The organism is Bilophila sp. (assembly GCF_057864385.1).
Genome location: NZ_DBMAFI010000016.1, coordinates 1 through 57671, shown reverse-complemented (window position 1 = coordinate 57671; position 57671 = coordinate 1). Strand labels below are relative to the sequence as shown.

Annotated in this window: 42 protein-coding genes (1 of these 42 running past the window's edge); 22 read left to right on the top strand and 20 right to left on the bottom strand. The window is 59.2% G+C overall.

Annotated elements, in window-relative coordinates; translation table 11 throughout:
• A protein-coding gene (locus ACZM8Y_RS07255) for a hypothetical protein (protein WP_302551910.1) crosses the window boundary here: on the top strand, window positions 1-1210 show its 3' portion. 287 nt of this gene lie to the left of the window's left edge; 1210 of the gene's 1497 nt are visible here — the last part of the coding sequence; its start codon lies beyond the left edge, outside the window; it ends in the stop codon at window positions 1208-1210.
• A gap of 456 nt (window positions 1211-1666) precedes the next feature.
• Here ACZM8Y_RS07255 and ACZM8Y_RS07250 read toward each other — a convergent pair whose 3' ends face one another.
• Window positions 1667-2095 carry a PaaI family thioesterase gene (locus ACZM8Y_RS07250; protein ID WP_302551911.1) on the bottom strand — a complete coding sequence of 143 codons (429 nt, stop codon included), beginning with the start codon at window positions 2093-2095 and terminating at the stop codon, window positions 1667-1669.
• Window positions 2096-2273: 178 nt separating this feature from the next.
• Between ACZM8Y_RS07250 and rfbF the strand changes: the two genes are divergently transcribed.
• The 10 genes from rfbF (at window position 2274) to ACZM8Y_RS07200 (ending at window position 14220) form a co-directional block, all read left to right on the top strand.
• Window positions 2274-3044, top strand: coding sequence for a glucose-1-phosphate cytidylyltransferase (gene rfbF / locus ACZM8Y_RS07245; RefSeq protein WP_302551912.1), 771 nt, complete (start codon window positions 2274-2276; stop codon window positions 3042-3044).
• A gap of 344 nt (window positions 3045-3388) precedes the next feature.
• Complete coding sequence (gene rfbG / locus ACZM8Y_RS07240; protein WP_308772236.1) at window positions 3389-4549, top strand: CDP-glucose 4,6-dehydratase; 1161 nt, start codon at window positions 3389-3391, stop codon at window positions 4547-4549.
• Window positions 4533-4979, top strand: coding sequence for a dTDP-4-dehydrorhamnose 3,5-epimerase (locus ACZM8Y_RS07235; RefSeq protein WP_337431775.1), 447 nt, complete (start codon window positions 4533-4535; stop codon window positions 4977-4979). The genes rfbG and ACZM8Y_RS07235 overlap by 17 nt, the downstream gene beginning before the upstream one ends.
• Window positions 4980-5087: 108 nt before the next feature.
• Entirely contained in the window at window positions 5088-6218 is a 1131-nt protein-coding gene (locus tag ACZM8Y_RS07230) for a DegT/DnrJ/EryC1/StrS family aminotransferase (RefSeq protein WP_337431776.1), read from the top strand.
• A gap of 465 nt (window positions 6219-6683) precedes the next feature.
• The gene (locus ACZM8Y_RS07225; RefSeq protein WP_482331402.1) at window positions 6684-7613 is read left to right on the top strand and encodes a glycosyltransferase family 2 protein; all 930 of its coding nucleotides are present in this window, start codon (window positions 6684-6686) and stop codon (window positions 7611-7613) included.
• Window positions 7614-7811: 198 nt separating this feature from the next.
• Entirely contained in the window at window positions 7812-9449 is a 1638-nt protein-coding gene (locus ACZM8Y_RS07220) for a dephospho-CoA kinase (protein ID WP_482331400.1), read from the top strand.
• A gap of 1103 nt (window positions 9450-10552) precedes the next feature.
• A complete protein-coding gene (locus tag ACZM8Y_RS07215; RefSeq protein ID WP_302551918.1) occupies window positions 10553-11341 on the top strand; it encodes a ParA family protein in 789 nt (262 codons plus the stop codon).
• Window positions 11342-11400: 59 nt separating this feature from the next.
• Entirely contained in the window at window positions 11401-12375 is a 975-nt protein-coding gene (locus ACZM8Y_RS07210) for a ParB/RepB/Spo0J family partition protein (RefSeq protein WP_479859285.1), read from the top strand.
• A 19-nt stretch (window positions 12376-12394) separates the two neighbouring features.
• The gene (rfaE1, locus tag ACZM8Y_RS07205; protein WP_479859286.1) at window positions 12395-13411 is read left to right on the top strand and encodes a D-glycero-beta-D-manno-heptose-7-phosphate kinase; all 1017 of its coding nucleotides are present in this window, start codon (window positions 12395-12397) and stop codon (window positions 13409-13411) included.
• Between the two features lie 386 nt (window positions 13412-13797).
• The gene (locus ACZM8Y_RS07200; protein ID WP_479859287.1) at window positions 13798-14220 is read left to right on the top strand and encodes a DUF2000 domain-containing protein; all 423 of its coding nucleotides are present in this window, start codon (window positions 13798-13800) and stop codon (window positions 14218-14220) included.
• Window positions 14221-14560: 340 nt separating this feature from the next.
• Here the strand turns inward: ACZM8Y_RS07200 and ACZM8Y_RS07195 are convergent, their stop codons facing one another.
• The gene (locus tag ACZM8Y_RS07195; protein ID WP_302551923.1) at window positions 14561-15880 is read right to left on the bottom strand and encodes an RsmB/NOP family class I SAM-dependent RNA methyltransferase; all 1320 of its coding nucleotides are present in this window, start codon (window positions 15878-15880) and stop codon (window positions 14561-14563) included.
• Between the two features lie 796 nt (window positions 15881-16676).
• On the opposite strand from ACZM8Y_RS07195, the gene ACZM8Y_RS07190 reads away from it, so the two are divergent.
• Complete coding sequence (locus ACZM8Y_RS07190; protein WP_479859097.1) at window positions 16677-17048, top strand: hypothetical protein; 372 nt, start codon at window positions 16677-16679, stop codon at window positions 17046-17048.
• 199 nt (window positions 17049-17247) lie between these two features.
• Here ACZM8Y_RS07190 and ACZM8Y_RS07185 read toward each other — a convergent pair whose 3' ends face one another.
• From ACZM8Y_RS07185 to ACZM8Y_RS07170, 4 genes are all read right to left on the bottom strand, one after another.
• Window positions 17248-18627 (bottom strand): sigma-54-dependent transcriptional regulator, encoded by a 1380-nt coding sequence (locus ACZM8Y_RS07185; protein WP_005028077.1) that lies wholly within the window; start codon window positions 18625-18627, stop codon window positions 17248-17250.
• A gap of 18 nt (window positions 18628-18645) precedes the next feature.
• Window positions 18646-20235 (bottom strand): sensor histidine kinase, encoded by a 1590-nt coding sequence (locus ACZM8Y_RS07180; RefSeq protein ID WP_479859096.1) that lies wholly within the window; start codon window positions 20233-20235, stop codon window positions 18646-18648.
• Between the two features lie 713 nt (window positions 20236-20948).
• The gene (locus ACZM8Y_RS07175; RefSeq protein ID WP_482331384.1) at window positions 20949-22292 is read right to left on the bottom strand and encodes a glucose-6-phosphate isomerase; all 1344 of its coding nucleotides are present in this window, start codon (window positions 22290-22292) and stop codon (window positions 20949-20951) included.
• A 72-nt stretch (window positions 22293-22364) separates the two neighbouring features.
• Window positions 22365-23540: a pyridoxal phosphate-dependent aminotransferase gene (locus ACZM8Y_RS07170; protein WP_482331379.1), complete on the bottom strand. Its 1176-nt coding sequence runs from the start codon at window positions 23538-23540 to the stop codon at window positions 22365-22367.
• 184 nt (window positions 23541-23724) lie between these two features.
• Between ACZM8Y_RS07170 and sfsA the strand changes: the two genes are divergently transcribed.
• Entirely contained in the window at window positions 23725-24453 is a 729-nt protein-coding gene (gene sfsA / locus ACZM8Y_RS07165; protein WP_482331375.1) for a DNA/RNA nuclease SfsA, read from the top strand.
• Between the two features lie 1986 nt (window positions 24454-26439).
• Here sfsA and ACZM8Y_RS07160 read toward each other — a convergent pair.
• From ACZM8Y_RS07160 to ACZM8Y_RS07130, 7 genes are all read right to left on the bottom strand, one after another.
• Window positions 26440-27276, bottom strand: coding sequence for an FAD/NAD(P)-binding protein (locus ACZM8Y_RS07160; protein WP_308771215.1), 837 nt, complete (start codon window positions 27274-27276; stop codon window positions 26440-26442).
• Between the two features lie 11 nt (window positions 27277-27287).
• Window positions 27288-28340, bottom strand: coding sequence for a 4Fe-4S dicluster domain-containing protein (locus ACZM8Y_RS07155; protein WP_302554206.1), 1053 nt, complete (start codon window positions 28338-28340; stop codon window positions 27288-27290).
• A gap of 5 nt (window positions 28341-28345) precedes the next feature.
• A complete protein-coding gene (locus ACZM8Y_RS07150; protein ID WP_308771214.1) occupies window positions 28346-29815 on the bottom strand; it encodes a hydrogenase iron-sulfur subunit in 1470 nt (489 codons plus the stop codon).
• Entirely contained in the window at window positions 29803-31764 is a 1962-nt protein-coding gene (locus tag ACZM8Y_RS07145) for a 4Fe-4S binding protein (protein ID WP_482331368.1), read from the bottom strand. The genes ACZM8Y_RS07150 and ACZM8Y_RS07145 overlap by 13 nt, the downstream gene beginning before the upstream one ends.
• On the bottom strand, window positions 31761-32681 hold the full coding sequence (locus ACZM8Y_RS07140) for a CoB--CoM heterodisulfide reductase iron-sulfur subunit B family protein (RefSeq protein WP_308771213.1): 921 nt from the start codon (window positions 32679-32681) through the stop codon (window positions 31761-31763). The genes ACZM8Y_RS07145 and ACZM8Y_RS07140 overlap by 4 nt, the downstream gene beginning before the upstream one ends.
• The gene (locus tag ACZM8Y_RS07135) at window positions 32682-33251 is read right to left on the bottom strand and encodes a 4Fe-4S dicluster domain-containing protein (protein WP_302554211.1); all 570 of its coding nucleotides are present in this window, start codon (window positions 33249-33251) and stop codon (window positions 32682-32684) included.
• A 349-nt stretch (window positions 33252-33600) separates the two neighbouring features.
• Window positions 33601-34683, bottom strand: a complete 1083-nt coding sequence (locus ACZM8Y_RS07130; RefSeq protein WP_489501689.1) for an ABC transporter substrate-binding protein — start codon at window positions 34681-34683, stop codon at window positions 33601-33603.
• Window positions 34684-34958: 275 nt separating this feature from the next.
• Between ACZM8Y_RS07130 and ACZM8Y_RS07125 the strand changes: the two genes are divergently transcribed.
• Complete coding sequence (locus tag ACZM8Y_RS07125; RefSeq protein ID WP_482331363.1) at window positions 34959-35138, top strand: hypothetical protein; 180 nt, start codon at window positions 34959-34961, stop codon at window positions 35136-35138.
• Window positions 35139-35182: 44 nt separating this feature from the next.
• Here ACZM8Y_RS07125 and ACZM8Y_RS07120 read toward each other — a convergent pair whose 3' ends face one another.
• On the bottom strand, window positions 35183-36025 hold the full coding sequence (locus ACZM8Y_RS07120; RefSeq protein WP_479859802.1) for a class I SAM-dependent methyltransferase: 843 nt from the start codon (window positions 36023-36025) through the stop codon (window positions 35183-35185).
• Between the two features lie 11 nt (window positions 36026-36036).
• Between ACZM8Y_RS07120 and ACZM8Y_RS07115 the strand changes: the two genes are divergently transcribed.
• A complete protein-coding gene (locus ACZM8Y_RS07115; RefSeq protein ID WP_489501687.1) occupies window positions 36037-36246 on the top strand; it encodes a hypothetical protein in 210 nt (69 codons plus the stop codon).
• 786 nt (window positions 36247-37032) lie between these two features.
• Here ACZM8Y_RS07115 and ACZM8Y_RS07110 read toward each other — a convergent pair.
• Window positions 37033-37467: an acyl-CoA thioesterase gene (locus ACZM8Y_RS07110; protein ID WP_308770958.1), complete on the bottom strand. Its 435-nt coding sequence runs from the start codon at window positions 37465-37467 to the stop codon at window positions 37033-37035.
• Between ACZM8Y_RS07110 and mltA the strand changes: the two genes are divergently transcribed.
• From mltA to ACZM8Y_RS07075, 7 genes are all read left to right on the top strand, one after another.
• Window positions 37462-38751: a murein transglycosylase A gene (mltA, locus tag ACZM8Y_RS07105; RefSeq protein ID WP_482331356.1), complete on the top strand. Its 1290-nt coding sequence runs from the start codon at window positions 37462-37464 to the stop codon at window positions 38749-38751. The genes ACZM8Y_RS07110 and mltA overlap by 6 nt on opposite strands.
• A gap of 1138 nt (window positions 38752-39889) precedes the next feature.
• Complete coding sequence (locus ACZM8Y_RS07100; RefSeq protein WP_308770960.1) at window positions 39890-40273, top strand: desulfoferrodoxin family protein; 384 nt, start codon at window positions 39890-39892, stop codon at window positions 40271-40273.
• Window positions 40274-41622: 1349 nt separating this feature from the next.
• On the top strand, window positions 41623-42084 hold the full coding sequence (locus ACZM8Y_RS07095; RefSeq protein ID WP_489501686.1) for a succinate dehydrogenase/fumarate reductase transmembrane subunit: 462 nt from the start codon (window positions 41623-41625) through the stop codon (window positions 42082-42084).
• An 11-nt stretch (window positions 42085-42095) separates the two neighbouring features.
• Window positions 42096-43967, top strand: a complete 1872-nt coding sequence (locus ACZM8Y_RS07090; protein WP_337431294.1) for a fumarate reductase flavoprotein subunit — start codon at window positions 42096-42098, stop codon at window positions 43965-43967.
• Between the two features lie 161 nt (window positions 43968-44128).
• The gene (locus ACZM8Y_RS07085) at window positions 44129-44914 is read left to right on the top strand and encodes a fumarate reductase iron-sulfur subunit (protein WP_302554607.1); all 786 of its coding nucleotides are present in this window, start codon (window positions 44129-44131) and stop codon (window positions 44912-44914) included.
• A 682-nt stretch (window positions 44915-45596) separates the two neighbouring features.
• Window positions 45597-46910 (top strand): malic enzyme-like NAD(P)-binding protein, encoded by a 1314-nt coding sequence (locus tag ACZM8Y_RS07080; protein ID WP_482330483.1) that lies wholly within the window; start codon window positions 45597-45599, stop codon window positions 46908-46910.
• A gap of 180 nt (window positions 46911-47090) precedes the next feature.
• Window positions 47091-48458, top strand: a complete 1368-nt coding sequence (locus ACZM8Y_RS07075) for an SLC13 family permease (RefSeq protein WP_482330482.1) — start codon at window positions 47091-47093, stop codon at window positions 48456-48458.
• A 1298-nt stretch (window positions 48459-49756) separates the two neighbouring features.
• Here the strand turns inward: ACZM8Y_RS07075 and ACZM8Y_RS07070 are convergent.
• The 5 genes from ACZM8Y_RS07070 to ACZM8Y_RS07050 form a co-directional block, all read right to left on the bottom strand.
• Window positions 49757-50800, bottom strand: a complete 1044-nt coding sequence (locus ACZM8Y_RS07070) for a symporter (protein WP_482330481.1) — start codon at window positions 50798-50800, stop codon at window positions 49757-49759.
• 343 nt (window positions 50801-51143) lie between these two features.
• The gene (locus ACZM8Y_RS07065; RefSeq protein ID WP_482330480.1) at window positions 51144-51338 is read right to left on the bottom strand and encodes a hypothetical protein; all 195 of its coding nucleotides are present in this window, start codon (window positions 51336-51338) and stop codon (window positions 51144-51146) included.
• A gap of 132 nt (window positions 51339-51470) precedes the next feature.
• Window positions 51471-53381 carry a TIGR04326 family surface carbohydrate biosynthesis protein gene (locus ACZM8Y_RS07060; protein WP_479859778.1) on the bottom strand — a complete coding sequence of 637 codons (1911 nt, stop codon included), beginning with the start codon at window positions 53379-53381 and terminating at the stop codon, window positions 51471-51473.
• A gap of 603 nt (window positions 53382-53984) precedes the next feature.
• Window positions 53985-54983, bottom strand: coding sequence for a thiamine-phosphate kinase (gene thiL, locus ACZM8Y_RS07055; protein WP_302553510.1), 999 nt, complete (start codon window positions 54981-54983; stop codon window positions 53985-53987).
• The gene (locus ACZM8Y_RS07050; RefSeq protein WP_482330489.1) at window positions 54984-57209 is read right to left on the bottom strand and encodes an ATP-dependent helicase; all 2226 of its coding nucleotides are present in this window, start codon (window positions 57207-57209) and stop codon (window positions 54984-54986) included.
• Window positions 57210-57671 lie beyond the last annotated feature (462 nt).

The window sequence follows — 57671 nt, the reverse complement described above, 5'->3', positions numbered from 1 at the left end:
ATTCTGGAAGGATCTGGTTCCCGGAGCGGAAAACAGCCCTGCGTGGCTTGATGTGCAGGGCAAGCTTTCCGGTGCGGGCGGCACAGGGCAGCCTTCATTCAGTTCCGGATGTGTGGCCTTGGCCTTGCCCCTGAGCGGGGCGTACGGGCCGTTCGGCAACAAGATCGCCGCAGGCGCCACGGCTGCGCAGGGTGAATTGTCCAAATCCGGCATGATGATGGATGTCCGTATGATCAATACGGAATCTCCCGATTGGCTGGACAAGCTGGCCCAACTGCCCCCGCAGTGCGTGATGGTGGGCGGGCCCCTGCGCGCGGATCGCTATACGGCGATGAAGTCCCGCAGCATCCAGCAGTCGCGCGCCGTTTTCGCCTTCCTTCCGAGCCTTGAGGGAAGCGACGAAGGGACGGTCGCGTGGCGCTTCTTCGCCAGCCCGCAGGATCAAATCAACGCTGTCCTCAAATTTACGCGCAGCCTCGGCATTTCCAGCTACGGCGTCCTTGCGCCGACGGATACTTACGGGCAGCGGATGACGGATCTGTTCCTTAAGGCCGTGCGCGCCAACGGCTCCGCGGCTAAAGTGGCGACCTATCCTTCCGGCGACACCTCCAGTTGGGGCGAGGTGATGCGCGGTTTTGTGGGCGGCACCATGCGCGGCAAGACCCCCGTGCCGACATCCACCTTTCAGGCGGCTTTCATTCCAGATAGCTGGAAGAATCTGGAACTGCTCGTGCCGTTCCTGTTCTATCAGGGCGAGGATCGCCTCGTGCTGATGGGCACGTCCCTTTGGGAGCAGGGGCTTTCCAACCGTTCGAGCGTCAATGTGGCGAACCTCGATCTGGCGATTTTCCCCGGTGCGTGGAATCCGGCGTCCCCGTCCCCGGCTGCGGGCGCCCTCGTGCGGGCGATGGCGGAGTCCGGCAAGGGCATCCCGGATTTCTGGGAAGGCATCGGCTATGACTTTGTCCGCATGGCCTCGGTCATGAACCTTCAAACCCCGTGGACGCCCGCGCAGGTGAACCGGCGTTTGGCCTCCGCCCAGAACATGGAGTGGAGCATGGCCCCCATGAGCTGGGCCAACGGCAAGGCGGCGCAGGCCCTTTTCGTATTCCGTCCGGTGCAGTCCGGCTTTGAGCTAGCCGATCCCGCGGCGTTCAAGGCCCGTTACAACGAGATCATCGCCCGCCACGCCCGCCGCGTAGGGAGGTAAAAGGCAGCGCCTCCGGCGGGCAGGGCTCCGCCCTGCACCCGCTGGGGGGCATCATGCCCCCCAGACCCCCTCAAGGCGAATGAAAAGGGTTCCGCATCCGGCTTGCGCCGGACACGGAACCCTTTTCATTCGCCCCAAGGCCGTCAGGAGCCGCCTTTTTTGAGGGCACGGCGGCTCGGAGTTTGTTTGATATGGAGAGGGAAAGGCGTTTTTTTAGGCCATATCGTCGTTTTAAATATAACTATTTAAAATTATTAAAATGATATTTATAATCTAAAATAATTCAATAATTTCAATATATAATTAACAACACAACCTAGCCTGTTGCCGGAACGGACTCCTGTCGGGGGGCCTCCCCATCAGTCAAAAGTCTTGGGAGAGGGAGGGATGGGGGTGTGGGGGAAGGGAGGGGGAACCTTTCTTTAGAAAGGCTCCCCCTCCCTTCCCCCACATATTCTATTCCTCTTCAATCGCCAGCTTCGTGTCGAGGCGGTAGCCGGAGATCATGGCGCAGGCGATATAGGTTCCCTGCCCGTCGTAGATTTTGACTTCATAGGTGGCGAGATGCCTGCCGCCGTTGGCGAGCCGGGCTTCGGCGACGATGGGGCCTGCCTTGGCGCTTTTCATGTAGGAAATGGTGGCGTTGGTGCTGATCATGGTGCCGTCTTCCTGCCCGAAGTTGGAAGCAAGGCCGAAAGCCATGTCCGCGAGGGTGAACAGCGCGCCGCCGTGCAGCATGTCGAGGGAGTTTTTGACGTGATCTTCAAACGCGAGGCTGACCTTGCCGTAATCGTAGTCGGCATCTTCAACGGTGATGCCGTTGTGCATGGCAAAACGGTCGTGGGCTTCAAGGAACCGTTTGATGGCCTGGACGGATGGGGACATGGGATTCCTCCTGTGCGGATGGCGTCGAAAAGGGGCTGGAAAAGGATTGCGGGGCGGCGGCTTTTTGCCCGGAAGGACGGGGTATTCACCTTTGCCGCGTGTTTTGCTAGTGTGACCGGACTCCGATGATCCGGTCAGGATACGGAGCTTCCTATATCTGGAAACATGAGGCAAGTCCATGAAAGTTATTATTCTGTGTGGCGGTAAGGGAACCCGGCTCCGCGAAGAAACCGAGTTCAAACCCAAGCCGATGGTCGAAATCGGCGGGCGTCCGGTGCTGTGGCATATCATGTCCATGTACGCCCGGTACGGTCACAAGGATTTTGTGCTGCCCCTCGGCTACAAGGGGGAGGTCATCAAGCAGTATTTCCACGATTACCGTATGCGCAATGCGGACTTCACCGTGGATCTCGCCACCGGCTCGACGACCTACCACCCGACCGCGCAGGTGACCGACTGGCGCGTCACCATGTCCGACACCGGGCAGGAAACCCTGAAGGGGGCGCGCATCAAGCGCATCGCGCAGCACATCGACACGGATCGCTTCATGGTCACCTACGGGGACGGCGTTTCCGACATCAATATTAGCGAACTGGTCGATTTCCATATCAAATCCGGCAAGATGGCGACCTTCACCGGCGTCCGGATGCCTTCCCGCTTCGGTTCCGTCAAGACCGATGAAAACGGGAACATCCTGTCTTGGCAGGAAAAGCCCGTTCTGGACGAATACATCAACTGCGGGTTCTTCGTGTTCAAGCGCGAATTCCTTGACTACCTTTCTGAGGACGAGTCCTGCGATCTCGAAAAGGAACCGCTCGAACGCCTTGCCGCCGAAGGCCAGCTTTCCATGTACCGCCACACCGGTTTCTGGCAGTGCATGGATACCTTGCGTGACGCGCAGGCGCTCAATGCCCTTTGGGACAAGGGCAACGCCCCGTGGTGCAAATAAGATTTTGATATGCGGGGGAAGGGGGAGGGAACCCTTCTGGAGAAGGGCTTCCCTCCCCCTTCCCCCGCACCCCCATCCCGCTCCCTCCCAAGACTTTTGCAAGCGGGGCGGGCTGAGGGAAGGGCATTCCGATACGCCTTTCTTTGAAAAACAGTTTCCCGGCGGCTCCGTTGCGGCATTGTGAAAAAGGATGCCCGACGCCCACAGAACCGCCGTATCCCATGCAGGCGCATGGCCTGTGCGGGATGCGGCGGCGCTGAGGGGCCGGGGGGAATCATTCCCCCCGGCAGGAGCCCGGAGGGCGGCAGCCCTCCGCCGGAGGCATTCTCCCCCAAGGACAATCTATGTTTGGTCATATCTATGAAGGCCGCCGGGTGTTCGTCACCGGGCACACCGGATTCAAGGGTTCGTGGCTGACGGCGTGGCTGCTCCAGATGGGCGCGGAAGTCGCCGGTTTTTCGGACGCCGTGCCGACCGCCCCGTCGCATTTCGATGTGATCGGGCTTGGCGGGCGTATCCGCGACTATCGGGGCGATGTGCGTGACCGCAAGGCGCTCATCGAAGCCATGCGGGAGTTCAAGCCCGAAATCGTGTTCCACTTGGCTGCGCAGGCGCTTGTGCGCGCTTCCTACGAAAACCCCGCCGACACCATCGAAGTCAACGCGATGGGCACGCTCAACGTGCTGGAAGCCGTGCGCGTGACGCCTTCGGTTGAGGCCGTGGTCAGCATCACCAGCGACAAGGCGTACCGCAACGACGAATGGGTGTGGGGCTATCGTGAAACCGACCATCTGGGCGGCTACGATCCCTACAGCGCATCCAAGGGCTGCGCCGAGATCATCGCGCATTCCTATTTCAAGTCGTTTTTCGGCGATCCGGTGAATACGCCGTATTGCGCCACGACCCGCGCCGGGAACGTCATCGGCGGCGGCGACTGGGCGGCTGACCGCATCGTGCCCGACTGCGCCCGCGCGTGGAGCGAGGGCAGGGAAGTGGAAATCCGCAGCCCGCACGCCACCCGCCCGTGGCAGCATGTGCTGGAGCCGCTTTCCGGCTACCTGTGGCTCGGTGCGAAGCTGTTCGCCGCGCACCGCGACGCGGTGAAATCGGGCAAGGGCGACGGCTGCCATGAAGGTTTCAGGCTCGACGGCGAAGCGTTCAACTTCGGGCCTTCTTCCGATGCCAGCCACACCGTAGCCGACGTGGTGCGGGCGCTGGAAAGCCAGTGGGCCGGGTTCGGCAGCAAGATGGATTTGGCGGGGCAGGCCGGGATGAAGGAATGCACCCTGCTCAAGCTGTGCTGCGACAAGGCGCTGGCCTGCCTCAACTGGCGCGCCACGCTGGATTTCGACACGACCATGCGGTTTACCGCCAAGTGGTACGAAGTGTTTTACAAGGGGCAGGGCGCGGACATTTACGCGTTCACGCAGTCGCAGATTCAGGATTACTGCCGCAAGGCCGCCGCGTTGGGGCTGCCGTGGAGTTCCGATGGAATCCGTTATTAACGGCGTGGAATTGCAGGATTTGGCCGTCATCCCCACGAACGGCGGCCCGGTCATGCACATGATGCGCCCGGCCTCCCCGCTGTTCGGGGAGATCGGGGAAGTGTACTTTTCCGAAGTTGAGCCGGGATGCGTGAAGGCATGGAAATGCCACACGCGCCAGACGCAGCGTTTCGCCGTACCGGTGGGGCGGCTGAAGATTGTCCTGTATGACGGTCGCCCTGAGTCCCCGACGCACGGGCGGATCATGGAAGTGCTGCTCGGCAGGCCGGACAACTACGCGCTGCTGCAAATCCCGCCGCGTGTCTGGTACGGCTTTACGGCGGCGGGGGGCGTTCCTGCGGTTATCTGCAACTGCCCGGACATCCCGCACGATCCGGCGGAAGGGCTCCGCAAGGACGTCGATTCGCAGGATATCCCTTATCATTGGTAACACGTCAGGGCAGGGTTTTCCCTGCCCCTTTTTCTGGCGTCCGCCATGCGGCGCCGACCTATGCGCCCGCCGCACGGCGGGGCAGGGGGGGAACCCCCGGAGACTGACATGAGCATGAGACTTTCCCGTTCCATCGTTGGCGAGGCCGAAGCCGAGGCCGTGCGCCGCGTCATCTGCGAAGACGGCTACTTGGGCATCGGCAAGGAAGTGCAGCAATTTGAGGCTGATGTGGCGGCTTATCTGGGCGTGCCCGCGAGCTGGGTCATTTCCGTCAATACCGGGACGGCCGCCCTGCATCTGGCTGTCGAGGCCGTGCTCGGGCACGGGAGCGGCGCGGAAGTGCTGGTGCCTTCGCTGACGTTCGTGGCGTCCTTTCAGGCCATCAGCGGGGCTGGGGCCGTCCCCGTGGCCTGCGATGCGCGCCTTGATACGGCGACCATCGATCTCGCCGATGCGGAAAAGCGCCTTACCCCGCGCACCAAGGCCATCATGCCGGTGCACTATGCGAGCAACCCGGTCAATCTGGACGGCGTGTATGCGTTTGCGGAAAAGCACGGCCTGCGGGTCATCGAAGATGCCGCCCATGCGTTCGGATGCCTGTACAAGGGCCGCAAGATCGGCAGCTTCGGGGATGTGGCCTGTTTCAGCTTTGACGGCATCAAGAACATCACCTGCGGCGAAGGCGGCTGCATCGTGACCTCGGATCAGGCGGTGGCCGAGGCCGCGCGCGACGGGCGTCTGCTTTCCGTGGAAAAGGACACCGAAAAGCGTTTCTCCGGGCAGCGCAGTTGGGAGTTCGACGTGGAGCGGCAGGGCTGGCGTTACCACATGAGCAACATCATGGCGGCCATCGGTCGGGTGCAGTTGGCCCGGCTGGACGGCGAATTCGCCCCCAAGCGCCGCGAGCTTGCGGATCTGTACCGCGAACGGCTTTCCGGGGTGCCCGGCGTGGCGCTGCTCACGGCTGAGCCGGAAGCGTGGATCGTGCCGCATATTTTCCCGGTGCGCATCCTGAACGGGCGTCGGCATGACGTCATCGGCGCGCTGGATGCCCAAGGCATCCCCACGGGCCAGCATTACAAGCCGAACCATTTGTTGTCGCTGTACGGCGGGGGCAAGCCGTCCCTGCCCGTGACCGAGCAATTGCACGGCGAGCTGTTGACGCTGCCCCTGCATCCCGGCCTGAGCCGGGAGGATGTCGAGGCTGTTTGCGCGGGGATCATCGAAGCGGTGAAGTAACGGGGATGCCGCCGTGGGATGCCTCCGGCGGCAAGGGGCCCCGCCCCTTGACCCCGCCGGGGGGAATGATTCCCCCCGGACCCCCTCAGTGCGGCCCCGGCTCCTGAACGTCCGGTGCTGCGCTTGTGTGTTCAGGAGCCGGGGCCGATATTGCGCGTCAATAGGCTCTCTGCTGTAAAAACGGGATACGGACGGGAAACGGGTCGGAAAAATTTTTTTAAGGGCTGAAAAGGCGATTATGCGCGTCGTTTTTTTGACGCCCTTCGAGTTTTTGTGGACGGCGCTGCCGGGAAACTGTTTTCCGGGTCAAGCCGCCGGGCCGCCCCACACGCCGTTCGCCCCATTTACGAAAGTCTTTGGGGAGGAAGGGGAGGGGCGTGGGGAGGGGAAGGAGGCCCTTTCTCCAGAAAGGGCCTCCTTCCCCTCCCCACACGTTTTTCTTCCCCCTTCCAACAAGAGGTCTCTATGCCGAAAGTTACGGTGATCATGAATTGCTACAACAGCGCGGAACACCTTCGCGAGGCGATGGATTCGGTGTTCCGGCAGTCGTGGCCCGATTGGGAAATCGTGTTCTGGGACAACTGTTCCACGGACGACAGCGCCGCCATCGCGCAGAGCTACGGCGGGAAGGTGCGGTATTTCCTCGCTGAGAAGACGGTTCCGCTTGGGGCCGCGCGGAACCTTGCCATTGCCAAGGCTGAGGGGTCCCTGCTGGCGTTTTTGGACTGTGATGACGAATGGCTTCCCACCAAGCTGGAAAAGCAGGTGATGCTGTTCGATGCCAATCCGAGGCTCGGTTTGGTGAGCACGGATACCGAGATGTTCAGCGGGAAGGGTACGCTTTCGCGGATGTTCGAGTCGACGCATCCGGCGCGGGGCATGGTGTTCCGCGAACTCATGACCCGGCAGTGGATTTCCATGTCTTCGGCCATGATCCGCAAATCGGCGCTGGACAGCCTGGGCGAGTGGTTCGACGAATCCTTGAACGTATGTGAAGAGGCGGATGTGTTTTATCGCATCGCCAAAACGTGGGAACTGGATCATGTGGACGAGCCGCTGACCCGTTGGCGCGTCCACGGCGTGAACACGACATTCCGCAAGTTCGGCCAGTTCGCGGATGAAACGCTCCGTATCCTCGACAAGCACCGGAGGCTGTACCCCGGCTATGACCGGGATTATCCCGATCTGGTCGGGATCCTTACCCGCCGGGCCGCGTTCCAGAAGGCCGTGGCCCTGTGGCGCGAGGGCAGCGGGGCGGAGGCCCGCAGGCTGGTGGCTCCTTATGTGTCCTCGCCCAAGATCCGCCTGTTCTGGTTGGCGTCATGGCTGCCCGGAAGCCTCTTTGATCCGCTTTCGCAGTTGTATTTCAAGCTCCCCGGCTTTCTGCGCAAATAAGAAACGTGTGAAGGCAGGCTGTTGCGTTTGCCTCCGCTTTGATCGAATGTTTTCATGGAAAAAGCCGGAATGGGTTCTTTTGAGCGGCCTCCTCGCCCTGCTTGAGGCGGGAAGGAGATATGTCCGGGGAGGAGGAAGAAATCCTCTTGAAGAGGATTCCTTCCTCCCTGTTACACCCCACCTCTACCGATATTCCTTATGACACGAACAGTTGCTTTCACAGTTGACGGCGGGCGGGTGCGGCTTGACCGTTTCCTTGGAGAGGCCCTGCGGGAACAGGATGTTTCACGTGAAAAAGTGAAGCGTGCCATCCGGGACGGAGGCTGTCTTGTTGACGGGGCCGTGTGTACGGATGTCTCCGCCAAGGTAGGGGCCGGGCAGTCCGTGGAACTCAGGATGGAAGCGGAGCCGACATCCGTGCAGCCGGAAGAGGGCGAACTGGAGATCCTCTATCAGGATGCGTGGCTTGCCGTGCTCAACAAACCGGCGGGGATGACCGTACACCCCGCGCCGAGCTGCCCTGAGGGGACGCTCGTCCATCGGCTGGTGGCGCGTTTCCCGTCCCTGCGGGCGCAGGAAGGCTTCCGGCCCGGCATCGTGCACCGTCTGGACAAGGACACCTCCGGGCTTATCTGCGTGGCGCTTACGGAAGAGGCGAGGATGCGGCTTTCCGAGGCGTTCGCGGCACGGAAAATACGGAAGGAGTACCTTGCTTTGGTGCAGGGCGTCCCCGCCCCGGCGGGCACGGTGGATGCGCCGCTCGGCAGGCATCCCACGGTGAAGGTCAAGGTTGCGGTGGTGAAAAACGGGAAGGAAGCCCGCAGCGAGTGGCGTGTGCTGCACAAGGGGCAGGGCTACAGCCTGCTTGGGGTACGGATTTTCACGGGCCGCACGCACCAGATCCGTGTGCATATGGCGCATGCCGGGCATCCCCTCTGGGGCGACAAATTGTATGGAAGGGGTGGGCAGGCTCTAACGCCGCCCGTCCCCGGCGTACTGCTCAAACACGATCCGGCTCCGCGTCAGATGCTGCACGCATGGCATTTGTCGTTCTTCCACCCGTTTACGGGCGAGAAGATGGCCTTCACCTGTCCGCCGCCGGAGGATTTCATCCAGACGGCGCTGACGTTGGAACGTCATATGCGGCGCGTCGTCGTAACCGGCGTGGCGGGATCGGGGAAGTCGCTGTTCATGCGGATGCTGGCGGAGGAGGGCGTCCCGACGTGGAGCGCGGACGCGGCGGTAATCCGGCTCTATGAGCCGGGCCGGGAGGCTTGGCAGGCGCTGCGCCTGCGCTATGGCGATCGGTTCATTCCCGACGACCGTTCGCCTGTGGATCGTAAGGCTTTGGCTGCCGCGTTGTTGCCGGAAGCTGAGTCGGGCGTGGATGTCCATGAGTTGGAAAGCCTGCTGCACCCGCTGGTGCTGGATGATCTTGAACGCTTCTGGAGCGGGCAGGAAGAAGCGGGGCGGGGCTACGCCGTCGCCGAGGTGCCGCTGTGGTTCGAGTCCGGCTGGAGCCGCAAGTTGTGCGGAGAACGGCGGCCCTACGTTGTGGGGATTTCCTGCGAGCAGGGCGAACGCTGCCGCCGCCTGCTGGAAGTGCGTGGCTGGTCGGATAGGCTCATGGCCCGGATGGACGGCCTCCAGTGGACGCAGGAACGCAAGATGGCGGGGTGCGATCAGGTCATCGCCAATTCCGGGACGGAAGAGGCTTTGCGGGGCAAGGCAAGGGCTTTTATCCGGGAGATGGCGCACTGGGAGGCGGAAAGCCGGGCTGCCTTCCTCGAACAGTGGGGGCGTCTGGTGAACGAGCCTTGCCCGGAGGTAGGGTAGGTCTTTGCAAGGCCGTTTGCAGAGGGAAAATCTGGGCGGCCCCCCTGAAAGGGCAAAACGCACATAAGGAATGGGCGCATTCCATTTTTTTGGGGGCCGTGCCGAACGGGAGCTTTCCTCGTCTCGTCCCGGCGGGCGTCTCCGAATATAATATGTTCTGTTTCTTAGGACGATTTTACGTTGAAAAGGCCCTTCCGGCTGTGGGAAGCAGGCGGTCGCTGCGAAGGCATAAGAACAGCGTATTTGCGTTGTTCAATGCCGGATCGGGAGAGCCTTAAACTTTAAGGTTGTAAAATTTGGCTGTATCATAAGGCTGTATCCTAGAAAATGGCTGATGCTTTTTTATTGAAATTCCAAAGGAATAACCAGAAAAACGCCTCAACTATGGATTCAGCCAAGGGGAAAACTGGAAAAAAGCTGTCTTTTTAGTACGGTGGAGATGAAATAACTCCATACTATGATAGGGCCTAGGTCGTGTCGCCAATTAGATATAATCTATTGAAATTATTTAATTGTTTTTGAGGTCGCAAAAGATTGTTTTTAATGATTTCAAATAGTTCCATGTAAAAACAACGACTCGACCTAAAAATTCAGGCGGCTCATAGGAAATGGTTGATGCTTTATTTCTCAACAATTCCAAGGAAATAACCAATAAAATGCCTCAACTAGAGAGTCCACCAACGGAAAAACGAGAGAAAAGCCTCTATTTTCACCATACTGTGGAGAGAAACAACCATATCCTGTGGCAGAGCCAAATTGTAAAGTTCAATTGCCCTCATGGTAACATCGGTTTCTTCTTATTCTCTTTTCGCCTTCCCTTGACGTGAGGAGTGACATCTTCTAGAGAACGGTAAGGGAAGCGTGCCTGTTTCCCGTGAAACATTGCCGTTCTCCATGAGGGGGATTTTCCGGCGCAGCCGTCCGGGAAGGCTTCCGTATGGCCTTGCTGCGTGCCGTATGCGTGAAGACGCGGCACGGGGAGCCGCCTGCCGTTTGCAAGGCCGCCATGCGGAATTGTCTGGGAAGGGATGAGGCTCAGGCAGCCTCGGCCTTTTCATCCTTTCATGTCCTTGCGCTTCTCCTATTGCCAAAGAGGGACGTTCATGGCTCGAATCATTGCCATTGCCAATCAAAAAGGCGGTGTAGGCAAAACCACTACCGCCATCAATCTCGCCGCTTCATTGGCGATTATGGAAAAACGCGTGCTGCTCGTGGACTGCGATCCGCAGGCGAACACCACCAGCGGGCTCGGCTTCGGTCAGGATGCTCTGCCGGCCAATCTGTACACGTCGTTCTTCCAGCCTGAAAAGGTCAACGAGGCCATTTTATCCACGGTTTCGCCGTACCTGTTCCTCTTGCCTTCCGGTACGGATCTGGCGGCGGCGGAATTGGAGCTTGTGGATAAGATGGGGCGGGAATTCTATCTTTCCGAGTTGCTGGAGCCGCTGGAAAAGCGTTTTGATTTCATTATATTGGATTGCCCCCCGTCGCTCGGCCTGCTTACGCTCAATGCCCTGTGCGCCGCCAAGGAGATCCTTGTGCCGCTTCAATGCGAGTTCTTTGCCTTGGAAGGCATCGTCAAGCTGCTGCAAACCTATGAACAGGTCAAGAAGCGCCTCAACCCTCAGTTGGGGCTTCTCGGCGTGGTGCTGACCATGTTCGACGGGCGGAACCGTTTGACGCGGCAAGTGCAGGAGGAAGTGAACCGCTGCTTCCCGGATCAGATCTTCAAGACGGTCATCCCCCGCACCGTGCGGCTTTCCGAGGCCCCCAGCTTCGGCAAGTCCATCCTCCATTACGACATCAAGTCCAAGGGATCCGAGGCCTATCTGAACCTTGCCAAAGAAATCGTCATGCGCAAGCCCGGCTCGCGTACCGCGAAGTCGGAGTAATGTTTCACGTGAAAACATCGGCAGGGCGTCCCTGCCTTGAACGACTGTGAGGTTTTCCCATGTCTGCGAATGAACGTGGTTTGGGGCGCGGTCTGGATGCGCTGTTCCGCAACGTAACGCCTGCGGAGCGCCCGTCTTCGGGCAAGGCGGACAATGCGGGGATGCCCGCGCCTTCGACGCCCAAGCATACGACGACCCTGCCCATCGCGGCCCTGACCCCCTGCAAGGGGCAGCCCCGCAAGCATTTTGACGAGGCCGCGCTTGAAGAGCTGGCGGCTTCCATTCGGAGCCAAGGCATCATCCAGCCGCTGCTGGTGCGCCCGCGCCGTACGGAAACGGCGACCATCTACGAGATCGTGGCGGGCGAGCGCCGCTGGCGGGCCGCGCAGCGCGCCGGGCTTACCGAGGTGCCCGTTTATCTGCGGGAACTGTCCGATGAGGACGCCCTGACCGCCGCGCTTATCGAAAACCTCCAGCGCGAGGATCTGAACCCGCTTGAAGAGGCACAAGCCATCCAGTCCCTGCGCGAGCGTTTGCCGTACAGCCAGGAAGAACTGGCCCAGCGGCTTGGCAAAAGCCGTTCCGCCGTCGCCAACTCCCTGCGCCTGCTCCAGCTCCCCCGGCCTATGCAGGACGCGCTCAAGGACGGCGTGTTTACGCCCGGCCATGCCCGCGCGGTGCTGGCGCTTCCTGAACGCGCTTTGCAGGATATCCTATTCAATGCGGTCATGACGCGCCGCCTTTCCGTGCGTGACGCCGAAGAAGCCGTCATCCACTGGAAACGGAACGGCCTGTTGCCGTCTTCGCTGATGGGGGCCCCCGCTCCTGCGGCCCGCAGTGCCCGCGCGCCCAAGCCCGCGTGCATCAAGCTGGCCATCCGGCAGCTTCGGGAGAACGTCGCGCCCAAGGCGTCCATTTCCGGGACCGGCCATGCGGGGCGGATCACGCTCCCCTACGAATCCGAAGAACAGCTTGCGGAGCTCCTGAGCCGTCTGGGGCTCTCGGTGGAGCTTTCCGAAGCCAAACCGGAATGATTTCAACCAAAGGATTTCCATGTCTGACGTGTCCCCGGTTCTCTTGACGCCCGATGTCGTGGGCGGGCTGGCAGGCAGGCGCGTGCTGGTCGTCGGCGACATTATGCTGGATGCCTATCTTATAGGCGACGCGGATCGCATTTCCCCGGAAGCGCCCGTCCCCGTCGTGCGGATTGAAAAGGAACGCTACCTGCTCGGCGGCGCGGGCAATGTGGCCCGCAATATCGTGGCGCTTGGCGGCGTAGCGACGCTCGTGGGCGTGGTGGGCAAGGATGCCTCTGCCGATCGCATCCGGGGACTCGCCCGTGATGAAGGCATTTGCGGCTCGTTCGTGGCCCTGCCGCAGCGCCCGACCACGGTGAAAACCCGCGTCATGGCCCGGCGCCAGCAAATGCTGCGCTTGGACAGCGAGGACGCCAGCCAGCTTTCCTCCGACGATCAGGAAGCCTTGCTTTCCGTCATTGCGGAACAGCTTCCGGCGCACGATGTGGTCATCCTGTCCGATTACAGCAAGGGCATCGTCTCCCTGTCGTTCATGTCCCTCTTGCGTGGGCTGCTCGCCGCCGGCCCGCATCAGGTGAAGGTCTTGATCGATCCCAAGCCGGGCAATGTCGGCTTGTACGGCGGCTCGTTCCTGCTCACGCCGAATACGAAGGAAACGGGCGAGTGCGCCGGGATGCCCGTGCGGAACCGTGAGGAAATCCTTGCCGCCGGGCGCGCCATCCTGGAAAAGGTCGGGTGCCCGCATCTGCTCACAACCCTTGGTTCGGACGGCATGGCGCTGTTCTCCGGCCCCTCCGAGGTCTGGCATGTCCCCACAATGGCGCAGGATGTTTTTGACGTGACCGGCGCGGGCGATACGGTCATCGCCACCCTTGGGCTGGGGCTTGCCGCCGGGCTGCCCCTTCTGGCTTCCTGCGTGTTGGCGAACTACGCCGCCGGGCTCGTCGTCGCACAGGTCGGGGCCGCCGTCGCTTCACCCGATGCGCTGCGCGAGGCTATCCGTGACTTGCCGGTAACCATTACGAAATGGTAAAAATACAATAAAAAGCTCTACGGTTTTTGAGGGGGGCGGTATGCGCCTCCGAACGCCGGTTTCCCTTTCGGGAACCCGGCGTTTTTTTGTGGCGAAAATGTGGAAAGATGGTTTCCGGGGCAAGGCCGTATTCGATATGGAACGGTGGAAATGGTGGGCAATATCGTGCAAGCGTTTGCTCTGGCCCCGTGCTAGGCTTCTTCTGAAGGCTCTGTCATACACATGCTTGTTTTATCTCGACAATATGCTGAAAAAATATGCTTTTTCTCCAATTCTCCGCTGGTTGGCTTCATGACTGGGAATTTTATTGGTTATTTCTTTGGAATTTCAAGAGATAAAGCATCAACCGTTTTCTATGGCACAGTCTTCCTGAAAAGGAGAGAGACGTGGAAAGTACGAATTCAAAATGCGTAATGATTCTGGACGAAAACCTGCCTTTGGGCCTTCTCGCCAACACCGCCGCCATCTTGGGCATCACGCTGGGCAAGCATATGCCCGAAGCGGTCGGCGCGGACGTGTTCGATGGATCTGGAAAGGCCCATCTGGGCATTATTACGTTTCCGGTACCGATTTTGCGGGGGGATGCGGAACAGATCCGCTCCATCAGGGAAACACTGTATGGAGACGGCTATCAGGATGTGATTGTTGCGGATTTTTCCGATGTGGCCCAGTGCTGCAAAAACTACGGCGAATACATCGGCAAGGCGGCGCGGGCGGACGAAAGCGAATGGCGGTATTTGGGCATCGGCCTTTGCGGCCCTAAAAAGCTGGTCAACAGACTGACCGGAAGCATGCCGCTGCTGCGATGAGGGGATCCACCTTTTTGCGAATGCAGGGAATGCTTCAAACGCTTGAGGCATTCCCTGCATTTTTCATACGGCAGTCTAAATGCAGGGAGATTTTTCAGGGAAACGGCTGGCCGTTGGCGGTTCCTTTCTTTCTTTCTTTCTTTCTTTCTTTCTTTCTTTCTTTCTCTCTCTCTCTCTTATGCTTTTTTGATGGCTCTGTTATAGTTTATGGTTGTTTCATCTCCACAGTGCGATGAAAAGACAGCCTTTTTCTCCGGTTTTCCCCTTGGCGGGCTCCACGGCCAAGGCATTTTGCCGGTTATCCCTTTGGAGCTTCAAGGAAAAAAGCATCAACCATTTTCTATAACACAGCCTTTTTGATCATCGCTCCATACATCAAATCGCTGCCGAAAGTGTCGGGCGTGCTCTGCCACTGCTTTTCAAGCGACGCGCCGGGTGTGCGTGCGAGGAATGCTTCGATTTGCCCTTCGTTTTCGGCGGGGTTCATGGTGCAGGTGATGTAGGCGATATGCCCGCCGGAAGGCAGGTACGGCCATACGGCGTCGAGTATGCGGCGCTGAAGCCCGACCAGCCCGGCGACCTGTTCGGGCGTGCGGAGCGTGCGCAGGTCAGGGTGACGGGCGAGCGTGCCGAGGCCGCTGCACGGGACATCAAGCAGGATGGTCTTGGGCGTGCCCCGCAGGGCCGGTTCGGCCGCCGAGGCGCAGAACAGCGGCGGCGTCTTGAGCACAAGGCGCTTGGCGTCGTCCCTCATGCCCCGCAGCCGGGGCTGATAGGTATCGCTGGCGGCGAGGACGGGCACGCCCAGTTCAAGGAGCGCGAGCGTCTTGCCGCCGCGTCCGGCGCAGGCGTCCCATACGGGGCCTTCCCAGTGCGGCGCGTCCAGCGCTTCCAGAACGAGCTGGCTTCCCGCGCCCTGTATGGACAGCCTGCCCTGCCGCAGGTAGTCCCGCATATACTCCGGCTGGGTGCCGGGCGCGAAGCGGACGCCTGAAATCCCCACAGCCTCCCCTTCCCTGCACAGGAAGCTGCGCAGGGCCTCCCATTCGTCCCTGGCGGCGTTCACCCGGACGCAAGGGGACGGCACGGCGGAAACGGCCCGCGCGAACGCATCGGCCTTTTCCGGCCCGTAGCCTTCGGCCCACAGTTCGAGTATCCAGCGGGGCACGCTGTGGAAGATGGAAAGGCGCTCCATCGGATCGGCGATGCGGGATTCATAGAACGCGAAGGCTTTCAAATCTTCGGCTTCGGAGAGGCGGATCAGCGATCGGAGCACGCCGTTGGCGACGCGGGACAATCCTTGCCCGAACCGGGAGCGCACGGCATCCACGGCGGCGCTGACGCTGGCATGGGCGGGGATGCGGTCAAGGTACAGCAGTTCGTAGGCCGCTATGCCGATCATGAGCTTCATGGACGCGGGCAGCTTTTCAGGAGCCTTCATAAATTGGCTCAGAAGCCACGAAATCCGAATTTCCGACCTCAGATACCCGTAAACGAGTTCCGTCGTCAGAGCGGCCTCCTGACGCGAAAAAAGGCCGCCTGTCAATTTCGTGTCCAACAGGGATTGTACGGGGGCGCTGATGCCCGTGCGCTCCAAAACCCGAAGCGCCGCTTCACGCGCCGGAAGGGGCGTTTCGCCGTTTTGCTTTTTCTTTTTCATGCGAGGCTCGGTGATAAGGTGTTGTAGAAGGTACGAAGCGGTCTTGGAGGAAAGGGAAATCTTTCTGGAGATAAGGGGGAACATCCCGTGTTTTTCCTTTCCCTCCAAACCTTCCCCTTCAGAGATGTTGGCCCTGTTATATGGGGTGGTTGTTCCATTTTCACAGCATGGTGAACAAATACAGCCTGTTCCGGCTTTTCCGCCGGCGGACTTCACGGCTGAAACGTTTTGGCTCTGTCATAATGTCTGGTTGTTTTATTGGGCTGTGCCGTAGAAAACGGCTGATGTTTTTTCCTTGAAGTTCCAAAGGGATAACCAGCAAAGTGCCTTAGCCAAGGATTCAGCCAAGGGGAAAACTGGAGAAAAAGGCCGCATGTTCACTGTACTGTGGAGATGAAACACCCACATGCTGTGACAGAACCTTTTATTTCCACAGTACGCTGAAAATAGAGGCTTTTCCTCCAGTTTTTCCACTGATGGGCTCCATGGTTGGGGCATTTTATGAGTTATTCCTTTGGAATTTGGCTCTGTCATTGTATGTGGTTGTTTTGTTTTAGGCTGTGTTCAATTTTACGGTTGATGATTTTTTCAATGAAAATCAATAGATAAAAGTTCATTCCACGTCTAGTGGTGTGGGCCTCTCTCATTTTTTGTTCATTACATGAAATCCAGTTTTGAAGAATTGTTGCGAGACCTCCAGATAATTTCCAAAGAACTCTTCCTTTCCAGTTGGAATCTTGTATCAACCACAAACTTAAACACAGCCTTGTTTTATCAATAGGCTGTGTTATAGAAAATGGTTGATGCTTTTTCCTTGAAACTCCAAAGGGATAACCGGAAAAATGCCTTAGCCGTGGATCCCGCCAAGGGGAAAAACTGGAAAAAAGATTGTATTTTCCACCGCACCGTGGAGATGAAACAGCCACATACTATAACAGAGCCTATCAATATACTGAAAACTATATGCTTTTCTCTCTCATTTTTCTCTGGTGGGCTCCATGATTGGGGGATTCTATTGGTTCTTTCTTTGGAATTTCAAGAAAACCTCAACCGTTTCCTACGGCACAGCCAATTTTTACCATCTACTTCATTTCAGCCGATAAAACAGCAACTGTTTACTGCAACAAAACCAATATCTGTAAACGGGACGGATGGCGGGCGGATCTAGGCGAGAGGTTCACCCGGCGGCAGTTTCCCTGCATTGCGGGCCTCCGAACGGAACCCGTCAGGCTGTTCTTCGCCCACAGGCAACTCCGGCAACAGGGATTCGATAACGTCAAAAGTCTTTGGAGAGGGAGGGATGGGGTTTGGGGAAGGGAGGGGGAAGCTTTTCTCCAGAAAAGTTCCCCCTCCCTTCCCCAATTTCCCTAATGCCCGGTAATACTATATTTTTTCAGCTTGTACTGCATCAGGCTCTTGGATATGCCGAGCAATTCCGCGGCCTTGGCCTGTACGAAGTCGGCGCGGACGAGCGCGCGGCGGATAAGCGCGGCCTCAATGCGTTCGAGGGTATCGGCAAGATCAAGCTGCACCGGGAGCAGATCCACGGCGCTCTTGAACTGCGCTTCCTCGTCGCGGATCTCGGCGGGGAGATCCTCAAGGGTGATCACGTCTCCGGGCACGAGCACAAGGCAGCGTTCGACCACGTTCTGCAACTGCCGGATGTTGCCGGGCCACTCGTAGCCGGAAAGATGGTTCAGCGCTTCGGTGGAAAACGTCTTGGGCGGGATGCCGTTTTCCTTGGCGGCCTTTTCCGCGAAGTGCGCCACCAGCAGCGGGATGTCCTCGCGGCGTTCGCGCAGGGGCGGGATCGGGATATGCACCACGTTGAGGCGGTAGTAGAGGTCTTCGCGGAACGTCCCCGCCTGCACCAGCGGCATGAGATCCTTGTTCGTCGCCGCGACGATGCGGATGTCGACCTCGATTTCCTCGCTGCCGCCCACGCGCTCGAAACGGCGTTCCTGAAGCACGCGGAGCAGCTTGACCTGCAATTCCGGGGTCAGCTCGCCCACTTCGTCGAGGAACAGCGTGCCCCCGCTGGCCTGCTCGAAGCGCCCCCGGCGCATGGCGACCGCGCCGGTGAAGGAGCCTTTTTCGTGCCCGAAAAGTTCGCTTTCAAGCACGCCGGGGTTCAGGGCCATGCAGTTTACGGAAACGAAAGGTTCCTGGCTGCGCGGCGAGGAAAAGTGGATGGCGCGCGCGACGAGCTCCTTGCCGGTGCCGGATTCGCCGGTGATAAGCACCGTGGCGCGGCTCGGCCCGGCACGATCCACAAGGGCGAGCATGTCGCGGATGGCCCGGCTGCGCCCGATGATCTGGTGCTTGCCGTAGCGCTCTTCAAGGCTTTCCCGCAGCAGTTGGTATTGGCGGTGCGCGCGGGCCAGCTCGGCGGCGTTCTGGATGGAAAGCAGCAGTTCGTCGTTGGAAAAGGGCTTGGTGATGTAGTTGAACGCCCCGTAGCGCATGGCCTCTACAGCGCTTTCGATGGAGCCGAAGGCCGTCATGATGAGCACCGGGATATGGGGCCAGTTCTTTTTGACCCGTTCCAGCACTTCGCGCCCGGAGATGCGGGGCATCTTCATGTCCGTGATGACGATGTCCACTTCGGACTCTTCGAGAAAAGCCAGCGCCGTTTCCGGGTCATTCAGCGCGGTCACGGCGTATCCCGCTTCGGTCAGCAGCGTTTCCAGAACGAGCAGGTAGTTTTTCTCGTCGTCAATCAGCAGCAGATGCACCTTATCGTTCATGAGACTATCCTTATCTGTCTAGCGTGCCTGCGGAGAGGCGTCGCCTTCCCGCAAATCGTGTTCTTCAGAGGGGAGCGGATCGGTCAGCGTCACGGGTTCGCCGTCGGCGCCCGCATCCGTCCGTCCGCCTTTTTCGGGAGTGTCGCCTATATCCGGCTCGCTGGCAACCGGGAGCAGGATGGTGATCATGGCCCCGCCCCCTTCGGGGTTGGTCAGCAGCAGTTCCCCGTTGTGCGACGTGACGATGGTGTTCACGATGGGCAGGCCGAGGCCCGTGCCGTGATCCTTGGTGGTAAAGAAGGGATCAAGAAGCTTGTGCAGCAGGGCGGGCGGGAAACCGGGGCCGCTGTCGTGGAACAAGAGCTCGATCATGCCGTCGTCACGCCGTACGCCGCGGATGCGGATGATCCCGCTGCCTCCGATGGCCTGATACGCGTTGACCAAGATGTTGTAGACGGCCCGGTACAGCAGATCCTTGTCCCCAAGGACGAACAGGGAATCTTCCGTATCACGGATGCACTCCACGCCGAGGCGTTTCATTTCGCCGTTGAGGAAGCCGGTGGCCTGATTCAGCAGTGCGTTGATATCCACGCGATCCTGACGGGGCACGCGGGGGCGGGCATAGTCGAGGAAGTCGTTGACGATCTGGCTCAGGCGGCAGGACTCGTCGAAAATGGCTGTAAGGATACGCTGGGCGGGGCTGCTTTTTTCCTGTTCCGGCGTGCGCCGGATGAGGAACTCGGCGCTGGATCGGATGATGCCGAGCGGATTGCGGATCTCATGGGCGATGCTGGCGATGACGCGGCCCATGCTGGCGAGTTTTTCGTTTTGATGGAGTTCGGCCTCAAGCTTGCGGTTGCGGCTCATGCGCTCGGCAAGGGTGCGTTCCGCCTTGATGATGAAGAACTGGAGGATGGCGAACAGGATGGCGGACGATCCGAGGCATGTGGCGAGGATAAGCCACTGGAAGCGCACGACGCTGTCGTAATCGTCGGTGATGTCCTGCGTGATTTCCAACACGCCGGTCACAAGGGATTCCGGTTTGCCGGTGCTCTCGCTGATGCCGAGATCCACGGTCAGGGGGAACATGGTTCGCAGCGAGTAGCTGCCGTCCGGGATTTTGAGCATGAACATGGCGGAAAGCATGTTGACGCTGGAGAGCGTTTCAAAGAAGGGGATGCCCGAACTCATGACGCGCTCCATCGACGCGGGCGTGATGTCCGTCCGGCCCAGCTCCATCTGGTTGATGGAGTAGTTGACGACCCTGTCGGCCCCGTAGATGCGCAGGGATTCCAAATGCAGGCCGAGGATGGTGGACTGCACCACATCATCAAGCTGCTGGTACTGCATGCTCTGGCGCAGGGCGATGCGCCCGAAGGTGAGGAAGGTCGGCAGCGTGAATCGGCGGTAGATCTGCTGGTTCAGGTTGCTGGCCATGAGCATGGCGTATTGCTGCTGGCGGAGCAGCAGCGTGTTGCGTGCGGAATTGCCGATGAAGAAGGCCAGCGTCACGCTGGAAGCGAGGATGAGGATAAGGGATATCCACGAGAGGAACCGGGTCAGCCCAAACGGCAGGCCCTTGTCCACGGAGTCTTTTTTGCCGAACAAAACGAGCCTCTGCGTAGTCTGTGTCAGGAAGGGAGCTTCATGAAAAGCGCATCCGCCATGCCTTCCCCGGCTCCCTTCCCGTGAAGCTTTTAGCGGGAAAGGCGGTTATTGGGATAGGGATGCCCTTGAAAAATAGCCACGGCTTTTTGGTTTGAACAGGGCCATTGGCCTTGTCCGAAGAAAAAAGCCCTGATTGCCGCCGGCCATAATCATGCGTCCCTGCGGGGCCCTCTTATGGCCGTACCGGGAACGGCTCAGAAACCCAAGAGGCGAAACGTCTTTGGAAAGGGAAAGCCGTGCCGCGGCAATCTGTTGATATGTCCCGTTTTTTGAAGTTTGCTGTGCCATAGGGAGCGGTTGATGCTTTTTTCCTTGAAGTTCCAAAGGAGTAAACCGGCACAATGCCGCATCCGGGGATTCCGCCAAGGGAAAACTGGAGAAAAAGGCTGTCTTTTCACCGCGCTGCGGAGATGAAGCAACCACATGCCCCGGCAGGGCCTTGAAATTTTAAAAAGATAACCGGCGCAATGCCTTGGTTATGGGGCCCGCCGACGGAAACGCCGAAGGAAAAGGCCGTCCCTTCACCATGCCGTGGAGATGGATCAAACGTATCTTATGACAGGGCCAAAGGGAAAAAGAGCGGGCAGTCGAGCTTGGGGGAGGGAAAACTGTTTTTCGGAAACGCTTTTCCCTCCCCCGATGTCTTTTATCCCCTAATTCAGAAACGCCTTCAAGATGGCGGCTTCTTCCGGGTAGCTGGAGGAGCCGAGGCGGGAATAGGCAAGGCGTTTGCCGAGCTCCACGGCGGGCTGGTCGAGCGGGTTGATGTTCATAAGCCAGCCGGTAAGCACGGTCGTGGCCATGAGCAGCCCCATGACTTCGCCCGCGGCGCGCATGGAGGATTCCGCCACTTCCAGGCGGGTGAGCGGCACGCCGTTATGCACGAGGGCCGCAGCCGAGCCGAGGGTTTCGGCGTTGAGCAGATCCCCGAATGCCTTGCCCCGCAGCCATCCCCAACTGTCCGGCACGCCGTCCGGGAACTGCGGGCCCTTGTTCAGGTTCGGGCAGTGCAGCTGGATGCAGCCCTTGTCGGCGGGGCCGTCGAGGAACATCTGCTGGAGCGAGTGCTGATCGGTAACGCCCACGGCGGGCAGCGGCATGGTTCCCTTGCCGTTTTTGCCGAGGCTTTCCGCCCAGAGCTGGCCGAACCACTGGCCGAAAGAGGCCCATGAAGGGATGTACGTAAAGAAAACCAATTGGCTGTAGTCGTGCCGCGACAGCTCGAAGCACCAGTTCGCAAGCGCCCATGCGGGATGGCTGCGGAGGGCTTCCGGCTTGCCGAGTTCGTCGTTGACGAGCGGCGCGTTCACGCCGGCCGCGCCTTCGAGGAAGTCTTCCCACGGCAGGCCCATGAAGGCCGCGGGTACGAGCCCCACCGCTGAAATGACGGAGTAGCGCCCGCCCAGATGATCCGGCACCGGCAGGGACACGATGTTGTGATGGTCCGCCTCTTCGCGCAGGTAGCCCTTCTTCTCGTCGGTAACGAGCAGCATATGCTCGTGCCACGTGTCGGGGAGCGCCTTTTGCAGCCATGCCTTCATGAAAAAGTACTGGGCCAGCGTTTCGATGGTCCCGCCGGATTTGCTGACGGGGACGACGATGGTTTCTTCGGGGTTGAGGGCGGATATCTGGGCTTCGAGCACATCGGCGTCCACGTTGTCCAGAATCCACAGCCACGGCCCCTGGTGGTTCGGGAGATCCTGCTGTGGGAAAAAGGCCTTTTGGAGCGCGCGGGTACCGAGGGCCGAGCCGCCGATGCCGAGCACGACCATGTGCCTGAACCGCCGGAGCCGCGGGGTGAGGGCCTTGAGGCGGGCCGTCAGGCTGCTCCGGAAGGGAAGGTTGAGGAACGGAAGTTTGCCCGAGGCCACTTCACCGATGAGGCGGGCGTTGCAGCTGTCGAGCTGCGGCTCAAGGAGCTTGAGCGCCTGTGGGCGCGTCGGGGCCGTCGTCAGCAGCCGTCCGGCCCATGCGTGCTTCCAATCCAAAGTATGCATACCGTCTCCTGAAAAGTGCCGTCCACGGGCGGCGTTTTCCGGTTCCGGGATTTTCGGAACCGGAGGTCAGCGTTATTGTCCGATGAGAACCTTGCGGACGCGGGCGAGGGCGTCCATAAGCACGTCGTCAGCCACGGCGTAGGAGAACCGGATGCAGTCCGGCGCTCCGAAGGCGTCGCCGGGAACCAGCGCCACGCCCGCTTCGCTGAGCAGGCGGGTGCAGGCGGCGGTGGCGTCGGGCATTTTTTCGTCATACAGGGCGGAAATGTCCGCGAACAGGTAGAACGCGCCTTCGGGTTTCGGGCATACCACCTTGGGCCACGAGGCGATTTCCTTCCATGCCATATCGCGGCGTTTCTGGAAGGCCCGGCGCATGGACTCCACGCAGTCGTAGGGGCCGGTGAGGGCGGCTACGGCGGCCTTCTGGGACACGGAGCAGATGTTGCCGGTGGCCTGTCCGGTGATCTGGCTGAGTTTCTTGATGAGGTCGGGATGGGCCACGGTATAGCCCACGCGCCAGCCGGTCATGGCGAAGCTCTTGGCAAGGCCGTTGACGACGGCGATGCGGTCCGGGTACTGCTTCCACCAAACGATGATGCTCGACGGCTTGTTGGGCTCGTAGACGAGCTGGTCATAGATTTCGTCGGCGATGATGAACAGGCCGCGATCCAGCGCCCATTTCACGATGGCGTCGCGTTCGGGCACGGAATAACAGGCGCCCGTGGGGTTGGAAGGCGAGTTGAAGACGAGTATTTTGGTCTTCGGGGTCAGCGCGGCTTCGAGCTGTTCCACCGTCACCTTGAAGCCCTGCGAGGCCGGGGCCTTGACTGCGACCGGCACGCCGCCGTTCAAGTAGACCATGTCGGGGTAGCTCACCCAGTACGGCGAGGGGATGAGCACTTCGTCGCCGTCATTGAGCAGGGCGGCGAACAGGTTGTACAGGGACTGTTTGCCGCCGTTGCTGGCGATGGTACAGTCCGGCGCGACGTCGACGCCGTAAGCGCGCTTAAAGTAACCGGCGACGGCTTCCCGCAGGGGCGGGATGCCGGGCACGGCGGTGTAGCGGGTAAATCCCTCGTCGATAGCCTGTTTTGCGGCATCGCAGACATGGGCGGGGGTGGGGAAATTCGGTTCGCCGATTGCCAGGCTGGTCACATCGACGCCCTGCGATTTGAGCTCAAGGGCCTTGGCGTTGATGGTCAGGGTGGCGGAAGGCTTTATGTGGGCCATTCTTTCGGAGAATTGCATGGGACTATACCTCGGTGGCTACATGACTTTGTCGTCATGCAGTAGCAGGTTAGGCCCCGTCTGTAAATTGGTGGATACGCGGGAAGCGGGAAGGGCTTTTTTTCCTCTAGCCGTGTATCGGCATTCGCTTTTTTAAGAAAGAACACCCTCATGGCACGGCTCCTGAGGGAATGGGATGGGGTGCATGTCCATATTGTTGCCATTTCCTTCCGGCTGTGTGGTCGGGCGTCTGGTGCGCCGCGAGAAGCGTTTTTTCGTGCATGTGTTGATCGACGGCAAGCCGGATGTGGCGCATACCAACAATACGGGGTCCATGATCGGGCTGTTGCGTCCCGGCGCGCCCGTGCTGTTGTCTCCCGCGCAGAATCCCGGCCGGAAGCTCAGGTGGACGTTGGAGCTGGTGTGGTGCGGCGATCCTGCGGCGTATCCGCGCGGCGGCTTCTGGGCCGGGGTGAACACGAGCACGCCCAACCGGATGCTTGAAGCGGCGTTCAGGGCTGGCAAGCTGCCGTGGGCGGAAGGATACACTTCATTCGCGCGGGAAAAGGTGCGGGGCGAGAGCCGGTTGGACGGTTTGCTTGAAGGGCCGGGGATGCCCCGGCTCTGGGTTGAGTGCAAGAACGTCACCATGTCGGAGGATGACGTGGCGCTGTTCCCGGATGCCGTTTCCGAGCGGGGGCTCAAGCATTTGGGGACGCTGAAGGGCATTGTGGCCGCCGGGGAGCGGGCCGCCATGTTTTACTGCATACAGCGGCCCGATGCCTGTTGTTTCGGGCCTGCGGACATGATTGATCCGGCGTATGCCGCAGGGCTGCGGGATGCCGTGGCGCACGGCGTGGAGGTGTATCCGCATCTTGCCGTTTTGACGGTGGAGGGGATTGGGTTGGAAGCGGATTATTTGACAATGGTTTAAGGTTATTATGGAGTGTGTACGGGAATGGGGGGGGCGGCTGCGCCGGCGGGCGTTTTCCCTGCCGCGCAGGGTGGCCGCCTCCCGCGGGGGCAAAGGGGGCCTGTTAGGGGCTCCGCCCCTCCGAGGCCCCCTTTGCAATCCCCCCGGAACACCCCGTTTCTCCGCTGCCTCAAGTGGGTTGCCAACCTGTCACGCAGCGGCCCTCTTCCTTTTGGGCCTTCCTTTGTCCGCAATCCGTCGCCGGTGCGCTGCCGATGCTCCGGGAGCTAACCCGGTCTTCGACCGGGTGGAGCTCCCTCCGCGCAGCGCAAAGCCCCCGCCGGTTCTCCTTCGTATGGAACTATTGGAGGGGGAGGCAAAACCACAGGGAAGACTCTCTCTAAAATATGGTTCTGGTCATGGGATGTGGCTGTATTATCTCCACAGTATGGTGAACATACAGATTGTTATCCCGTTTTTCCGTCGATGGGCTTTATGGCTGGGGCATCTTATTGGTTATTCCTTTGGAATTTAAAAAAATGGCTGTGTCCTAGAAAATGGTTGATGCTTTTTTCTTGAAGTTCCAAAGGGTTAACCGAGAAAATGCCCTGGCCCTGTATTCCGTCAAGAGGGAAACCGGAGAAAAAGGCTGTATTTTCACTGTACTATGGAGATGAAGCACCTCATACTATGACAGAGCCAAAAAAATAAAGCATCAACCATTTCCTATGAAGTAGCCTAAAACATAAGGCAGGGAGGAGTACGGCAGCAGTACAAGAGGCATTTTTAGAATAAGGGAAGGCGATGAGAAAGCCTTCTGCCACAATAATTGATTGATGTTCTTAGGTTGTGTCTTTATTTTACGGCTCTGTTCAAGTTTACGGTTGATAAAGAGAAAGGTTCTGTTATTGTTTATGGTTGTTTTATCTCCACAGTGCGGTGAAAATACAGCCTTTTTCTCCGGTTTTCCCCTTGGCTGGATTCACTAATAAGGTATTTTTCCGGTTATCCCTTTGGATCTTCAAGGAAAAAGCATCAACCATTTTCTATAACACAGTTTGTGTTACACTTAATTGTTTGAAACTATTGAAAATAATATTTTGTGACTTGGAAAGAATAGTTAGATAATTTCAATAGATTATATCTAGTTGACGACACGATCTAGGAGCTGTCACAGAATATGATAGTTTTATTTTTAGCTGTGCCATAGGAAATGGTTGATGCTTCTCCCCTGTGCCCGGAAGTTCCAAAGGAATAACCAACAAAATACCTTAGCCATAAGATCCCGCTAGGGGGAAAACTGAATAAAAAGGTTGTATTCTTACCGTGTTGTGGAGATGAATCAACCAGAACCATAATAGAGCCATTTTTTATAGTAGGCTCTGTTCTATAAAAGGATTTATATTTATAATATATTGAAATAGTTTTATATTTTTATAAAAATTAGTGGTTTGGGGTTTATGTTTTCAAAGAAAATCATCCTTCCAAATTCCCCATAAACCCTTCCTTAGTGCAGAGCCTTATAGTACGTTGAAAATACAGGTTTAAAAAAATTTCCGCTGGCGGACACCATAGCCGGGGCATTGTACAGGTTATCTCCCTTTTGGGTTTCAAGAAAGTATCAATTGTTTTCTGTGATGCAGCCTTTTCCAAAGGCCCTGTTAGAGTATGTGGTTGTTTCATCTTCACAGTGCGGTGAAAAATAGAGCTTTTTTCCAGTTTTCCCCTTGACGGGATCCACGGCTAAGGCATTTTACCGGTGATCCCTTTGGAACTTCAAGGAAAAAAACATCAACCATTTTCTATAATACAGCCCTTTTCTATAACACGGCCTTTCCAAAAACAGACACAGCATCATTCCCGGATGGGAGCGATGCCGTGTCTGCCGTTTTCCCCTCGTCCCCATTACAAAAGTTTTAGGGGGAAGGGGGTGGGGTTCGGGGAGGGGGAAGGGAGCCCTTTTTCAAAAGGGGCCCTTCCCCCTCCCCGATTCAATCATCATAATCCTTACAGCTCAGGCGGGAGTTCCTTGAGCTGCTTGTTGGAGAAGACGGGGCCGTCAACGCAGACGAGCTTGCCGCCGATGTTGCAGCGCCCGCATATGCCGATGCCGCACTTCATGCGCTTTTCCAGCGTGGTGTAGATCTGGTCATCCGGGAAGCCCAGCTCGACGAGGGCCGCGAGGGTGAACTTGATCATGATCGGCGGGCCGCAGAGGACGGCGATGGTGTTCTTGGGCTTGGGGCCGATTTCCTTGAGCACGTTGGGGATGAGCCCGACCTTGTGTTCCCAGCCATCGGCAGGATTGTCGATGGTGAGGGTGACGTTCAGATCCTTGCGCTCCAACCATTCGGGCATGTCGGACCGGAAGGACAGATCCGCAGGGGTCTTGGCGCCGTACAGCAGGCTGATGTCGCCGTAATCCTTGCGGTTGTCCAGCAGGTACACCATGATGGTGCGGATGGGGGCCATGCCGATGCCGCCGCCGATGAAGAAGACGTTCTTGCCCTTCCACTGGTCGTAGGGGAACCAGTTGCCGAGGGGCGCGCGAACGCCGATCTTGTCCCCGGCGTTGAGCTTGTGGAGGGCGGCGGTGTTCTCGCCGGCCTTCATCACGGAGAACTGGAGGTAATCCATCCGGGTGGGGGAAGAGTTGATCACGAAGGTCGACTCGCCCACGCCGAAAACGGAGAGCTGCCCCACCTGTCCGGGCTGGAAGGTGAAGTTCTTCATTTTTTCTTCATCATCGAAACGCACGCGGAACGTTTTGATGTTGTGCGTTTCCTGCACGGTTTCGATGACGGTCGCCATTTCAGGCAGAAGGGGATTGTGCGTCCCTGCCATGTTCAGACTCCTTATTTGGCTTCCGCGTCATCCGCGATGGCGTTGAGGACAATTTCACGGATGTCCAGCGACACCGGGCACTGCTTGATGCACCGACCGCAGCCCGTACAGGCGAAGCGCCCGTCGCTGTCGTCGGGGGCGTACCAGTATTTGTGCGAAACGCGGTTGCGCATGCGCAGGGCCTTGGCCGTGCGGGGGTTGTGCCCGCTGGCCTCACGGGTGAACAGCGGGGACATGCAGTTGTCCCAGCTGCGCAGGCGGCGTCCTTCGAGGGTGTTGCCCTCGTCGGAGATGTTGAAGCACTGGCAGGTGGGGCACATGTAGGTGCACGCGCCGCAGGAGAGGCACTTGGCGGTCTGTTCCGTCCAGAAGTCCACGTCGGTGAAACGCTCTTCGAGGCGGCGGGCCGCCTTGGACAGATCCGGGGCGGGCTGCTGGCTGGCGGCGGCCTTTTCACGGGCGGCCTTGGCTTCGTCCATCTTGTCTGAGCCGTCGGCGAGCTTGGTCGACGCAAGGAAGGCTTCGCCCTTTTCAGAGACGGCCTCAAGCACGAAGCCGCCGTTCACGGCCGTGAGCAGCACGTCGGAGCCGGTGGGATCGGCGGGGCCGCCGCCTGTCCAGTGGCAGAAGCAGGTGCTGCACGGGCTGTCGCAAGTCCGGGTGACGACCAGCAGGTTGTCGCGGCGGGCCTTGTAGTAGGCATCTTGGAACTTGCCTTGGAGGAAGGGCTTGTCGAGCACGGCGAAGCCGCGGGCGTCGCAGGAACGGCAGCCGAACACCATCCGGGCCGGGGCGTCGGGGGTGTCGTCAAGTTTTATGTCCAGCTTGGCCGGGTTTTCCGGGTCTTTGGTGCCGGTGAATCTGATGAGCGTTTCACAGGCGGGGAAAACGGCGGCCTTGGGGGATACGGTGGCGCGGGCCAGCGACGGCGTTTCTCCGGCGACGAGAGGCCGGAACACAACCGCCTTACCCTCCTGACGAGGGGCCAGCACCTGACGGGATGCCGCCACTTCGGCCAGCCACGGGGCCAGCTTGTCGGCAGCGAGGAATCGTATGGCGCTCATTGCGTTTATGCTCCCTCGATGTGGTGTTCGTGAATGTTCTTTTCTTCCAGCTGGAAGCCGAGCAGCGGCGGCACGGCGTCAACGTCCATGCCGGGCGCGTATTCGAACAGCTTCTTCACGACGCGGCCCATCTGGAGCTTGAGGGCTCCGACCGGGATGCCCATCGGACAGGCACGGTTGCATTCGCCGCAGCCGGTGCAGCGTCCGGCGAGGTGCATCGCGTGGATGAGCTGGAAGAACATCTTCTGCGTGGGGCTGTCTTCCTGCGTGAGCCAGTGCGGTTCGCGGCTGTCGGCTACGCAGTTGTCGCGGCATACGCACATGGGGCAGGCGTTGCGGCAGGCGTAGCAGCGGATGCAGCGTTCGATGTGGCCGCGCCAGAAGCCCATGCGCTCCTCAAGGCTCAGGCCGTCGAGGAAGGTCATGATCGCGGGCATGGCGGGCTGGGCGCCGTCCGGGATCTTCGTGGGCGGGCCCGCGAAGTGATCGTGGATGACGGCGTTGGGCACGGTGCAGGCGCGGCATTTGTCCTGCGCCACGTCCTGCATGGCGAACTCGTAGTCCTTGCCGTCGGCGCGGACTTTGAGGGTGGCGCCGGAACCGGCCACGGATTCGACTTCCGTCACGTCGCCGATCTTGGCGAGCACGCGGTTGATGTCGACGGTGCCGTTGCAGCCCATGCCGAAGATGACCACGTCCTCACGGTTGATGAGGTTCTCCTGAAGGAGTTCCACGACGCCGCGGGAGTCGCAGCCCTTGACCACGATGCCGACCTTCTTGCCCTTGAAGAGGGGCAGGTAGGTGGCGAGGGAGTGGACGTTGAGCGGGCCCCAGATGAGCTTTTCGACATCTTCGGGCCTGCGCATGTACAGGGGCGTGGCGTGCAGGCCGTCAAAGCCCTTCTGCCAGCCCATGACGAATTCCACTTCCTTGGCTTCGAGCGCGGCCTTGATCTGATCCTTGAGTTCGGTCATGGCCGCGGGGTTGACGCCGCAGCCGAGCGGACGCAGGGGCGCGGGCAGTTCAAGGTTGGGCATGACGTACAAGGGCTTCGCGTCTTCAAACTTGGGCGCGGGCCCGAGCTTGTGGACGCGTTCGGTGAATGCGGTGACCACGGCCTGCCAGCGCTGGCCTTCGGAGGCGGACACCCACGTATACTCGAAGCGGCGGGGATCGATGCCGATGATGGGCAGGAATTCCTTCAGCGTTTCGAGGCGGCGGCGGGCATAATAGTTGCCTTCCGAATAGTGGCAGTCACGCGGGTGACAGCCGGACACGAGCACCCCGTCGGCGCCGGAAAGCAGGGCTTTCAGCGGGAACAGGGGATTGACGCGGCCCGAACAGGGGACGCGGATGATACGCAGGTCCGTAGGTTGTGTGAAACGGGCGACCCCGGCAGTATCGGCGCCGCCATAGGAGCACCAGTTGCAGAGGAAGCCTACGATCCGGAGTTCTTTGCCTGTCAGCACCGACATAGAGCGTCTACCTCCGCAAGGATCTGGTTGTCAGTGAAGTGGGAGAGCTGGATGGCGCCCTGCGGGCAGGTAGCCGTGCAAAGGCCGCAGCCCTGGCACACGGCCTCGATGGTCTGCGCCTTTTTTTCGCCGCGGATTTCCTTTTCGACGATGGCCTGGAACGGGCACACCTTGATGCACTTGCCGCAGCCGACGCAGCGCTTGATGTCCACGACGGAGATCTGCGGGTCGCTTTCGAGGAGCGGCTTGGAGAGGAGGCCGATCACCTTGGCGGCGGCGCCGCTGCCCTGCGCGACGGAGGAGGGGATGTCCTTCGGGCCCTGGGCCACGCCCGCGAGGAACACGCCGGCGGTGTTGGTCTCCACGGGGCGGAGCTTGCAGTGGGATTCCATGAAGAACCCAAAGCTGTCGTAGGAGATATGCAGGGTTTCCGCGAGCTTGTTCGCGCCCTTGGAACCTTCGATGCCCACGGCGAGCACGACCATGTCGGCCTTCACCTCGACGGGCTTGCCGAGCAGGGTGTCGGCGCCGCGGACGATGTACTGCCCGTGGCCGTCGGGCTGGATGGCGGATACGCGGCCGCGGATGTACTGGGTGCCGTATTCCTCGATGGCGCGGCGCGTGAATTCGTCATAGAGCTTCGCGTTGGAGCGGATGTCCATGTAGAACACGTAGGACTGCGAATCGGGGATGTGGTCTTTGGTCAGGACGGCCTGTTTGGCGGTGTACATGCAGCAGAAGCCGGAGCAGTAGGGGCGGCCGATGGATTTGTCGCGGGAGCCCACGCACTGGATGAACACGACGCTCTTGGGTTCCTTGCCGTCGGACGGGCGCTTGATGTGGCCGCCGGTCGGGCCGGAGGCGGACATGATGCGTTCGTACTGGAGCGAGGTGATGACGTCGGGGTATTGGCCAGCGCCGTATTCGCCGTAGACCGTCCAGTCCATGAGGTCGTAGCCGGTGGCGGCTACGATGGCGCCCACGGTTTCCGTGACGATCTCGTCCTTCATCTCGTAGTTGATCGCACCGGTGGGGCACACCTTGGCGCAGACGCCGCACTTGCCCGAAGTGAGCTTGCGGCAGTATTCGGGGTTGATGGACGCCTTCTTGGGGATCGCCTGCGGGAAGGGGATGTTGATGGCGGTGGTGGGGCCGACGAACTCGTTGAACTTGTCCGGGGTCTTCTTGGCGGGGCACTTGTCCATGCAGGCGCCGCAGCCGGTGCACTTGGACCAGTCCACGTAGGTGGCCTTCTTTTTCACGGTCACGGTGAAGTTGCCCACATACCCGGACACGTTGATCACTTCGGAAGCGGCCATGAGCGTGATTTTGGGATGCTGGGCCACGTCCACCATCTTGGGGCCGAGGATACAGCTGGAACAGTCGACGGTGGGGAAGGTCTTGTCGAGCTTCGCCATCTTGCCGCCGATGTGGGTTTCGCGCTCGACGAGGAGCACGTCGAGGCCCGCGTCGGCACAGTCGAGGGCGGCCTGGATGCCGGCCACGCCGCCGCCGATGACGAGCACGCGCTTGGTGGACTCGAAGGACTTGGAGAACAGCGGGTTGTCGCGGCGCAGTTTTTCAACGGCGATGCGGACGAGTTCCGCGGCCTTGTTGGTGTTGGCTTCCTTGTCCTTGCCGATCCACGACACGTGTTCGCGGATATTGGCCATTTCAAACATATACTTGTTGAGCCCGGCGCGTTCCACGGTGCGGCGGAAGGTGGGCTCGTGCATGCGCGGCGTACAGGAAGCGACGACCACGCCGTCAAGCTTGTGTTCTTTGATGGCGGCGACGATTTCTTCCTGTCCGGGCTCCGAACAGGTGTACATGGTGTCGGTGGAGAAGGCCACGTCGGGATAGGTCTTGGCGATCTCGGCGACCTTGGCGCAATCCACGGTCCCGGCGATGTTTGACCCGCAGTGGCAGATAAAAACGCCTATTTTCATGCCTTGGCCTCCTCTGTGGCTTCATCGGCCTTGGCCTTGGCGGCCTTGGCGGCCTGCGCGGCGTCGATCTTCCGCAGAAGTTCGTCGGGGCTGACGCAGAGCTTTTCAAAGCCGAGTTCCTGATGCGGCAGGCCGAGGGCCAGCCCCATGAGCTGCGTGAAATACAGCACCGGCATCTTCATGCTCCCGCCCACGGCCTGACGCTGGCGCAGGTCAAGGTTCATGTGGCAGAGCGGACAGGCGACGACCACGGCGTCCGCGCCGAAGGCCTGCGCCCGTTCAAGGATGCGGCCGGTAAGGCGGGCGGTGATGTCGCGGCGGGGAATGCCCATGGCTGCGCCGCAGCATTCCGTCTTCAGGGGGAAAGGCACGACTTCGGCGCCGAGGGCGGTCATGATGTTGTCCATGGCCATCGGGTTCTCGGCGTCGTCAAACCGCATGATGTCCGCGGGGCGGCTCATCAGACAGCCGTAGTAACAGGCGACCTTGATGCCTTCGAGGGGCTTCTTGACCTTTTCGGCGATGGCGCCGATGCCGTAGTCTTCCACCAGAACCTGAAGGATGGACACGGTTTCGGGCAGCTCTTCGGGACAGGGGCTGTCGAGAAGGGCGTTGACCTTGCTGCGGAACGCCTCGTCCTGCATGCGGTGCTTGGCGGTCTTCAGGTTGGCGAGACAGCTCGGACAGGGCGTGCCCACGCGTTCGGCGCCTTCGGCGGCGGCAAGCGCGAGGTTGCGCGCGGAAAGCGCGGAGGAAAGCACGTGATCGCAGGCGTGGGCCGGCGTGGAGCCGCAGCAGCTCCAGTCGGAAATTTCCTTGAGGCCGATTTCAAGCGCGCGGCAGACGGCGCGGGTGGAACGCTCGTATTCGGCGGACGTCCCTTGGCCGGAGCAACCGGGGTAGTAGGCGAGTTTCATTTACTTGTCCCCCTCGGCGCTGCGCTGCTCGTCAAAACGCTTGAAGATGCGGGCCACAGCGTCCTTGCCGACGATGGTGTGGGGTTTGAAGGGCAGCTTCTGCTTGGGCAGGATACGCGGCGCGAGATCCACATCGGTGAAAACCCGGCCGGTGCGGGCCATGAACATGGCCATGACGCCCAGTTCGTACGTGCGCCCGAAGCGGCGGACGGTGGTCAGGAAGGACTGCCAGAACGACGCCATGGCGTAGTTCGTTTTGCCTTCCTTCCAGGCCATGTGCCGCAGCACGTCCATGACCTTGGCGACGTCGATGTTGTTGGGACAGCGGGACGTACAGGTCGAGCACGACACGCAGAGCCACAGCGAACGGCTTGAAAGCGCCATTTCCTTGTTACCGAGCTGGACGGCCCGCATGACTTGGCTGACCTGCAGGTCGTATTCAGGCCCGCAGGGGCACCCCGCCGTGCAGTTTCCACACTGGTAGCAGTTGGTCACCTTCTGACCGCTTTCTGCTTCCACCTCGCGAAGAAACGCTTCGTCGCGCGTGGTTTCAAGATTGATTGTTTCCATGATTCTCCCGGCAGTAGAGTGGTTCAAAGACCAATAGACCTTCTTCACGAGAAAAAATCTAACATATCCACGCTAACGGGGCAACAGGGTTGGAGAAAAGAAAAAGGAGAACCCCTAGGTCTTCTCCTCGCCCGCCCCCATGCAATGCAAGGAAAAAGTTTCCCCCCGGAGCAATGCAAAGGTGAACTTTCACATGCTATCAGACGAGGCGCGAAGATGGAACCCCTTCTTGCGAAAAGGGGCTGTTTGGTTGCTCAGAGAGTTAGAATCATACCGGTTTTCCCAAAAGTAAGCCGGCCCTCCTGTTGCGGAGGGCCGGCAAAGGCAGGGCAGAGGGAAACCGGGAATGCTACTTGTAGTCGGGGATGGGCCGCTTGACCAGCTTGAGGAACTTGCCGGTGGCGTAGGAGCCGTCCTTGACCACCTTCAGCTCGTCGGGCGTGATCCGGCCCACGCCGGCGAAGAAGGCGGCGATGTCGGCCATCCACTTGGCGGCCTTGCTCTGCCCCTTGGAGTCGTCGAACAGGGCGAGCTGCTCTTCAAGGTTGAAAACGGGGTGCGTCTTGATGTCGAGCGCGGCCATTTCCGGCGTAAAGCTCTTGCCCACGAATTCCTGGAAGAAGCGGCAGTATTCCGGGGCGAGGGATTCCGGGGTTTCCTTCTGGAGCATGTTGGCGGAACGCAGGAACACGCGCAGGAACTTGGCGACCAGTTCGGGGTTGGCGTCGCAGAACTTCTTGTCGCCCATGAGCACGGTGGGCAGGCCCACGCCGCAGGTATTGGGGGTTCCGGCGACCTTCCAGCCCTTGTCCATGCCGAAGAACATGTGCGGGGCCCACAGGCAGACGCCGTCGCCGATGCCGCTGTCGAACGCCGCGAGGCCCTGCGCCTGATCGATGTTCTTGATGGTTACGTCGCTTTCCTTGAGGCCGAGCACGCGGAGCCAATGGCTCAGGGTGAAGTGGGGGGAAGACATCGTGGTGATGAGGAACGTCTTGCCGCGCACGTCGTCCGGGTGCCCGTACACTTCCGGGTAGTCTTTGTTATAGCCCTTGGTCTTGAGGATGGGGCTGTCGGGGAGGAGCAGGAGGGCGTTGGTGTAGGATTCGTCGTTGGTGACGGCGATGGTGTACGTCCCGTAGCGGAGCGCGCCCATCATGCCGGGCACGGCGCCGGTTCCGGCGAGCACCCATTCCCCGGCGGGGAGGGCGTTGAGCTGCGCCATGCCGGACGAGAAGAGGAGCATTTCAATATCCAGCCCTTCCTCTTTGTCCCATCCTTTTTCTTTGGCGTACCAGATGAGGAAGGCTTCGTGTTCGTCAAGCCACGCCGTACGGAGCTTGACCGGGGCCGCCGCGAATGCCGCACAGGAAAACGTGATGAAGAGGGCAACAGCAAGGAAACTCGTAAGCACTTTGAACCATCGTTTCATAAGAAACTCCTTTATGTATGAGGTTCCAGTCCGTACAGCCAAAGCATGTTTCCGGCAAAAGGATAAAGGAGGGAGGCCCCTCTTTCCGCAAAAAGATAAAGGGTATCGTTTGACACTTAAGGACAGCCGATTGTTTCTTGATGGATAAAAAAGGAAAAAGCCTGTCCTGATAAAAGAGATGATGCGTTATAGATAGGAATAGACGAATTGAATAACCATGTCTTATGAGAAAATGCCAATCTATATCGAGAAACGGCCAAAGGAGGCTCAGGAAGATGCCTGCATTGATGAAAAGTTGGGACGGGGCGGCGGGGATGGGGGAGAAAGGGCGGAAGAAAAGGGAAGGGCTTCTTAGATGGAATAATAAAGAAGGACGAGCGAGGGGCATCCAGATGGTGCGGCCGGCAGGGGGATATGACGGCACAAAAGAAGTCGGCGGCGGGAAATCATTGTAGGGCTTTCCCACTTTATTGTTTCTGCAGTAGCTTTTGGGATGGCCTTAATCGTTACTGCATTCAAATAAAAACATTTCGCATTCGCTATTGGCGGCAATCTCTTTTTGGAAAGAAGAATAGGTCTTCACATCCTTAAATCCCATTTCCTTTAAATACTGTTCCATCTCCCCAAATGTATACAGATGCGTTTGAAAATCCATCCGCTCGCTTCGCAAGAGTTCCGTCCCGTTGTATAATTCATATATTCCCGGAGAAAACTGTGTCTGAGTTTGCACGTCATACTGGTTTTTGCTTTTGAGGATGAGGTCAAACCCTTCTTTTGTCTTTACGGAAAGGGATATTTTGTAATCGCTGTCGTCGGGGCACCTGTTGGCTATCGTATCAACGGCAAAAACAAGCTTGCCTTTTGGGGACAGCATTTCCTTCAAGGCCGTCAAAATGGTTTTGCACAGCCCCATATCTGTAAAGAGCGAAACCGATCCTGAAGAAATAAAGATATAATCAAAATGTCCTTGAGGGGAGTATTCCCTTATATCGGCACAGATGGCCTTTGCATTGGGAGCCTTCTGTTTCAGCTTGCCCAACATTTCTTTCGACGAATCTATTCCGCTGATATCAAAGCCTCGCTCCATAAAGGGAACAAGGAACCGGCCGCTGCCGCAGAGGGGCTCCAGGATTTTCTTGTCCTTCCCCGCATAGGAAAGGTAAAAGTCCAGTTCGTCTTGCGGGGTTTTTTCGTGTAAGATTTCGTACATTTCAGTACATAAAACGCCATAATAGTTTTGTTTGGCTTCACTCATTCCGGTACCTCGGATGATGTTGTTTTTGGCTGTGCCATTAGGCAATGGCTGATGCTTCCTTTTTTGAAACCCCAAAGGAGCAACCAATAAAACGCCTCATGCATGGGGTACGCCTCTCCAGAGGCGGCGCGGGGTTCGGCTACGGCATAAAACGCCTCAGACATGGGGTACGCCAACAAAAAAACTGGATAACAAGGCTGTTTTTTACCATGCCGTGGAGCAGAACCAGCCGCATCCTATGGCAGGGCCTTGTTTCGATCCATGCGGAGCCCGCCTATGGCTTGGAGCGCCAGGCCATGTACTTGTAAGGGAAAGATCCCGGTTACGGTGCCCAAATGTTGATCGTATACGCCGTCGTTTCCGTTCTTCCAGCCTCGGCTGTCGGTGCAGCGGAGCCATACGCGGTGTTGGCGGGCAGCGCGTGTTCCTTCCCTCTGTTCCATCTACCCTGCGCCCTTTATCTGCTTGGTGTTCCGTGGAGCAGAACCAGCCACATCCTATGACAGGGCCTTGTTCCGATCCATGCGGAGCCCGCCTATGGCTTGGAGCGCCCGGCCATATACTTGCAAGGGAAAGATCCCGTTTACGGTGCCCAAATGTTGATCGTATACGCCGCCGTTTCCGTTCTTCCAGCCCCGGCTGCTGGTACAGCGGAGCCATACGCGGTGGTGCTGGCGGGCAGCGCGTGTTCCTTCCCTTTGTTCCGCCTGCCCTGCGCCCTTCATCTGCTTGGTGTTCCGTATAAGCCAGCGCCATGAATTCACGCCCTGCATCAGCCTATTTCACAGAGCCATCCCGAACGGGCGGCAGGGCCGCCTGACAAGTGAAACAGAGCCGGGGCTTCTGGTGTATGCGAGGCAGCCCCACCCGCGACTTTGTAAAGCGTTTCTCTCAGGGGGCTTTGGCGCACACAAGGAGCCTGCTGTTCCTCCGTCTTCTTGAACTTCATGAAAAGCGGGGCTTCTAACGCGCACAAGGGGGCCTGCCGTTTTCCGGTGCCCCCTGAATACGGGGAAACAGGGCGGGGCCTTCCGGCATCCTTCCAGCCGGCCCCCGTTTTGCGGGCAGCCCTTCCCGTTGTCCGGGCAAAGGGGCTATTCGGGGATCTGGAACGGTTCCCCGCGCATGAGCCTGACGAACCATTCCGGTGGGCGCACGGGGCGCCCGTCGCGTCCGGTGCAGGCGTGTTCAGTCATGCCTTCGGCAAGCAGGGTCTTGCGCTCGGCGTCCATGACATTGTACACAAAGACGAGAGAGGCGCGTCTGACTTCGGCTATCCCCGCGCGGATATGGATCAGATCGTCATATCGGGCGGGCCGCCTGTAGCGGCACTGGGCTTCGCGTACGGGCAGCATGATGCCGAGGCGTTCCACCTCCGCGTAACTCATGCCCATCTCGCGGATGTACTCGCTGCGTGAACGTTCAAAGAGGTGCAGGTATTCCGCATAATAGAGATACCCCATCGTATCGGTTTCTCCATAGGAGACGCGGTGGGCGAGCCAAACATCGGGGGTGGGAAAATCGTGCATGAACAGCATCCTTTGCTGAAGGTTCCACAAAAACGCGGGGCGGGAACGGCGGTTCTGGCCGCAGCCGCCCTTGCCCTCGGCCTGTTGGCGGGGTGCGCAGCCTCCCTTCCCGCCCCGTCCGTTCCGGTTCGGGACGTTGCGGGCGATCTTGTCCCTGAGGGTGACGGGCAGGCCGCCGTGCTGGCGGGGAAGCTCGATCGCGCCGGGCAGCGCCTGCATTCGTGGAAGGAGCTGGCCCCGGCCCTGCGGGCCAGCCGGGCGCATATCGCCGGGCGTGAGCCCGGCCAGGTCGCGGTGGCGCACGGCGATGTGGCGGTGACGTGGGGCGATCTGGCCAAGACGCTGGATTGCCTTGAGGCCCTGCTGCCCCGTCTCGACGCCGAGCCCGGCCTGCTGGCGGAGCGGTTCCGCTGGGTGAAGCTCAAGGATGGCGCGGCCTTTTCGGGATACTATGAGCCCGTCGTCAAGGCAAGCCGTACCCGCAAGCCCGGTTATACAGCCCCGCTGTACCGTGTGCCGCCGGATCTGCGCGAGCTGAACCTGGGGGGCTTCAAGAGCGAGCTTATCGGCCAGCGCATCGTGTACCGCATGGAGAAGGGGAGGCCCGTTCCTTATTATACGAGGGCCGAAATCGACGGGCTGGACGGCAGGCCCGGCGTCCTGCGCGGCAAGGGGCTGGAACTGGCATGGCTGCCCGATCCTGTGGACGCCTTTTTCCTCCAGGTGCAGGGATCGGGGCGGCTGCGTTTTGAGGACGGCAAGGAGATGCCCGTGCGCTTTGCCGGTTCCAACGGCAAGCCGTACCTGAGCATAGGGCGGTATCTCGCCGATCAGGGGGAAATCCCCACCGGGCAGGTGAGTATGCAGTCCATCCGGCAGTGGCTGCGCGATCACCCGGAATCGCGCGACGACCTGCTCCGGCGCAACCAGCGCTACATCTTTTTCCGCGAGGGGCCGGAAACCTCTTCCGGCAGCATTACGTCCGGCCCTGTAGGGAGCATGGGATCGCCGCTCAGTTCGATGGTCTCGCTGGCTGTGGATCGCACGACCTTCCCGCTCGGCTCGGTGCTTGCCTTTGATGTGAATATTCCTGATCCGTCCTCCCCCGTGGAGGAAGGCCCCGTTTCGACCACGCCGCTTTTCGGCATCGGGTTGGCGCAGGATACGGGAGAGGCCATCAGGGGGCGCCGCGTCGACCTGTTCTGCGGCAAGGGCGCAAGGGCGGCCTATATCGCGGGGCACCTCAACGGCCCCGGTGAAATCTGGATGCTGCTGGCGAAGTAACGCTTGTTTCGGAAGAGATTGGCCCCGTTCCATGAACGGGGCTTTTCTTTTGGCGGTGTCAGAGGAAATGGCGGTTGATGCTTTTTTCTTTGGCTGTGTTTAAGTTTACGGTTGCTGATTTTTTCAATGAAAATCATGAATAGATAAAAGCTCGTTTCACGTCTAGTGATGTGGGCCTCTCTCATTTTTTGTTCATTACATGAAATCCAGTCTTGAAGAATTGTTGCGAGACCTCCAGATAATCTCCAAAGAACTCTTCCTTTCCAGTTGGAATCTTGTATCAACCACAAACTTAAACACAGCCTTTTTTTTGAAGTTCCAAAGGGATAACCAATAAAATGTGGCTCTGTCATAGAAAAAGGTTGTATTTTCACAGTATGGTGAAAATACAACCTTTTTCTCTTGTTTTCCCACTAAAGGACTCCATAGCGCGAGACACTTTATTGGTTATCCCTTTGGAATTTCAAAAAAAGATAAATAAAAATAAAAAAATAAGGCTGTGCCATAGAAAACGGTTGATGCTTTATTTCCTTGAAATTCCAAAGAAATAATCAATAAAATCCCCCAATCACAGAGCCCACCAGCGGAAAACTTGGAGAAAAAGCATATATTTTCAGTATATTGCCGAAACAAATAAAAAACAACCATGTACTATGACAGAGCCTAAAATGTTTTAACTGTGGATTCCGCCGATGGGAAAACCGGATAAAAAAGCTGTACTTTCAGCGTGCTGTGGAGATGAAGCAACCACATGCCATGACAGAGCCTTTGCTGATGGGCTTTATGATTGGAGATATGTTAGTTGGTTATTCCTTTGGAACTTCAAAAAATGAAGCATCAGCCGTTTCTCTGGCACAGCCTTTGGAAAATCCATAGCTGGTGAATTTCATTGAGCATTTATTTTAAATTTCAAGAGACGAAATGCTGGCCGAATGGCTGTGGCGAAACCTTTCTTTTCGACAAAGGGAGGAATCCCTTATTGTTAGGGCATATTGTGGAAGATTCGGGGCGGAGGCCGCCGAGGTGGGGTGGACTATGGACAAAAGAGAAAAACAGGAATAGTATTTTTTATCATTAACTCATTAACGATGTCCCCGTGTGGACAATATATGCAGCCTCGCTGCGAAGGAGCTTTCCCATGACGTACCGTTATCAGCTTTATAAGTGCCCCATTTGCGGAACCGTGACTGAAATCGTGCATGATGGCGTCAGCGCCATGATCTGCTGCGGCAAAACGATGGAAGTTCTTGACGACCGCGAACCCGTTGGAACCAGGGAATCGCACATGCCCGTCGTGGAAGCCACGGAAAAGGGCTGCAAGGTGAGCGTGGGCTCCAAGCTGCACGGGATGGAAGCCGATCACCTGATCGAATGGGCCGAAATCCGCACCTCCGATAACACTGTGCTGCGCAAGTACTTCAAGGCCGGAGAAACCCCGGTCGTCGAATTCCCCATCCCCTTTGATCAGGTTGTGTTCGCCCGCGCCTACTGTAATAAGCACGGCGCTTGGCGTGCGAAATAGCCCTGTCGTGCTCTGATTTGTTGAGCCCCCTGTTCCACGGAATAGGGGGCTTTTCGTTTGGCTCTGCCACAGGCAATGGTTGGTGCTTTCTTGAAGTTCCAAAGGAACAGCCAAGAAGATGATCCGTCATGAAGCCCGCCGACGGAAAATTGGGTAAAAAGGCTATATATTCACTGTATTGTGGAAATGAAAACAACCGCATCCCGTGACGGGGCGTTTCGGCGGGCGGCATCCGTATAGCCGCCCCTTGGATTGGGCAAGTGTAAGGAGAAGGCTGTGCTATGGAAAGTGGTTGATGCTTTTCCCCCTGAAGCTCCAAAGGAATAACCGGCAAAATGCCCTAGCCGTGGATCCCGCCAAAGGGAAAACTGGAAAAAGGCTGTATTTTCACCGTACTGTGGAGATGAGGCAGCCACATGCCATGACAGGGCCAAGGAGAAAAAAGCCACCCTTTGTGATGGGTTCACAGAGGGGGGCCGCCTTATATGGGGGAGCTGCGTTGCCGCTTGATTTTGAAGTCAGGCGGATATGGTTTTCCCCTTATCCGGGCGCATCGCCAAGCCGCGGCCTCGGCCCGGCGAAGTTTCCTTCATAACATACGCCATGTGGCTGCATACGCTTATGGAGGAGGGCCGGAGGGCCGTTCTTGAGGCAGTGCCGCACTTTCTTGGGAGGGGTTTGCCAACATTGTAAAACCGTCTCCCTCTGCCGGGCTGCTCTTTTTTGTTCATGGGACATGGAGAATAACCGTGTAAAAAGGGGAGGTTCGCTGCATTCCCTTTTATCTTGTGAAGAAGGGCGTCATTCCCTGAAAGGATTTGCGGCAAAGAAAATATGGAACGAAAAAATGAGTAAAAATACAATATTACATGACATGGTAATAAAAATTGTTTCTATGTTGTTCTCTAATAAGTATAAATAACAAAAGTTCTTTCTAGGGCAATTGGCTATATTGTTCGAGCGCACAAATAACACTTGGTTGACAGAAAAAGGAAAGTATCCTTTAAACTAGATAGGAATGCCGTTATACTTCAATAAGAAGTAAAGGAAGTTGATGCTTGCGGCGTCAGCTTATGGCGGAACTGGCAAAGGAGTTGCGAATAAGGAGAAGCGGAAGGAGTTGTAAGGTCTTTTTTATTATTTGAGGAGGGAATCTAAAGATGGCTCAGGCGAACATCACTTCACACGTCAGACTGCGCAGTCATATTTCAGGATACACCGATGTTATACAGATGTTGACCGGTGTCCTTCTCTGCTGTTTTGTGCTGATGCATATGGTACTTGTTTCAAGCGTCATCTTGAGTCCGAAGATAATGGACTCTCTGGCAGTATTCCTTGAAACATCTTATTTGGCGCAGATCGGCGGGCCAATCATTTTGCTTGTCATGATCCTGCACTTTATTCTCGCTGCACGGAAAATGCCGTTCAGTCCGCTGGAACTGCGCGAGTTCTGGCGTCAGGCCAAGATGATGCACCATATGGACACGTGGCTGTGGCTGGTGCAGGTCGCCACCGCGATCGTCATCCTTGTTATGGCCAGCGCGCACGTCATCAACGTCCTGTCGAATTTGCCCATCTCCGCGAACAAGAGTGCGGCGGCCATTCAGGGCGGCATGGTTCCTTTCTATCTGGTGCTGTTCGCCGCGTTGGATCTGCATATCGCCATCGGCTTGTACCGTATCGGCGTGAAGTTCGGCATCCTGAACCGTGAAAACCGGTTGAAGTGGCGCAAGTATGCCCTCTATCTCGTTATCGGTCTGGCACTGCTGAGTCTGGCAACCCACTACAGCTTCGCCACGATGGCCATCTAAGGGAGGGCGTCATGAGAACGATTTATTCCGACGTGTTGTGCATTGGCGCCGGGCTCGCCGGCGAACGCGTGGCCCTCGCCGCGGCTATGGAAGGTTTCCACACCATCTGTCTTTCCGTCGTCCCTCCGCGCCGGTCGCATTCCTCGGCGGCGCAGGGCGGTATGCAGGCGGCCCTCGGCAACGCCGTCATGGGCAAGGGCGACAGCACCGACATCCACTTCGCCGATACCGTGAAGGGTTCCGACTGGGGCTGCGATCAGGAAGTGGCCCGCATTTTCGCGGACAGCGCGCCCATCGTCATGCGTGAAATGGCCCACTGGGGCGTGCCGTGGAACCGCGTCGTCGCGGGCAAACACATCTACTATAAGGGCGGCAAGCCTTTCGAGGCCGAAGAGGAGGAAAGCAAACACGGGCTCATCCACGCCCGCGCCTTCGGCGGCACCGCGAAATGGCGCACCTGTTACACGGCTGACGGCACGGGGCGTTCCGTGCTGAACACCCTCGACAGCAAATGCCTCCAGTACGGCGTGGAAATCCACGACCGTATGCAGGCTGAAGCCCTCATCCATGACGGCGAGCGCTGCATGGGCGCGATTGTCCGTTCCCTGCGCGACGGGGAGCTTGTCGCCTACATCGCCAAGGCGACCCTCATCGCCACAGGTGGGTACGGGCGCATCTACCGCGCCACCACCAACGCCGTCATCTGCGACGGCGGCGGCCAGATCTGCGCCCTGAATACCGGCGTCGTGCCCCTCGGCAACATGGAGGCCATCCAGTTCCATCCCACAGGCAGCGTGCCCACGGACATTCTGATGACGGAAGGCTGCCGCGGCGACGGCGGGACGCTCCTCGACGTGAACGAGTACCGTTTCATGCCCGACTACGAGCCGGAGAAGGCCGAACTTGCCTCCCGCGACGTGGTTTCCCGGCGCATGACCGAGCACATGCGCAAGGGCTTCGGCGTGAAGAGCCCCTACGGTGATCACCTGTGGCTGGATATCCGCCACCTCGGCGAGCACCACATCACGACCAAGCTGCGTGAGATCTACGACATCTGTACGCATTTCCTCGGCGTGAACCCCATCCATCAGCTTATCCCCGTGCGCCCGACGCAGCACTATTCGATGGGCGGCGTCCGCACGGACAAGGACGGCCGCGCCTACGGGCTCAAGGGGCTGTTCGCCGCCGGTGAAGCGGCGTGCTGGGATCTGCACGGCTTCAACCGTCTGGGCGGCAACTCCCTCGCCGAAACCGTGGTTTCCGGGCGTTACATCGGCAGCAAGGTGGTTGAGTATCTCAAGGGCTCCGAAAGCGTGTTCAAGACCGAACCCGTCAACGATGCCCATAAGCTCGTCGCCAAGGCCATTGACGACATCGTTTCCTGTCGCAACGGCAAGGAAAATTGTTTTGAGCTCCGCAACGCCATGCAGGACGTCATGATGGACGACGTGGGCATTTTCAGGAATGCCAAGGATCTCCAGAATGGCGTCGACAGGCTGCTTGAGCTTTCCGAGCGGGCCAAGCACATCGGCCTCTACGGCAGCGTGAAGGGCTTCACGCCGGAGCTGTCCATGGCCCTGCGCGTGCCCGGCATGATCAAGCTGGCGCTCTGCACCGCCTACGGCGCGCTCCAGCGCACCGAATCCCGTGGGGCGCATACCCGCGAGGATTTCCCCGAACGCAACGATGCCGAATGGCTGAAGCGCACGCTCGCCTACTGGAAGGAAGGCGACTCCCTGCCCACTCTCAAATACGAAGACGCTTCTCCGTGGTTCGAGCTGCCTCCGGGCGAGCGCGGCTACGGCGGCGGGAAGATCATCCCCGCCGAAATCCCCGCCGACAAGATCAAGACCAAGGAGCAGGCGGAAGAAGCCATCAAGTAACTCGCGAAGCGTTTGCGGGGGAGGGGAGAAGGGCCCCTTTGAAAAGGGCCTCCTTCTCCCCTCCCCCGGCCCCTCCTCTCATCCCCCTAAACTTTTTGGCTGGTGGGGAGGGTTCGCGAAGGGAGATCAGAACAACCATTTTCAGTAGATGAGGAAAGAGCATGAGTCGCAAATTGCATATCGAGGTGTTCCGGTACAATCCGCTTGATCCCGCCTCCGTTCCGCACATGCAGTCTTTTCATGTGGAAGAATACAACTCCATGACCCTGTTCATCGCGCTGAACATCATCCGCGAACAGCAGGATCCGAGCCTCCAGTTCGACTTCTGCTGCCGCGCGGGCATCTGCGGTTCCTGCGGCATGGTCATCAACGGGCGTCCCGGCCTCGCCTGCCATACCCAGACCCGTGATCTGCCGGATCACATCGTCCTGCATCCCCTGCCGGTCTTCAAGCTGCTTGGCGACCTGTCGGTGGATACGGGCGTATGGTTCCGTGAAGTGGGCCGCAAGATCGAGGCGTGGGTTCACACGCAGGACAAGGCGTTCGATCCCCGCGCCGAAGAAAGGCGCATGGAAAACGAGCTTGCCGAGCAGATTTTCGAGCTCGACCGCTGCATCGAATGCGGCTGCTGCATCGCGGCCTGCGGCACGGCCCGGATGCGCAAGGACTTCCTCGGCGCGGCGACCATCAACCGCCTCGCCCGTTTCTACATCGATCCCCGCGACAACCGTTCCGAGGACGAATATTACGACGTGATCGGCAACGATCAGGGCGTATTCGGCTGCATGGGCCTCCTCGGATGCGAAGATGTCTGTCCCAAGAAGATTCCCCTCCAAGACCAGCTCGGCATCATGCGCCGCATGCTGGCCCTCAAGTCCGTCAAGGGCATCCTGCCCAAGGCCCTGTACGAAAAGTTCAAGGGCTGCGGATCGCACTGTCACAGCTAAAAAGATGGGCCTCCGGCGGCAAGGGGCTTACCGCCCCTTGACCCCGTCCGGGGGGCGAGCCGCCCCCCGGACCCCGGCACAATCGGAATGGCTCTGTTCAAGTTTACGGTTGATAAAGAGAAAGGCTCTGTTATCGTTTATGGTTGTTTTATCTCCACAGTGCGGTGAAAATACAGCCTTTTTCTCCGGTTTTCCCCTTGGCAGGATCCACTGATAAGGCATTTTGCCGGTTATCCCTTTGGAACTTCAAGGAAAAAGCATCAACCATTTTCTATAACACAGCCATCGGAATTGCTGAAGCGTGTTGCCTCGGATCGGCAGGAGGAACGGTACGCCGTTTCCCCTGCGCCGGAGGGAACGGCATGGGGGCTTTTGTCCCTGGCTGGTGCGGGGCCGATACGGCTGGGAGGGCTGGGGGCCACCCTTTGGGCGGGGTTAAGGTTGGTTGTTCCGTCTGAAGAACGTCGTGATAACCTTATGGGAAAAAACGTGATAAGTTGGGATGTTGATTTTGCGTTTTTGAGGGAATTTGTAATTTTGTTGACGAATATGCAGCAGACTCTTGGAAAGAGTTATCACGCCGCCCGGAGGCGAGTTTTCGTGCCGCGCATCATCCGTCGGTGCGGTTCGCACCCTGCCGCCTGAGGCGTCGCCTTTCACCTCTATTTAAAGGAAGGTACATATGGCCTTGTTCACGCGGGAAGAAGCCCTTGAATACCACCGTTCCCCCCGTCATGGGAAAACCGAAGTGGTGCTGACCAAGCGCTGCGAAAGCCAGAAGGATCTGTCCCTCGCCTATTCGCCGGGCGTAGCCGAAGCCTGCAAGGCCATCGCGGAGGATCGGGCGCTGGTATCCGAATACACCGGGCGCGCCAATCTGGTGGCCGTGATCTCCGACGGCACGGCCGTCCTTGGGCTCGGCAACATCGGGCCTTACGCCGCCAAGCCGGTCATGGAAGGCAAGGGCGTCCTGTTCAAGAATTTCGCAGACATCGACGTGTTCGACCTGTGCCTCAAGACGGGCAGCGCCGAAGAGTTCATCGCCGCCGTAAGGACGATGGAACCCACGTTCGGCGGCATCAACCTTGAGGACATCAAGGCTCCCGAATGCTTCATCATCGAGGAGGCCCTCAAGAAGGAAATGGGCATCCCGGTGTTCCATGACGATCAGCACGGCACCGCCATCATTTCCGGCGCGGCCCTGCTCAACGCCTGTGAACTCACGGGCCGCAGGATTGAAGACGTGGCCGTCGTGGTGGTGGGGGCCGGCGCGGCGGGCATGGCCTGCGCGCGGTTCTACTGCGCGCTTGGGGTGAAGCGCGGGAACATCCGCATGTTTGACTCCAAGGGGCTTATCCACAAGAAACGCCCGGATCTGGCCGAATACAAGCTGGAGTTTGCGCAGGAAGACGATCTTGGGAGCCTCGCGGACTGCATGAAGGGGGCGGATCTGTTCCTCGGCCTTTCCACTAAGAATCTGGTTTCGCGGGATATGGTGCGCTCCATGGCTGACAAGCCGGTGCTGTTTGCCATGGCGAACCCTGATCCGGAAATCGCCTACGAGGATGCCAAGGCGGCCCGCCCGGACTGCATCATGGGTACCGGGCGTTCCGACTATCCGAACCAGATCAACAACGTATCGGGCTTCCCCTACATTTTCCGCGGCGCACTTGACGTGGAAGCCACGGAAATCAACGAGGCGATGAAGATCGCCGCCGCCGAAGCCCTCGCCGCGCTGGCGAAGGAGCCTGTCCCGGCGGAAGTCTGTTCCGCCTACAATGTGGACAAGCTCGAATACGGTTTTGATTACATCATCCCGAAGCCGCTTGATCCGCGCATTTTGACGCGCATCACGCCCGCCGTCGCCAAAGCTGCGATGGATACGGGCGCTGCCCGCAAGCGTATTGAAGATCTCGACGGATACGCCCGTGAACTGGAACGGCGCGTAAAGGCCTCGCACGATCGCATCCGGCCGTTCGTCGCTTCTTACGAATAAAAAAATGCCCGTCCACGCCGTTGCAGCGGAGCGGGCGGGCGCCTCATCGGGGAGGGCGGCCGCGTTTTGGGAGGAACAAGGCCGCCCTTGGGAAGCGTTTCCGTCAAAGGCATCACCAGTTTGATGACTTTCATACACTAACTGTTTTCGCTTTTTTGGCAAGCAGGGGAGAATGTTTGTATGAAACGGCTCATGTGGGGTTTCTTGGCTCTGTTGATTGTTGCGTGTGCGGGCGTTTATCTGTCCGGTGGGATGGAGTGCTTTGCGGCCTCGTCCGGGACAGCGGGCGCCGCCGTTCCCGGCGACCACACCAAAGCGTATATTACTCTCGGCATCCTCGCCGTCGCCGCGCTGCTGTTCGTTACGGAAGCGCTCCCGCTGCCCATCACGGCCATGCTCGTGCCCGTGGGGCTTTCCAGCACAGGCGTTTTGACCTCAAAAGTGGCGTTCAGCTACTTCGGCGACAACACCGTGGTGCTGTTCATGGCCATGTTCATCATCGGCGAGTCGACGTTCGTCACCGGTTTTGCCGACAAGGTCGGCCAGATGGCCTTGAAGCTGTCCAAAGGCGATATGAAGAAGCTGCTGCTTTTCTCCATGATCGCTGTCGGCGGCTTGTCCACCGTGCTTTCCAATACCGGAACCACCGCCGTGGCCGTCCCCATGATCATGGGCATGTGCGCCTCCGCCAAGGTCGCGCCGAGCAAGATCCTCATGCCCGTGGCCTTTGCGTCGTCCCTCGGCGGCACCGTGACCCTCGTGGGCACGCCCCCCAACGGCATCGTCAACTCCATGCTCGATCAGGTAGGCATCCCGCCGTTCGGCTTCTTTGAGTTCGGCAAGTTCGGCCTCATCCTGTTCGCCGCCGGAATGCTGTATTACTGGGCCTTCGGTTATCGCCTGCTTCCTGAGGACAAGGGCGGCGAAGACCATTCCTTCGGTTCCGAACTGAAGGAGCGCCGTACCGGGAAAATGCCTTACTCTATGGGGATATTTGTTTTCGTGGTCATCATGATGGTGACGGAAATGCTGCCCCTGACGACCGCCGCCGTGCTCGGCGCGTGCCTTGTGGTGGCGACCCGCTGCATGACCATGAAGGAAGCGTTCCAATGCATCGACTGGGTAACCATTTTCCTGTTCGCGGGCATGCTCTCCATGTCCGCCGCCATGCAGAAGTCCGGGGCTGCCGCGCTGGTGGCGAACGCCGTGGTTTCCAACGTGTCCGGGCCGACCATGCTGCTGTTCGTGTCCTGCGCGCTTACCATGCTGCTCACCAACTTCATGTCGAACACCGCGACAGCGGCCCTGATGGCCCCGCTGGCCCTTCCCATCGCCGTCGGCGGCGGCATTTCGCCCCTGCCGCTCATGATGGGCATCTGCATGTCCGCCTCGGCCTGCTTCCTGACCCCCATCGCCACGCCTCCGAACACCATCGTGTTGACCCCCGGCCGCTACACCTTCCTTGATTATCTGAAGGCGGGCTGGCCGTTGCAGCTTATCAGCCTCGTGCTGTGCGTGTTCGTCATCCCGATGCTCTGGCCCTTCTAGAGCGTTTTCACGCTGAAAATGCTCTTCCGACTGCGGGAAGCAGGCGGCCTCTGTGAAGGCATAGGCACAATGTATTTGCACTGTTCAATGCCGGAGCGGGTATTTTAACACTGTAAAACGTTAAAGCCCATTTGCTCTAGCCCCAAACCGCGGCGTCCTGCCCCAACCGGGATGCCGCATCTTCCCTCCCCCCGGACATTCCCCTTTGGCAAACCGCAAGGGGAATGTCCCCTCCTTGGAGGGGAGGACAGCGCCTGTCGCCCCCCGTGCGGCAGGCGTTGCGTTTTGGGCTCAGGGAAGGGAGTGGGGAGCCCCCCAAGCGGGTTGGGGCGGGCTGTTCAGTGCGGCGTAATGGGCAGAAGAGGGGGGCTTCCACTTTTAGAAGAACAGCGCTTTTTCTTTGCCTCTGTTACAGTATGCGGTTGCTTTTCAATATGATGAAAATACAGTCTTTTCCTCAAAATTTTCCGCTGATGGGGCCCCATGACTGGGGCATTTATTTAGAACGTTTCCACGTTGAAAATGGCTCTGTTATAGTATGTGGTTGTTTCATCTCCACAGTGCGGTGAAAAATACAGCCTTTTTTCCAGTTTTCCCCTTGTCGGGATCCACTACTAAGCATTTTTTCGGTTATCTATTTGGATTTTCAAGAAAAAACATCAACCATTTTCTATAACACAGCCTTGGAAATACTCTTCCGGCTGCGGGAAACAGGCGGTCGCTGTGAAGGTATAAGCATCATTTATTTGTGTTGTTCAATGCCGGAGCGAGTGTGTCTTACACTTTAAAATTGTACATTTTTAAAGTTCATTTGTCCTAGGTTGTACCGTTGATTAGATATAATCTATTGAAAATATTGAACTGTTCTTTCAAAATGCAAAAAGATTATTTTTAATAGTTTCAAGTAGTTATATAGCAAGGTGACACGCCCTAGTTACTCCTTTGGAATTTCAAAAAATAAAGCATTGACCGTTTCCTATGGCACAGCCTTTTTGAAGGCTGTGTTATAGAAAATGGTTGATGCTTTTTCCCTGAAGTTCCAAAGGAATAACCAACAAAATACCGTAGCTGTGGATTCCGACGATGGGAAAACCGGATAAAAAGCCCGTATCTTCACCGCGCTGTGGAGATGGAACAACCACTATATAGAGCCTTTTTGAAAGACTTCTCCAATGAGGCTGCGGGGGGATTACGGGGCGTTACATCGCGGACAGGGATTCCGTGGCAGGGGGATGGCACGGAGATGGGGCTGTTTCCCATTCAAACCGGGAATGCGATCCGTGTGGGCGCGTGCCCTGTTATTTTTTGAGCCTGTCTTTGACGCGGACAGGCAGTTCCGAGAGGAGTTCGGCGTGTTCCTCTTGGGGGATCAGCCGCTGGGCGGCCTGCATACGGGCGTGTTTTTTCTCGTGGAAGTCGTGGAGGCGCTGGATGATGCGGTCGTCGCGCCGTCCTTTGAGCCATATCTGGGCGGCGTTGACGATGTTCTGGAAGATGGAGTAGGCGGCCAGCAATACGGACGCGATGGGGTCGAGATACTGAAAGGTCAGCCACATGGGCAGGATGATGTTCTTTTGCGCCAGCGCCTGCCCTCCCGCGATGCGGCGGTGGAAGCGGGAACCGATGGATTTGCCGAGGATGAAGTTGGCTGTGCAGACGGCGATCCCGGCGAGGGCAAGGAGGAGTTCGAGCCGGTAATCCTTTTCGCCGGGCTTCAGGAGCTGTTCAAAGGTGCCTGCCATAAGGATGATGAGCATCCCCGCCCACAGGTAATAGGCCAAGATGCCCCAGCGCAGCAGTACGGCGTTGGCTTTGGGGGCGGCGTACTGGATGAACCACGCGGCCAGCAGGGGCAAGAGCATGGTGGGCCCCACACGCATGAACACGTTGAACATGGTTTCGAGGAAGGGCGTGTCGATCTGTCCCGTGGCGATGATCGGCAGGATCAGCGGCGCGAGCACGACGATGGCGAGGTTGCTCAGGAAGGCATAGGCCGCGAGGAAGGCCACGCTGCCGCCGAGCATGCCGGTGATGATGGCCGCCGCCGTAGCCGTGGGTGTGAGGGCGGCCATGCATACGCCCTGCGCAATGGCCGGATGCCACGGGAGCGTCAGCGCATAGAGGCCAAGGCTCATGGCGACTTGAAGGCCCATCAGGATGAGGTGCAGGGGGTGGAACCGCAGATCGCGCGGCGAGATGTTGCAGAAGGTCAGCAGGAGCATGGAGGCGAGGAGCCACGGCGCGAGCCATGTGAACTGTGAGAAGAAACTGTGCCCCACGGCCCCTACGGTGATGGCGATGAGGAGTGTCCATTGTTTGAGCGCGCGCAACAGCTTTTTCATCCCAGACAACCCCCCTTTGTGCCCGTTTGAAGAAAGCGGGCATGAAATGCCTCCACCATACATAACGGCCCAGCCCTTATCAAGGAAGAACCGTCTGGGAGGCATTCGCTTCCGCAATGAAAATCGCATTTCAACTATCTGAAATTCAAAATGAATTTTTTAGAAATCATCGAAAAGGCGAATGCCTCTCGTCTGGGCTTTATTTTACTTCATTTAAGAAGAGTTATAAAAATCACAGGCGGTTTTGGAGGGGGAGCCGTCTGGGGCAGTCCGCTTAAGGCAACAGGAAGGGGGGCTGAATGCCCCCCTTTTTATCATTGGCCCTGTATCGTTTGTGGTTGTTTCATCTCCACAGTGCGGTGAAAATACAGCCTTTTTCTCCGGTTTTCCCCTTGGCGGGAGCCACGGCTAAGGCATTTTGCCGGTTATCCCTTTGGAGCTTCAAGGAAAAAAGCATCAACCATTTTCTATAACACAGCCTTGTCATTTCCTGCTTGCCGTCATGGGGATTGGCGTCGGCCTCGGCGAGCGTTTTCACGTTGAAAATACGCTTCCGGCTGCGGGAAGCAGGCGGTCGCTGCGAAGGCATAAGCACCATTTATTGGCGCTGTTCAATGCCGGATCGGGCGTGCCTTAAACGTTCACTGCAACATCTTAAAATTAAGTTGTTCTAGAGCCCCAAACGCTCCTTCCATCTCGGCAGTTCGGGGTTGAGGGCGAGGTAGTCGGGCGGCAGGTCGGGGGCTTTGGGAACGGCGAGGGCGGCGGCCACATCCTTGACCGTGCGGACGTTGACCACGCCGGGAAGCCCCTGCAAGGGGCAAAGATCCACGTCGTCCTCGGCGGCCTGCACCAGCACGGGCAGTTTGCGGAAAGCGGCCTCCAGCGCCACGGTGGTGGAGTTGGAAGCCCAGACCACGGTGTCCGGCGTGAGGAAGTTCCCGATGGGGCCGTCCACGACGCTGGGCGGCTCGGCGGCGCCGTACAGGTTCTTGAGGCGTTCGGCTACGGGCAGGTAGGGATGCGGCTTGACGACGACTTCCCAGCCGTCCAGTACCCCGGCCTTGGCTGAGGCCGCCAGCGCGGTGAGGTGGGCGTCGGTTTCATCGGCGAAGAAGCTGGTGACGACGAGCAGGCGCGTGGGCTTGGCGGGCGTCTCCGGGGCGGCTTCGGCATCGGGCTTGGGCGTGAGGTAAAGATACCGCAGGGCTTCCACCAGTGCGGTACGATCCTTCGGCATGTGCCCGGCGAGCAAGGCATCCTGTGCACCGGTCCCGTTGCACAGCCACAGTTCGGGCATGGCCCGGCGGCAGGCGGGATCGTTGATCATACGGGGATCGTCGAAATAGCGGAAGTCCGTGGGGCGCACCGTGGAATGCTGCGCGCCGTAGACCGGCCCGGCGTCCGCGTCGTGCATGGACTGGCAGAGCATACGTTCCCACGGGCAGTTTTCCTGCGGGAAGGTCGTCCAGTCCTGCGGCCCGGCCCATTCCGCATAGCGGCGGAAGGCTTCGCGCATGAGGCAGCGTTCCAGCGCCCGCCAGCCTCTGGTGGAATCGGCCCAGTTGTCTTTCAGGACGGGCCAGAGATCCATCCGGGAGCCGGGGAAGCGGAACAGTTCCCTGACCTGCGGCTCCACGGCCCGGCTGGAGAGCAGGAGCTTGCCGAACCGCACAAGGCTCTTGGCGATGTCGCCGTTGGTGAGGAATTCTTCAAGGAAGTGGAACGAAGCGCCGTCCTGCCCGTTGGCGCGGAAGCGGTCGCGCAGCTTGATCGCATCGGGGAAGGAACACTGTGGGGCCGGGAAATAGATGAAGACCCAGTTCACGCGGTTGGGCTTGCCGTCGGCGGGCTGGAGGGCGTCATGGAGCTTTTCCCAGTAGCGGGAGCGGAACCGCCCGTTCTTGGCGGCGGCCATGTCGATGTTGGGGAAGTAGGTTACGATGCTCGCGGGCTTCACGCCTTCGGGCAGGGCGGGCCGGGAAAGCGGCGTGCGCGGCAGGCGGCGGCGCACGATCCACAGCCACGCCGGGAAGCGTACCAGCGCCTTCACCGGGGCGGGCAGGCGGTAGTAACAGGCTTTGAGCCTGGCCTTCAGGCCTTCCGGCTGTGCCGCTTCCGCGCCGCCGATACGGTGCACGGCGAACTCGCGCCCGGCAGCCTTGCAGAAGCGCCCCAGGACGTCTTCCATCCACGGGTCGGCCCCCGCCGCGGCGTGCAGCTCCAGCCGGGTGACGCCCTTATCGTCCATCAGAAGCTCAAGGGCGCGCAGCTTCAGCGCCGGGAACAGGTTGTGCGTCACCTTGGGGTGCTTTTCCACCAGCGTGGAGCACCACCACATGGACAGGTTGTCGTCGGCGCGGAGGTGTTCTTCCAGCAGCTTGCCGTCGATCCGGGCACAGCCCGTTTCGTACGTCCATGCCGCCAGCTCGTCACGGATGGGAAACAGGCGTTCGTTCAGCTCCACGGGGATGGAGATCTGCCCGTCGGGGACGCTGCCCTTGTCCCATACCGCCACCAACGCCTCGGACGGCGTGCCCTTCGGCAGTTCCGTTTTGTTCAGCAGGATGAGTGTAGCCATAGAAACCCCTTTTGAAAGGAATGGTTGCCATAATCGGTGAGAGACCTTTCCAGAGGAAGGCCGGCCTTCCCCTTCTCCAAAACTGCCCGCTTGGTTCGCCCATCCTCTTCAGGTTGTGTCGCCAGTTAGATATAATCCACTGAAATCATTTAACTATTTTAAAGCCGCGAAAAGATTGTTTTTTAATAATTTCAAATAATTATATCTAAAATGAGATACGCCTGGCCGTCCACCGGCGCGGAGGGGCAAACCGCTCCGGGCGCAGTGGGAAAGAAAAGCGGCATGGGATGATGGCAGCCCGTTCCGGGAACGGTGGGCAATGGAAAGAACCTGCTTCCCAGTTTCGTACAAAGCGGGATTCGTGTCCACAGGAACAACCGGAGGCGCCCCGCCCGGAATCCCACAACGGCACCCCCTTGCCAAGCAGACGTCAACGCCTTTTCCCACCCCTAAAAACATGACACTGGAAAAGCCTGCGGACAGGGATTCGATAAGCGCAAAAGTCTTTGGAAAGGGAGGGATGGGGTTTGGGGAAGGGAGGGAAAAGCTTTTCTTCAGAAAAGTTTTCCCTCCCTTCCCCAATCTCCCCCAAAGCCATTTACTCTAGCCCGCGAAATGATCAAACCCGCCGGACACGGGGACGCCGTCAACGCGGATCACGCCGCCTTCGGTGACTTTGCCGAGCATGGTGGTCTCGGCGTTGGCGACCATGACGTGTACGGCAAGTTCGGGCGAGCACGTCCCGATGAGCGCGTAATCCTCGCCGCCGAGGAAGGCGTGCCGCCTGGCTGCGGCGACGGGATCGGCCTCGCTGCGGGAACGCATGAAGCGGAGGATTTCCGTGTGCGGCATGGGCATGCCGATGTCCGCGCCCATGCCCGGCCCGACCAGCCGGGGCAGATCGCGGGCGAGGCCGTCGGAAAGATCCATGAGCCCAAGCCGCCCGCAGGCGGGATCGCCTTTCTCGCGTCCCCAGTCCGCCGCAAGGCGCGACAGGCGCATGCCTTCCTTGAGGCGCGGGGCGGGGCGCAGGTGCGCCTCGCAGGGGATGGGCCACCCGTTGAGGGCGGCGCGGCCCTGCTCCTCGAAAAGCATCAAACCGACGCGTGCAAGGCCCGTCCTGCCGATGAGGAAAATAACGTCGCCGGGCTGCGCCTCGCCGCGCAGGAGCGTCTTTTCCGCCTGCCCGAATACCGTCAGGCAGAGATGGAGCTTGTCGGCGCGGGAGAGGTCGCCGCCCACGAGCGGCACGGAAGCCTGGGCCGCCAGCTCGGCCATGCCCGCGCACAGGCCGTCCACAAGGGCCATATCCGCATCGGGCGGCAGGGACAGGCCCACCGTGAACCCCATCGGCCGCGCCCCGTCGGCGGCGAGATCGCTCAGGTTGACGGCAAGGGCCTTCCAGCCGATGTCTTCCGGCGTGAAATAGGAACGCCGGAAATGCACGTCCTCCATGAACAGATCCGTGCTCACGCACAGCGGCCCGGAAACGCCGAGCACGGCGCAGTCGTCGCCGCGCCCAAGCAGCACGTCTGGCCCTTCGTTGGGGAAATGCGAGGCGATGCGGGCGAGGATGTGATCCTCGGAAACGAGATCGGACATTTATTCCTCCAGAGTCAGAAACGCGCTGAGAATGACCTTGAGCCCGAAGCCGGGGAAGTTGACCCGGCATTTGTCGGGCGGAAGCTGTTCCACGATCTTGCCGCGCCCGAATACCTTGTGCCGGCAATAGCCGCACCCCGCGCCGCCCTTGGATGCGGCCTTATCGTTTTTGGCATCTGGGATGACCGGGGGCGGGAACACGCCTTTGACGCGCCCGGCGTTGGGGCTGGGCAGTTCGCGGGGAATGCCCGGAGAAGGCCGCGAAAAGGCGGGATCTCCGGCAAAGGATGCGCTGCGCTTGGAGATGCGGCCCGTGTAGCCCTCCTGCCACTCCTCAAGGGCGCTGAACGGCAGTTCGCGCACGAAGGGGCTCGGCGTCGCGGGCTCATTGCCGCCGTTCTGACGGCTGTAGAGCGTGGCGGGCACGAACAGCTCCAAATCCTCGCGGGCACGGGTGCAGGCCACGTACATGAGGCGGCGTTCCTCCTCGAAGTCTTCGGGCCGCACCAGCGCGTGGCGCGAGGGGAAGCGATCCTCGACCAGATCGAGCAGGATGACGGCGTCCCACTCCAGCCCCTTTGACGAGTGGATGGTGGAAAGCACCACCCGGCCCGCCTCATCGAACTCGTCGGCCTCGTCCTCCGGCGTTTCCAGCGACAGATCCGCGACGAACTGTTCGAGATCGGTGTAGGCCGAGGCGATGTGCGCGAGTTCCGAAAGGCCCTGCTGACGGCGGGGCCAGTCGTCGGGGAAGATGGCCTGAAGGCGGGGCGTGTAGTGCTCAATGACCATTTCGATGAGCGCGGCGGGCGTCAGGTTGTGCTGGCGCAGCTTGTCGAGCAGCAGCATGTCCGACCACAGATCCGGATATTTGGTGCAGGCTTTGCGCAGCGCGTCGAAATCGCCCTGTGCGGCGACATGATAGATTTTTTCGGCGGTTTTGGTCCCCACGCCCTTGGACAGCCCCGCCACGCGCTCGAAGGAGGGCATGTCCAGCGGGTTGATCGCCAGCCGCACGAACGCCACCACGTCCTTGACGTGTACGGCTTCCGCATAGCGCAGCCCGCCGTATTTGCGGAATTTGACGCCGCGCTTGGAGAGCGCGACCTCAAGGTGGTAGGACTGGTAGCCCGCGCGGAACAGCACGGCGATTTCCTTCGCCTGATAGCGGTCAAGCAGCTCTTCCACGCGCGCCGCCACCACATTGGCCTGCGTCAGGTCGCTCATGGGGCGGACGAGGCGCACGCGGGGCGTTTGGGGCGTGTTTTCCCTGGTCGTGAACAGGTTTTTGCGGAAGCCCTCGGAGGCCGGGGCCAGCACCGCGTTGGCGACGTCGAGCACGGGCTGGGTGGAGCGGTAGTTCTCCTCAAGCCGGATGACCCGCGTTCCGGGGAACAGCTTGGGGAAGTCAAGGATATTGCGGACGTCCGCGCCCCGGAAGGCATAGATGGACTGGGCGTCGTCGCCCACGGCCATGACGTTGCCCGCTTCCCCGGCGAGGAGCCGCACCAGCCGGGCCTGAACGCGGTTGGTGTCCTGGTACTCGTCCACCATGATGTAGCGGTAGCGCTCCCGGAACCGCCCGGCAAGCCCTTCGCGCCCCGTTTCGGGATCGCCTTTGAGCAGATCCTCAAGCTCGAACAGCAGGTCGTCGTAGTCGAGCAGCCCATGCTGGCGGCGGTAGCCCCGGTATGCCTCTCCGATGCTTTCCAGCGCATCGGCGTGGGGCAGCAGGTGCTGCGCGTCGCGCTGGAGCACGTCGCCGATGGAAATTTCCTTGTTCCGGGCCTTGCTGAGGAGGCCGATGATGGTCTGCGTTTTGGGGAACGAGCGGTCGCCCTTGCCGATTTTGAGCCGTTCCTTGCACTGCTGGATGGCGGAGGCGCTGTCCGCCGAGTCCATGACCGTGACCGGGCCTTCGGCCCATGCGGGCCTGTACTGGCGCAGCACCGAGAACGCGAAGCTGTGGAACGTGCCGCCGTGGACGCCGCCGATGCTGTAGCCGAGCAGATCCGTGGCCCGGAGCAGCATTTCGCGGCTGGCCTTGCGCGTGAACGTGAGCAGCAGCATGTCGCTTGCCGGGACGCCCTGTTCCGCCAGCCACGCCAGACGGTGGACGATGGTGCGGGTCTTGCCGCTCCCCGCGCCCGCGATGACCAGCACCGGGCCGTCCGGCGCGGTCACGGCTTCAAGCTGGGCCGGGTTGAGTGTCGAAATGTCTATCACAGGAACTCCGTGGGAAGGGGATGCCTCCGGGGGCCGGGCCGCCGCCCGAACCCGCGCCTTCCGGCGGGCCGGGGAAACCGCTTTGCGCGCGATGCCCGCAAGGTTCGCAAGCCCGCCTGACGGCCACGGCTTCGCCGCCCCTTGGGGCAAATTCCCCCAATTTCCTCAGGGCCGCCGCAATGTTCCGAACCGGAACACCGTTTTCCATACCATTGCGGCATCCCTGAAGGCGTCAGGCATCCTCTTCGCCGGGTTGGTTTCGAGAAAAAGCGTGCCCCATAAAAACACAAACGCCCCCAAAACACAAAAGCCTTAGGAGCGAGAAACGGATTTCCACTCTTGGGTGCCGCACCCTGCCTTTAGGGTTTTCAAGGCCCGATGCGGGAACGCCTGCCCGCATCCACAGGGAAGGCATGCAACAGGGATTCGATAAGGGCGAAAATCTTTGAAGGGGATGGGGGT

Bases quoted from the DNA above. Each gene is read 5' to 3' on its own strand.
- ACZM8Y_RS07215 (WP_302551918.1), top strand. From the start codon at position 10,553: ATGGCTCGAATCATTGCCATTGCCAATCAAAAAGGCGGTGTAGGCAAA.
- ACZM8Y_RS07125 (WP_482331363.1), top strand. From the start codon at position 34,959: ATGCCTGCATTGATGAAAAGTTGGGACGGGGCGGCGGGGATGGGGGAG.
- ACZM8Y_RS07085 (WP_302554607.1), top strand. From the start codon at position 44,129: ATGAGTCGCAAATTGCATATCGAGGTGTTCCGGTACAATCCGCTTGAT.
- ACZM8Y_RS07225 (WP_482331402.1), top strand. From the start codon at position 6,684: ATGCCGAAAGTTACGGTGATCATGAATTGCTACAACAGCGCGGAACAC.
- ACZM8Y_RS07185 (WP_005028077.1), bottom strand. From the start codon at position 18,627: ATGAACGATAAGGTGCATCTGCTGCTGATTGACGACGAGAAAAACTAC.
- ACZM8Y_RS07115 (WP_489501687.1), top strand. From the start codon at position 36,037: ATGCATGGGGTACGCCTCTCCAGAGGCGGCGCGGGGTTCGGCTACGGC.
- ACZM8Y_RS07060 (WP_479859778.1), bottom strand. From the start codon at position 53,381: ATGGCTACACTCATCCTGCTGAACAAAACGGAACTGCCGAAGGGCACG.
- rfbG (WP_308772236.1), top strand. From the start codon at position 3,389: ATGTTTGGTCATATCTATGAAGGCCGCCGGGTGTTCGTCACCGGGCAC.
- rfbF (WP_302551912.1), top strand. From the start codon at position 2,274: ATGAAAGTTATTATTCTGTGTGGCGGTAAGGGAACCCGGCTCCGCGAA.
- ACZM8Y_RS07160 (WP_308771215.1), bottom strand. From the start codon at position 27,276: ATGGCAGGGACGCACAATCCCCTTCTGCCTGAAATGGCGACCGTCATC.
- ACZM8Y_RS07080 (WP_482330483.1), top strand. From the start codon at position 45,597: ATGGCCTTGTTCACGCGGGAAGAAGCCCTTGAATACCACCGTTCCCCC.
- ACZM8Y_RS07075 (WP_482330482.1), top strand. From the start codon at position 47,091: ATGAAACGGCTCATGTGGGGTTTCTTGGCTCTGTTGATTGTTGCGTGT.
- ACZM8Y_RS07130 (WP_489501689.1), bottom strand. From the start codon at position 34,683: ATGAAACGATGGTTCAAAGTGCTTACGAGTTTCCTTGCTGTTGCCCTC.
- ACZM8Y_RS07230 (WP_337431776.1), top strand. From the start codon at position 5,088: ATGAGCATGAGACTTTCCCGTTCCATCGTTGGCGAGGCCGAAGCCGAG.
- ACZM8Y_RS07090 (WP_337431294.1), top strand. From the start codon at position 42,096: ATGAGAACGATTTATTCCGACGTGTTGTGCATTGGCGCCGGGCTCGCC.
- ACZM8Y_RS07220 (WP_482331400.1), top strand. From the start codon at position 7,812: ATGACACGAACAGTTGCTTTCACAGTTGACGGCGGGCGGGTGCGGCTT.
- ACZM8Y_RS07195 (WP_302551923.1), bottom strand. From the start codon at position 15,880: ATGAAAAAGAAAAAGCAAAACGGCGAAACGCCCCTTCCGGCGCGTGAA.
- thiL (WP_302553510.1), bottom strand. From the start codon at position 54,983: ATGTCCGATCTCGTTTCCGAGGATCACATCCTCGCCCGCATCGCCTCG.
- rfaE1 (WP_479859286.1), top strand. From the start codon at position 12,395: ATGTCTGACGTGTCCCCGGTTCTCTTGACGCCCGATGTCGTGGGCGGG.
- ACZM8Y_RS07150 (WP_308771214.1), bottom strand. From the start codon at position 29,815: ATGTCGGTGCTGACAGGCAAAGAACTCCGGATCGTAGGCTTCCTCTGC.
- ACZM8Y_RS07250 (WP_302551911.1), bottom strand. From the start codon at position 2,095: ATGTCCCCATCCGTCCAGGCCATCAAACGGTTCCTTGAAGCCCACGAC.
- ACZM8Y_RS07110 (WP_308770958.1), bottom strand. From the start codon at position 37,467: ATGCACGATTTTCCCACCCCCGATGTTTGGCTCGCCCACCGCGTCTCC.
- ACZM8Y_RS07210 (WP_479859285.1), top strand. From the start codon at position 11,401: ATGTCTGCGAATGAACGTGGTTTGGGGCGCGGTCTGGATGCGCTGTTC.
- ACZM8Y_RS07170 (WP_482331379.1), bottom strand. From the start codon at position 23,540: ATGCAATTCTCCGAAAGAATGGCCCACATAAAGCCTTCCGCCACCCTG.
- ACZM8Y_RS07190 (WP_479859097.1), top strand. From the start codon at position 16,677: ATGGTTGATGCTTTTTCCTTGAAACTCCAAAGGGATAACCGGAAAAAT.
- sfsA (WP_482331375.1), top strand. From the start codon at position 23,725: ATGTCCATATTGTTGCCATTTCCTTCCGGCTGTGTGGTCGGGCGTCTG.
- ACZM8Y_RS07235 (WP_337431775.1), top strand. From the start codon at position 4,533: ATGGAATCCGTTATTAACGGCGTGGAATTGCAGGATTTGGCCGTCATC.
- ACZM8Y_RS07140 (WP_308771213.1), bottom strand. From the start codon at position 32,681: ATGAAACTCGCCTACTACCCCGGTTGCTCCGGCCAAGGGACGTCCGCC.
- ACZM8Y_RS07145 (WP_482331368.1), bottom strand. From the start codon at position 31,764: ATGAAAATAGGCGTTTTTATCTGCCACTGCGGGTCAAACATCGCCGGG.
- ACZM8Y_RS07070 (WP_482330481.1), bottom strand. From the start codon at position 50,800: ATGAAAAAGCTGTTGCGCGCGCTCAAACAATGGACACTCCTCATCGCC.
- ACZM8Y_RS07100 (WP_308770960.1), top strand. From the start codon at position 39,890: ATGACGTACCGTTATCAGCTTTATAAGTGCCCCATTTGCGGAACCGTG.
- ACZM8Y_RS07135 (WP_302554211.1), bottom strand. From the start codon at position 33,251: ATGGAAACAATCAATCTTGAAACCACGCGCGACGAAGCGTTTCTTCGC.
- ACZM8Y_RS07175 (WP_482331384.1), bottom strand. From the start codon at position 22,292: ATGCATACTTTGGATTGGAAGCACGCATGGGCCGGACGGCTGCTGACG.
- ACZM8Y_RS07155 (WP_302554206.1), bottom strand. From the start codon at position 28,340: ATGAGCGCCATACGATTCCTCGCTGCCGACAAGCTGGCCCCGTGGCTG.